We start from the raw sequence: 57671 nt of genomic DNA on the forward strand, positions 1-57671 counted from the left end.
TTGGGAGTATAAGTGAAGCCGCCCAAGTTATCGAACGCGATCGAACCTTTGGTCGGGCCTGTAACTAAAGCGGCATTGAGCACATCTAAGTCTGCGTCGGTGTCGTTGATTAAGACTCCCGGAAATTGGCTGAGCACTTTGTCGTGCAAAACACTGTAGGTATCGGGATTTACTATTGGCGGACTGTTAGTAACGTTGATATTCACCGTAGCGGGGACAGTAGCAGCGCCGTCGCTAACGCTGTAGGTGAAAGTGTCAGTGCCTACAAAGCCTGGATTGGGAGTATAAGTGAAGCCGCCCAAGTTATCGAACGCGATCGAACCTTTGGTCGGGCCTGTAACTAAAGCGGCATTCAGCGGGTCGTTGTTGGCGTCGGTGTCGTTGCTTAAGACTCCTGGAAATTGGCTGAGCACTTTGTCGTGCAGGACGCTGTAGGGGTCATCGACGGCTACCGGGAAATTATTAACCGAGATGGGGCCGAGAGTAAAAGTGGAACTTGCTTGATCGGTTTCGTCGCCGAAAAATAGGAAGTTTGGCAGGCTGTAGGGATTAAAGGGTAAAGGTGGCTGGCTGGTTGCTGGATTAAATGCCGTGTAGTTCCGCAGCGGCTGATTCGTCAGGTTTGGTATTGCTACGCCACCGGCAAACAAGGTGTAAGTGCTGCCTTGAACGACCAGTTTGTAGTCTGTAGGAGTGTTGATGTCAAAAGGTAAAGGTGCATTTTCCCCGCGAGTAAAAAGAGTTGGGGATGCGCCACCGTTTTGAGCAAAAATGCCTCCGTTAGGGGCAAGGTTGCGGTTGGTGAAACCGAGTTCAATACCAGTTTGAGCGTCGCTGCTAATGGCGATGATGCTGAAACCTGACCGATCGTCACTATTACTGTTTTCAGCCGTAACTGCAACGTTGAAAGAGACGCTATAACCGTTGGTGAGGTTGAGTGCGGGGAAACTTGGGTTAACTAGATTAACTGTTCCTGGTGCGGGATTAGGGGTGTACTGGTAGTTGGTATAGCCCGCATAGCCTGTAGTGTCATTAGCTGCCGTCACGCTAGCAGTATTAATGCCCGTCGTGTTAGGCGAGAAAGCACCAGTAGCTAGGACACCAGAACCAAATGGGGCAGGCAGAGGTATTTGCGCGTAAGCTAATTGGGTGCTACCTGATGCCCCGATGCCGGGAGGCGAACCGGCTGGAAAGTTACTTGTGCCGTCGTAGAGGGTAAGGCCGAACACAAATTGATAAGCGGCCATTGTGGCCTGGTCGATCGCCAACCCAGATGACACGGCTCCCGTTGTATAATCTAGCTGCCAGTCTCCGCCCATAGCGGAACTGCCGATCGGCCCCCTTGAAGCAGCAATTTTTGCCTTGGTTAGCTGACTCAGTTGCTGCACGAAGTTAGCGCCCGCATCCCCCGCCGCTGCTTCGCACCCGTACAGCAAAATCTCTCCACTCTCTGCCAGCGATCGCGACCAGCGCTGCAATTGCTTACCATATTTTTTTAAATTTGTCAAGTTTAGATCGATCGCGCCTAGCTGCAAACTCGCGGGGCGGCCGTGGGAGATGATATGAATGCTTTTGATATTGCTGCGAGTCGCTAGCGCGGCCGTGATTTGTGCTACTCCATCCCGCGCCGCATCGAGGGTAATTACTTCTGTCCCCGCTGCGATGCCGTTGCGGAGAGTTTGGGCATCTGGAAGGGCAGAATCGAGAAAGGCGATCGAACTTACAACTGAATTAATAAAATTTTGCACAATACACCTCTGGTTAGATGACCGTAGGAAAATTAAGATGTAAAGAGCTTAGCAAATTCACACATTAAATGTCATGAATAAAATTAACAATCAAGACTGATATTAACTTTCCGTGAAGCTGCTACAGATTCATCTTGTAGAGGCGCGTTTAGCAAATAATTAATTTCAAAAACCGACAATCCCAGTACAAAAGTTGCCCTTTTAGGGTTCGACGGCCAAAAGTTCTTGTGCTACCAATCCTTTCTGAATAGCGAGAACAGCAGCTTGAGTGCGATCGCGCACTTCTAACTTTTGCAAAATCGCGTGCACGTGAACTCGCACTGTCCCCGGAGCAATGTACAATATTTGAGCAATCTCCTGATTAGTTTTCCCCCCCGCAATTAAAGCTAATATTTCTTGTTCTCGCTTCGTCAGCGGATTCTCCAAAAGTTCCGATTTCAACCCATTTTTAAAAGGTTCGGGATTAGCAAAAACCGCCCGAATTTCCAAAGTCGCAGCCTTATCCCACCACGAAGCGCCCACCGCCACAGATCGAATTGCCAAAACCAAACTTTCCGCCGCGATTCCTTTTAGACAATAGCCCTGGGCACCGGCAGCAATCAATCTTTCAATTAACGATTTTTGGGAATGAGATGTTAAAATTAAAACTGGAATTGCTGGATGTCGCTGTTTAATTTGGCGGCACGCTTCAATACCCCCAATTCCCGGCAAACCGACATCGAGAACTACCACATCGGGTAAGTGTTCCTGAGTCAATTCTACGGCCATTTCTCCATCTTCGGCCTCGGCAATTACTTGTAAGCAACTTTCTTGCTGCAACCGCGTTCGCAGTCCTAACCGAAACAGTTCGTCGTCTTCCACTAGGAGAATTCGCAAGGGATAAGCTGGTTTCATTTCTGTGGGATAGCAGGGAGTCGGAATCCAAATAAAGCACCGTGTGGCAAGTTATTTTCTGCCCAAATTATACCGCCGTGCGCATCAATAATTTGGCGAGATAAGTATAATCCTAATCCCGATCCTTTGGCTTGCCGGTCGCTGTGTCCTTGATAAAAACGCTCGAACAAGTGGGGCAGTTCATCGGCGGTAATTCCCAACCCGCTATCGATAACTTTCACCACCTGATAACTCGCATAAGATTCCATAACAATTTCTACTTTGCCACCGCGAGGAGAATGGTTAATGCCGTTTGTTAGCAAATTAACAAAAACGCGCTGGAGTTGCACAGCATCACCATTTACCCACAAAGACCGGCGGAAATCTGACTCTCCGTAACTCATATTAATGTAAACCCGGCGCGCCGCCGATAAATGGATGAGTGTTGCAATTACTTCTTCTGCCAATGCTACTAAATTTACGGGAGCAAGTTGCAGTTTTAAACCTTCGGCATCGTTGCGGTAAACATCCAGCAGCGTTTCTACTAATTGTAGAGACATTTGGTGCGATCGCGCCATTGTTTCGAGAACTTTTTGCTGACTGGCGGTGACATTCCCAAATTTTGCTGACCCAAAAGCTTTAATTGTTTCAATCGCCCCCAGCATCGGCGTTTTCAAGTCGTGACTCAAAGTAGAGACAAAATCTTCTCGGATGCTTGCCAGCCGCTGCTGCGACTGCAACTCAGCTTTAGCGATCGCGATCGTCTCTTGGTACTGCTGGTTGCGATCGCTCAAATATCCCGTCACCCCTAAAGCCATGACTGCGATCGATCTATTTGCTACAGTTGCTAGGGCGATCGCTTCTCCATGAGGAACAAACAAATTTAACAGCGTCAAAGCTACTGCTACCAGCGTAATCTGTAACTTACCCAACCGACTCAAGCGCGAATTTGCCAGTAAAATCGGCCCTGTGTACAAATACCCAAACAGATACTCCGACGGCGTAGTAAATTCCAGCGCTGCCACGATCGCAAATAAAATTGCGATCGACCACCTCCCCCGCAAATACTTCTCCTGAATTGCCAGGTTTTTTTTTATTGTCAATAAGCTTTTCAACATCCTCAATTAATCCATTTTAAATTTTATATTTACACTCAACTCTCTGCCTTCTATTTTTCTTAAAACTCTCTTGTCTATTGTGGCGCAAAAAAATAGCGTTTAGATAGGATATATATCGGCAAATATAGATCCTGAAAACAAACTAAATATTTGTATATTAGTAAATATATATGATAAATAACATTACTTGTAAACACCAACTTATACCTCTAGAGTGATTATCAAAAATAATAGCCTTAAGTATAGTAATTAGTAAGAGTAAACGACATTTTGTGGCTAGTATAAGTCATATATGAGCTTTGCAGAACCAAAACTAATCCAAGTTACCATCCAATTCAACAGCAGTTATTGCGGCATGGCATTAAATGATATACCATTGCCCAGTAGTAGCCAGTGCTTGGGGTTAGCAAGAAAAGGGCGAGTAATTCTAGCTAGCGAAAACCCGGCGATCTACTACGGAGATTGCATCTTAGCAGTAGCATTGAATTCGGCGATCGCCCCCGAACTATATGTTACCTTGAAGAAAACTCACCCGGTTTTGTGGACTTCTTTTAGAAGCCCTTTCCCAAGTAGTGAAGCGTATTTATCCAACGAGGACTTTTTGGCTCAATTATGCTGCAAGGATTAACTCAAATCGCATTAACGCTAATCATTTTAGTAGCGATATCGCCTTTGTTTGGTAAATACATGGCGCGGGTGTACATGGGAGAAAAAACCATCCTCGACCCCGCCATCAAACCTGTAGAACAACTCATCTATACCGCCGGCAATATCCGTGTGGTTGATTCGATGACAGGTTGGCAGTATGCCCGATCGTTACTCTACAGCAATGCAGCAATGGGCATATTTGTTTTCTTAATTTTCATGCTTCAGGGAGTGCTGCCTTTAAATCCCACCAGCCTAAGTGCCCCAACCTGGGATACTGCGCTGCACACAACTATTTCATTCCTCACAAATACCGACCAACAGCATTACTCCGGCGAGACAACATTCAGTTATCTATCGCAGTTATCCCTGGGATTTTTAATGTTTACCTCAGCCGCTACCGGTTTAGCAGTAGGGATTGCCTTTATTCGGGGATTGACAGGCCGTCCATTGGGCAACTTTTACATCGATTTAATTCAATCAATCACCCGCATTCTGCTGCCCCTTTCTTTAATAATTGCCTTGTTTTTGCTAATTTCAGGAGTGCCGGAAACCCTTGCGGGGCCGGCAGTTGCCCGTACCTTAGAAGGCGGCACGCAAGTAATTGCTCGCGGCCCAGTTGCTCACTTTGAAAGCATCAAACAACTGGGAGAAAATGGCGGCGGATTTTTTGCCATCAACTCGGCTCATCCCTTTGAAAATCCCAACCCTTTTACCAACCTGCTGGAAACACTAGCAATGGTTTCTATACCAGCAGCGATGATTCACACCTACGGCAGATTTGCCAACAACAAAAAGCAGGGATGGCTGATTTTTTGGATGGTATTTGGTATCTACGTTGTCTTGATTGGCATTGCAGCATTTGGCGAGTACGGCGGCAACCCTCAAATTAATAATTTACTGGGTTCGCAGCAGCCAAATTTAGAAGGCAAAGAAGTTAGGTTTGGCTGGGCAGAGACTGCACTGTGGGCGGTGACTACGACTGGCACAATGTGCGGCGCGGTCAACGGGATGCACGATTCCTTAATGCCTCCCGGTGGTTTTGCTACTCTGTTTAATTTGTTTCTGCAAATCGTTTGGGGCGGACAAGGAACGGGAACGGCTTACTTATTTATCTACTCGATTTTGAGCGTATTTCTCACCGGATTGATGGTGGGTAGAACGCCAGAGTTTTTGGGACGAAAAATTGAAAAACGAGAAATTGTTTTAGCCAGCGTTGTTTTGTTAATTCACCCGATCGCAGTTGTAATCCCTGGTGCAATTACCCTCGCCTTTACCGACAGTTTGAGCGGCATCAGCAACCCGGGATTTCACGGCATTTCCCAGGTGATGTACGAATACGCTTCGGCGGCCGCTAACAACGGTTCTGGCTTGGAAGGATTGGCCGACTCTCAACCCGCGCCGACAGGACTTTGGTGGAATTTAAGCACCTGTTTTAGCCTGCTGTTGGGGCGCTACGTTCCAATTATTGCCCTGCTGCTTTTAGCTGACAGCATGACGAACAAACAACTGGTTCCCGAAACAACGGGCACTCTCAGAACAGATTCAGTTTTGTTCACCAGCGTCACCGCAGGAGTAATCATAATTTTGGGCGCGCTGACATTTTTCCCAGTCCTAGCTTTAGGGCCAATTGCCGAAGGATATGAAATTAGCAGCGGCAAATTTGAACCCACACCGATAACTGCACCCACAACACCTTTAGCAACGCCTTCGCCTTTAGCAACGCCTTCGCCTGAAGCGACAACCCCGACACCAAACAGCGGACAGTAGATGTAGATTGCATTAAGTAATGCAGCGACAATAAACTGCTGTTGCTGGCAACAATCCCAAATCCCAAATCCCAAATCCCAAATCCCAAATCTAAAATCTAAAATCTAAAATCTAAAATCGATATGGCTTCTTCCAATACTCCTGATTCCCCAAAAAAGCCTGCTAGAGGCTCTCGCGAGTCTCGCAAGCACACGCCGAAAGCAAATACAAAAGGCCTTTATCAAAGAGCTTTTAAACAAGCTTTTGTCAAGCTAAACCCGCGGGTGATGCTGAAAAATCCGGTGATGTTCGTGGTGTGGGTTGGCACAATTGTGACTGCACTTTTAACGATCGACCCGACGCTGTTCGGCCCGGTTCCCGGCGAAAATCAGAGAGTTTTCAACGGTTTAGTCACGTTTATTTTGTTCTTCACTTTGGTATTTGCTAATTTTGCCGAAGCCATAGCAGAAGGGCGCGGCAAAGCGCAAGCAGATGCGCTGCGATCGACCAAAGCCGACACAACAGCCCGCAAACTCCTACCAGACGGTTCGATTCAAGAAGTTAGTTCGACATCTCTGAGACGCGGCGACCAAATTAAAGTGATCGCAGGCGATGTCATTCCCGCCGACGGCGAAGTGATCGCAGGTGTCGCATCTGTAGACGAATCTGCGATCACCGGGGAATCCGCACCGGTGCTCAAGGAACCGGGTTCGGACATCGCCAGTTCGGTCACTGGCGGTACGCGCATCCTTTCCGACGAACTGACGCTGCGGGTGATGGCAGATCCAGGTAAGGGGTTTTTGGACAGGATGATCGCGCTGGTAGAGGGCGCAGAACGATCGAAAACGCCGAACGAGATCGCGCTGACGGTGCTGCTGGCGGTGCTGACTCTGGTGTTTTTGATTGTGGTTTCGACGATTCCGCCCGTGGGAAATTACGTGAAAACTCCTGTGGGCGTGGTGACGCTGATTTCGCTGCTGGTGGCGCTGATTCCAACAACCATTGGAGGTTTGCTGAGCGCGATCGGCATTGCGGGGATGGATCGCGTCGCTCAGTTTAACGTGATAGCGACCTCTGGACGCGCCGTGGAAGCTTGCGGCGACGTGAATACGCTGATTTTGGACAAAACGGGGACGATCACGCTGGGGAACCGTTTAGCCGAGGAATTCATTCCGGTCAACGGTCATTCACTGCAAGAAGTGGCGCAGGTAGCCCTGGATGCGAGCGTGTTTGACGATACTCCAGAGGGAAAGTCGATCGTCCGTTTGGCCCAGAATTTGGGCGCACAGGTGGATTTCGATCGCACCAACGCCACGGGGCTTGATTTTTCCGCAAAAACGCGGATGTCTGGCACGGATTTGCCCGATGGGACGGAGGTTCGCAAGGGTGCGGTGGATGCGGTGAAAGGTTTTGTGCGATCGCGCGGCGGCAATTTCGGGCCGGATCTCGATGAAGCTTACGAGCGAGTTTCGCGACTTGGAGGCACACCTCTAGGCGTTTGTCAAGGTAACGACACCTACGGCATTATCTATTTAAAAGATGTCATCAAACCGGGAATTCGCGATCGGTTTGACCAACTGCGAAAAATGGGAATTCGTACCATTATGCTCACCGGAGATAACCGAATTACAGCATCAGTAATTGCCGATGAAGCAGGCGTTGACGACTTCATTGCCGAAGCAACTCCCGAGGACAAAATCGACGTAATTCGCAAGCAACAAGCCGAGGGAAAATTAGTCGCAATGACAGGAGACGGAACCAACGACGCACCCGCACTAGCGCAAGCAAACGTAGGACTGGCGATGAATTCGGGAACCCAAGCCGCGAAGGAAGCTGCAAACATGGTGGACTTAGATTCTGACCCTACCAAACTAATTGACTTAGTGACAATTGGCAAACAATTGCTGATTACTCGCGGCGCGCTGACCACATTTTCCCTAGCCAACGATATCGCTAAATATTTTGCAATTATTCCGGCAATGTTTGCCCCGGTTGGCGCTTTGAACGTGATGGGTTTAGCCAGCGGTCAATCGGCAGTTTTGTCAGCATTAGTTTACAATGCTTTGATTATTCCCGCTTTGATTCCACTAGCATTAACTGGTGTAAAGTTTAGACCCTTGACTGCAAATCAACTGTTGCAGCGGAATATTTTAATCTACGGATTGGGTGGAGCAGTCGCGCCGTTTATTGCTATCAAAATTATTGATGTTTTCATTGCCGCCGTTGGGTTAGCATAGATCGGGAAAGCATGACAAGGATTTTGACACGGATACACGGATTAATCTCGTTCCCCGGCAGAGCCGGGGAACGCATATCCAGAGGCTCTGCCTCGATTTTTCCCAAACAATTATCCAATAGAAAGACAGATATTTATTCCCAAAATAAGGAGAATTCATGAAACGGAATGATTTGCTGAATGATATTTTTCCCAGAGACTTCCAAGAAATTATTGAGTTAGCTCAAAGGCTTTGGCAGCGCCACCCAATCCCGGTGCAGCTATTTCTAGTAATGTGTTTCAATGCTATAGTTGCCCCCGCTGTATACGCTGCTGCGGGTGAAGATTTAACCCGAAAAGCTGTCTGGGGTTTAAGTCTCCTAGGTTTGGTGATTATCGCCCTTTCTATTTACTTGTTCGTAGTCATTTTTCAGCCGGAAAGATTTTAGTCAATAATTAACCCTTACCAAATAACCGAGCGAGGTAATTTATGAGAGAAATAATTAGAGCCATTCGCCTTACCCTGGTTTTGTGGGGAATTACAGCCATTATTTACCCTTTAATCTTGTTAGTAATCGGTCAAATTGCCTTCAACTCCCAGGCAAACGGCAGCTTAATTACTAAGCAAGGAGTTGTCGTGGGTTCCTCCTTAATAGGTCAAACCTTCAGCTCGGATAAATATTTTTGGAGCCGCCCCAGCACCACAAATTACAGCAGCTTTGCGACCGAAGATTACGACCCCACAAAGGGAGAAAATTCCAGTCAAAGAACAGGTGTTTCGGGAGCTAGCAACCTTGCTCCCAGCAACTCGGATTTGCTGAAGCGAGGTAATGAAAAAGATGGTTTTCAGGGGGTGCAAGTTGAATTAGACCGCCTCAACAAAGCTGGTATCAAACCGACTGCTGATTTAGTGTACACCTCTGGTTCTAGCCTCGATCCGCACATTAGCGTAGAGGCAGCTCGATCGCAAATTCAGCGGATAGCAACAGTGCGATCGCTCAATCTCAATCAAGTAGAAATGTTGGTAGCTAAAAATACAGAGGGCAGATTTCTTGGCATTTTCGGTGAACCGGGAGTTAACGTCCTCCAACTGAATTTGGCTCTCGACCGTTTACAATAGTTGACAGTCAGTAGTCAGTAGTCAGTAGTCAGCAGTCATTAGTCAGTAGTCATTAGTTATTTGTTACTTGTTATTTGTAGCAACTGACAATCGCTAACTGACAACTGACAACTGACAATCGCCAACTGACAATCGCCAACTGACAACTGCCAACTGACAACTGTCAACTGCCAACTGCCAACTGCCAACTCACTACTCAGCGATGATTCACTCTAGCGAACTTACCAACAATCCAGACGCGGTTTACGCCCAACCAAACCGCACTTACGATCGCACCCCCCGCCGGGGAAAGCACAAAATATTTATCGGCATGGCCCCCGGTGTCGGCAAAACCTTCCGAATGCTGGAAGAAGGACACAGGCTCAAATCTGAAGGCATTGATGTGGTAATTGGACTGTTAGAAACTCACGGGCGGAAAGAGACAGCAGCTAAAGCAGAAGGATTGGAAATAGTACCCAAAAAACAAATGCGACGCGGCGAAAAAATGCTCACCGAAATGGATCTGGATGCTGTCATAGAACGCCGTCCTCAATTAGCATTAATAGACGAACTGGCTCATACAAACATTCCGGGTTCTCTGCGAGAAAAACGATATCAAGATGTCGAACAAATTCTGAATGCTGGAATAGATGTTTTCTCCACCCTCAACATTCAGCACATAGAAAGTCTCAACGATTTAGTAGCTCGAATTACCGGAGTTGTAGTGCGAGAGCGAGTGCCCGATCGCGTCCTCGAAGATGCTGACGAAATAGTCGTTGTCGATGTCACGCCAGAAACTTTAGAAGAAAGGTTGCTAGAAGGCAAAATTTATGCTCCCGAAAAAATTGAACAATCTTTAGAAAACTTTTTCCAGCGCCGTCATTTAATTGCTTTGCGAGAACTTGCCCTGCGAGAAGTAGCAGACAATGTTGAAGACGACGCAGCAACTTTAAAAGGTCAATCTTGCAACATTCACGAACGAGTATTAGTGTGCATCTCGACTTATCCCAATTCCTTGCAACTGCTGCGGCGAGGCGCGAGGATTGCTAGCTACATGAATGCCCCGTTTTATGCTGTGTTTGTCAACGATCCAGACAGATTTTTAACAAAAGCAGAAAGCTTGCACGTTGAAACTTGTGAGAAACTGTGTCAAGAATTTAACGGGCAATTTTTGCGGGTAAACGGTACTAATATAGCCAAAGCGATTTCGGAGGTAGCTAAACAGTATCGCATTACTCAAATTGTGATCGGCGAAAGCCAGCAATCCCGCTGGAAATTGCTGCTGCGGGGTTCTTTGACTCAACAGTTAGTGCGATCGCTCAAACACGTAGATTTGCACATCATCGCTACCGAAAAAAGTGGTCTTTCTAATTAATTATTAGTCCTCAGTCATTAGTCATTAGTCATCAGTCGGACGATCTCCGGTAAATTAACCATAATACTTGTAGGGGCGGGTTTCACCAACAATCTCTAATTCCCACTAACAATCTATATAAACCCGCCCCCACCACTTTTGGAGGATAGCTGAATCTAGCGGACGACGGATGCCCCAGAAGCTTTTATCTGTAAAAATCGCACTTGGTAAACCTGATTAAAAGTGCGATCGCTATGGTGGATGATTACATTCTCAACTTGCTAGTTATTGGCATCCTCCTGCTGACCGTTACCTTGGGTTCCGGATGGATTTCAGGATTGCCTGTATCTTATGCCTTAATTTATCTAATTGTCGGTATCGGATTGGGGCCCTACGGCATCAAGCTGATTGACTTGCGTCCCGAAGCTCAATTTTTAGAAAGACTCACAGAATTTGTAGTTATTGTTTCTCTGTTCAGTTGCGGCTTAAAAATGAATCGCCCGCTACAATTTTGGGCTTGGAATTCTACAGTCCGGCTGATCGGTTTTTTAATGCCAATTTCGATTTTTGCGGTGGCCGCTGTCGCTCATTGGTTGGTGAAATTAGATTGGGGGGCGGCAATTTTATTGGGAGCAATTCTCGCTCCCACCGATCCTGTTTTAGCCTCAGAAGTTCAGTTAGCACATATAGACGATCGCGATGAATTGCGCTTTGGTTTAACCTCGGAAGGCGGTTTGAACGATGCTTTAGCTTTTCCCTTCGTTTATTTCGGCATTTATGCACTAAAAGATCACAACTTGCCAAACTGGTTTTCGCAGTGGGTAGCAATTGACTTGATTTGGGCGATCGCCGCAGGTATCGTTATGGGCATTTTAGTAGCTAAAGCCGTCACCTGGATCGATCGCCAACTCCAACGGTACCGACCCGCCGATCAATTAATGGAAGATTTCATTGCTCTCAGCACAATTCTGCTGACATATTCCCTCACCGAAGTAGTCAACGGCTACGGATTTCTCGCAGTTTTTGTAGCAGGAATTGTGATGCAGCGGAGTTACCGCAACCCAGAAAAACCGCTTTCCCAACTCCATTTTACCGAGCGCATTGAAAAGTTAATGGAAATAGCAACTATTTTACTATTAGGTTCGCTTTTGCGCTTAGAGCCTATGTTAGCCTATGGAGGATACTCCCTCTTGGTAGCTGGATTGTTAATTTTTTTAATCCGGCCTGTGGGAGCTTGGATCAGTACGATAGGCAGTCCTTTGCATCCCGCCAGCCGCTGGCTGTGCGGTTGGTTTGGCATTCGCGGTGTCGGTTCTATCTATTATCTTACCTATGCTTTCGGTAACGGTTTGGAAGGGGAAATAGCTGAAAGAATTGCCTGGATTACCTTTACAACCATCGTGATATCTGTGATTTTGCACGGCATTACTTCAACCCCATTAATGAACTGGTACGATCGCAGAATCAAACCTAAAGTACCGGATTTAATTTAATTCAGTAAGGTGCGTGACTTTAATAGTCATGGACGCAACTGTCACACAACAATCGACTTGTAGGGTGCGTCAGGCGAAGTTCTCTAGGGAGCATCTCAATGAAAGCAGCCAAGCTAGAACTCTCAGTTTTGAGGCAGAACGGCCGGAGGCTGCGAGGCAGGAGGAAAGAGGAAGAAGGAAGGAGCTAGGAGAAGTGTTTTTACAAATATGAGATGCTCCCGTTCTCTAACGGCGATCGGGAATTTCGGGAGCTGACGCACCTTACTAGACTTCTTGCAAAAGTCCTTTCGATCAAATTTTCGGACGGGCTCTCCGGCCCATCCCACAAGAGAAAAAACTTTTTTTGGGACGGGCCGGAGAGCCCGTCCCAGCTATTTTTGCAAGAGGTCTACTGTATAATCTAAAATCGACTTGTAGGGTGCGTCAGGCGAAGTTCTCTAACGACATCGAAAGAAAAGAAGATGATAATTTTTTGGATAACTCTAATATAAACGTTCGCCGAATTAAACATGGATCGATTTCAATTTCAGCTAGCAATGCTGCAAAAAGGAGCAGAGGAACTAGAGAAAAAAATAGCTAACTTCACAACAATTATGATGCAATTAAAAACTGCTGCAATTACTATTTGGGTAGCGTTGATTGGTTGGGTTTTTACAAGCAAAGTAGATGCGTTAGTTCCTCTAGGATACGTTATAATTTTTGGTTTCTGGTTTTTAGAAGCTACTTACTGGAAGGTGCAATTGTATTACATACAAAGAGCCAATGCAGTTACCCAATTCTTGAATAATGAAAACGCATTAGATGAAAGTTTTAATACTCGCTCAATTCCAGAAGGTCTTGTTCACCCGCTCGGTTTATTAAAAACAATTAAAATGCCTTCTTTATGGAGAGCTATATGCGCTCCATCAATCTATATTTTTTATACCTTTTTGTTTGTTGTTAATTCGATCGTTTGGTTAATAACTCTTAAAACAGCACTCTAACTGGGTAAGATCCCAATGTACGAGTGACCGGACAATATCTGCCATCCCAACTAACTAAAAGTGTAAATTGGAGGTTCAATTTGCTTGCTACTCCAAAAAACGGTTGCTTTCTGTATCGTTTGGGTTAAGAGTTCGCCTGTTCTCTCCTCAATACTCTGTTGGTTATTTTAAAATAACCAGAACTGTTCGCGATCGACTACTACTACGACAGCAACCTCTTATATTCAGGACTTAGGCAACTGGCATACTCAAATCAGGCTGTAGGGTGCGTCCGGTGAATTTATAGAACGATTATTGAGGGTTTAAAAATCTGACGCACCTTACTAATTGTGACTATTTCCAATTTTCAAAGGACACGACAATGCAGTCCTTACCCGCAGCTAAAAAGGTTTCACCCCAACTAATAAAGCTAGTTCCCGCCACTTCCAATAACAGTCTGCATCGGTAAAACCAATTTCTCTAAACCAGCGCAGTTGCGTTTCCACATCCAGCAATTGATTAGACGGATCGTCTGGATCGTTGCTAATACCGATCGCCTCTCGAAATTTCTGATGCAAAGCCGGAGTTGCCGACGCTACGTGTTCCAAGTTGCAAAAGATGCCTCCGGGCTCCAAAAGCTCGAAAATCTCGGCGTAAAGCGAACGTTTGCGATCGTCTGCTACATGATGAATCGCAAAACTAGAAACAACCGCATCAAACTTGCCCAAATCCGGTAGCGCTTCGTCAAAATTGTGCTCGATTACCGTGACATTTTGGTCATCGGCAAAGCGAATTCTGGCTTTTTCCAGCATTGTCGGCGAAAAGTCGATCGCCACAAATTCAACATTGGGTCGATCGCACTTAAGCAGACCCAGCAACCGCCCGTCTCCCGTGCCCACATCCAGAATTCGCTTAACATTTTTCGGCACTTCCTCCAACAAAACCGCTTCACCTTCAGTGCGGTGAGGAATGCCATCAGCTTTAGCAAGATACCACAAAGCGTGTTCCGCCGAAGTCCAAAGATTCACTTGACTCATAAATTTTCAACTCTCATAAACCTCGCCATTTTTGCGAGTAAAAATCCAACTATTCCCGTTAGCTTTCGCAATTAGATCGTCATCGGGATATTCGGCACTATCTCCCGGAGTGCGATCGCCAATTTCCAGATAAACAACATCTGAATTCGTGCGGTTGACTAAATGATGCCCATCTGAATCCCCAGCCGGAAAACCCGCCGCCATACCCGGTTTCAGCACTTCCTCTCCGGAATTTGCAATCAAAGTAACTTCCCCTTCCAGAACATAGATTAACTCATCTTGACGGGTATGCCAGTGCCTGAGAGCAGAACAACTTCCCGGTGCAAGCCTCACCAAATTTACCCCAAAATTATGCAATCCGGCAGCATCGCCCAAGCGTTTTTTAACTCTTCCGGCAACAGCAGATTGGAATTGCTGAGGGTACTTGGAACCCGTAATTTCCGGCACATTTTTAGGATCGACAATCATATAACAGTCATGGTAGCAGTTGTGAATTCTCTCTTCATTCTCTTCCTTCGCGTCATACGCGACGAAAGCGGTTCGTTTTAAATTTGTGCTTTCATGGCTGCAAAACACAGTTTTATTTTAGCTAATTACAATGTTATAGCGGCTGCCACCTCCCCGTCACTTTGGCATCCCACCTCCGACAGTTCCCGCAACTCATTAAGAATGTGTTATAAATATTGAGATTCATTAAGAAATATTTCTCAAATGCTCATTTCCCCGTCCGGCGTCAGCAAACTCAAAGAATCTTTAAAAGAAAAAGTATTCTTTGGGAATGAGCCAACCCCCGAACTCATAGCCATCTTACTGATTTACTTCGTCCAAGGCATTCTCGGACTAGCCCGCTTAGCCGTCAGCTTTTTTCTCAAAGACGAACTAGGTATGAGTCCGGCAGAAGTCTCGGCAATGCTGGGCATCGTCGCCCTGCCTTGGACGATAAAACCATTGTTCGGCTTCATGTCCGACGGGTTGCCGATATTCGGCTACCGCAGGCGCCCTTACATCGTTCTCTCCGGGCTGCTGGGAACGTCAGCATGGGTTAGCCTCGCAACAATTGTACACACGCCGCTTGCAGCTACAGGCGCGATCGCCCTGAGTTCCCTCTCCGCCGCCGTCAGCGACGTAATCGCCGACTCCCTGGTAGTCGAAAGGGCCAGAAAAGAATCCGTTACCGACGCCGGTTCCCTGCAATCCTTGTCTTGGGGCGCTACAGCCCTCGGCGGATTAATTACCGCCTACCTCAGCGGTTCCCTGCTGGAACACTTCAGCATCCAGACTATCTTTTTAATCTGCGCATCTTTCCCGCTAATTGTATCAGCAACAGCTTGGTTAATTGCCGAAGAAAAAACCATTAAAAGAACCGGCTTTGAAACCGTCAAAGACCAACTAAAACAACTGCGACAAGCTGTTACCCAAAAAACAATTTGGCTGCCCACCGCCTTTCTCTTCCTCTTGCAAGCCACCCCAAGCTCAGACGCCGCCTTCTTCTTTTTCACCACCAACGAATTAGGCTTTCCACCAGAATTTCTCGGCCGAGTGCGCCTCGTTACCAGCATTGCCGCCCTCGCCGGCGTCTGGCTGTTTCAACGCTTCCTCAAAACAGTGCCATTTCGAGTAATTTTTGGATGGTCAACAGTCATTGCGACTGCTTTGGGCATGACTACTTTATTATTAGTAACTCATGCGAACCGAGCTTTAGGAATTGACGATCGATGGTTCAGCATCGGAGACAGCCTGATCCTGACAGTAATCGGACAAATTGCTTATATGCCGCTGCTGGTACTCTCCGCCCGTTTGTGTCCCCCAGGCGTCGAAGCAACTTTATTTGCGCTGCTGATGTCAATCACAAATTTAGCAGGAATTTTGTCCAACGAAGGCGGTGCAGTTTTGACCCACTTCCTAGGAATTACCGATCGCAATTTCGATAACCTCTGGCTGCTAATCATCATCACAAACCTGTCCACACTTCTGCCCCTACTGTTCTTAAATTGGCTGCCAGCCGATAGTACAGAAAGCGGCGATCCAAACTATCAAAATTATCTCCCCGTATTAGAACCAGAACTGGGCAGTTCCAAACCATGCGGACAGCATTTTATGCCCGAATACTTTCCCGACTTAGTACCCACAGTAAGGCCACAAAGCCGCACTGTAGAGAGCCAATAAAAGCAGGCATAAACGGATTTTGACACGGATACACGGATGAATTTAACTGTGTTTCCCAATTCTGGGACTTTCCTTCTCTCTGCGCCCTCTGTGTTCTCTGCGGTTAAATCAATAAAAGCTTATTAAACCCATGCAAACCTTAAAGATTTCCCAACCTCAAACAGCAGCCAAAAAATCATCATACGATCGCACAGACTGGCAGCGCGGCTACGAATCCCAACCCAACGAATCCGACTACTGGATTGACGACATAGAAGGCGAAATCCCCTCCGGCTTGCAAGGCACATTCTTTCGCAACGGGCCCGGATTGTTGGATGTCAACGGCCAGCGCATCCACCACCCGTTTGACGGCGACGGGATGGTTTGTGCGATCGCAATATCCGAAGGCCGCGCCCATTTCCGCAACCGATTCGTCCGCACAGAAGGCTATATCGCCGAACAAGAAGCCGGCAAAATCCTCCACCGAGGCGTTTTCGGCACACAAAAGCCAGGGGGTTGGCTAGCCAACATCTTTGATGTCAAAATCAAAAACATTGCCAACACCAACATCATTTATTGGGGCGACAAACTGCTAGCACTTTGGGAAGCAGCAGAACCCTACAGACTCGACCCCCGTACCCTAGAAACACTCGGCTTAGATACCCTAGACGGCATCTTGGAACCCGGTGAAGCCTTCGCCGCCCACCCCAGAATTGAAAAAGGGAAAAATGGCAAAGGAGACAGATTAATCAACTTTTCCGTCAAGCCCGGTTTGTCGAGTACCATCACGATTTACGAACTCGACGAAAGCGGCAAACTTTTGCAGCGTCACGCCCATACAATACCGGGTTTTGCCTTCCTGCACGACATGGTAATTACCCCGAATTACTGCATATTCTTCCAAAATCCGGTCAGCTTCAATCCGCTGCTTTTCGTGTTAGGATTGCGGAGTGCAGCGCAGTGCATTCAATTTTCGCCAAACAAGCCAACGCAAGCAATTTTAATTCCCCGCAACGGCACTGACGAGGTAAAGATATTAGAAACGGAACCTTGTTTTGTCTTCCACCACTGCAACGCCTGGGAAGAAGGAGGCGAAGTTTTTGTAGATTCAGTTTGCTACGAATCATTTCCAAGTGTAGAGGCGGATGCCGATTTTCGCGAGGTTGATTTTGAGAGCGTTCCAGCGGGCGAATTGTGGCGGTTTAAGTTAAATTTGCAAGAGGAAACCGTGCAGCATCAAGTTGTTGAAACTAGGTGCTGCGAGTTTCCAACTTTGCATCCGAATAATGTCGGACAACCTTACCGATATCTTTACATCGGTGCTGCTGATGCTCCCACGGGAAATGCTCCTTTGCAAGCTATCCTCAAAATTGATTTCGTGACTGGTGAAAGGCAAATTTGGAGTGCCGCACCGCGCGGTTTTGCGGGAGAACCAGTGTTTGTTCCCCGTCCCGATGCTGTTGCGGAGGATGACGGCTGGCTGCTGCTTTTAATGTATGATGCAGCTAATCATCGATCGATCTTAGTGATTTTAGATGCTCGCGATATTACCAAAGGCCCTGTAGCGCGCTTGCATTTAAAACAGCACATTCCCTACGGCTTGCACGGCAGTTTCACACCAAATGTACTGCTTCCTATCGGTTCGTAGTTGCGCGTTGATTCGCCTGGTTCTTGCGTCGATGATCGCCACAGCCCGCCGGGGGTTGAAAACCCCGGCTCACAGCGAAAGTCCTCTAAAAGAGGACTAAAACCAACATTTATTATCGATCGAGTTTCTTTAGTCGGTTTTAACCGACTTTAGCTATGAGACAGGGGTTTTAACCCCTGACGGACTGACGGACTGGCGGACTGGCAGACTGCGGGAAATACTAACAACAAATCAAACGATAAAATATCCATAATAAATGCAAACTGTCAACAAAAAATCTCTCAAAAAAATACTTATTTTAATTAGCAGTATCGTCGTATTTTTTACAATTATCTTATCTATTTACTCTCACAATGCTAACGCCCAAGAGCCTTACAACCCATCTCCAGAAAGCACTGTAGCGTCCAAAGGCTTGGTCGAGGTCAAAATGACGTTAATTGCCGTCGATCCCATTAAAAACGAATTAGAAACCCGCTTGCAGTTTGAACTCAAAGGTATCTATAAAAAAGGGCCAACTTACCCGGCTCAAGACTTGTTAATGACAGTTAACGGCGCAAATGTCCAGGATTCGGAAATTACCTTTAAAGAAGGCAAACCGATGATTGTCCCTGCATTGAAGTTTAACTTAGTCAAAGGAAAAATTAACAATTACCCCTTTGACAGGCACATTGCTAAAGTAGCTATTTCGCTCGACCCGCTGCCTTCGATTGGTAAAAAATTTGCTCCATTTGAACTGAATCCCGTGCCGCTGGAATTTAAGTTTAATGCCGATGTTCCCGGTTTCGACATCAGTTACAAGCCGATGGAAGAGAATTCATCTATCTTTATTTATATCGATGTTTCTGCAACTCGCTCAATCCCCGTGAAATTCTTTGCGTTAGTGATTATTGTCATCATGTGGGTGCTGTCAATTATGGCGCTTTTGCTAGCCTTAAAAGTCATGAAATCCGGCAAGGTACCGGAAGTGGGAATGCTGAGTTGGACTGCCGTGATGCTGTTTGCTTTTCCCGCTATTCGCAACGCTCAACCGGGGGTGCCACCGGTGGGAACTGCCAGCGATTTCCTTTCGTTTTTTTGGACGGAAATTATTGTTGTGGTGGCGTTGGTGATTATTGGTAGCTGTTGGTTGAAGCGGTATCATCCGCCAATTGAATGATTTTAGATTTTAGATTTTAGATTTTAGATTTGAATAATTTAGCCCAGTGATAAATCAGGGGGCTTGTAGCTTGGATACTTTCAATTAACAGTCAACAGTCAACAGTCAACAGCCAACCGTTAACAATTAACTAAATTCAAAGATTCACTTTTTGACTTCCAAATTTTCAATATCTTTCGTCGGTACTCCCAAACCTCGCAAAATAGTAAAAGCCATAATTCGATACCCAGACGGATTGGGGTGAACTCCATCTGCTGCCAACAAATTCAGAGTCTTGCCCGCGTGCTTTTGATACGTGCCGATAACTTCCCGAAAAGGTGCATTCAAATCAATAAACAAGCACTGATTCTGCAACGCAATTTCTCGCATCGCGGCAATATACTCTTGCAACCTGCGATTTTCTGGGCCGTCGAGAATTTCGCCTATCGGAGTAGGAGAAAGCAGTACAACTCGAATTCCTGCAGCTTTTGCCGCCAGTACCATTTGAGTTATTTTCTCCCGATATTGTGCCAGCGGCACTCCGGTGGGCAAGTTGCCTTGCGGATAAAACTGAATGTTTTGGAAGTCAAAGAAAGCGTGCCAAACATCGTTGACTCCGACATTAATCATCACTAAATCTGGCTTGTGGTCGATCGCATCTTTCTGGAAGCGCGCTTGCATATCAGTCGCCTTGTTACCGGAGATTCCGGCGTTGACGATTTCGATTTTGCCGGGATAAAGAGCACTCAGATAGCGTTGCAGCAGCCAAACATAACCTCCGGGGTATTTTCCTGCCTCGGTGATGCTGTCGCCCACTATCACAATTTTGCGCTTGCCGGCGAGTACGTTTTGGATTTCTGGTGGCGGCGTTGCTTCGGATATGGATTCTTTAAACACGGGAATTAAGGAGTGAGGGATGTTGAAGGCAATAATAGCAGCAATTACGGCGAGGGCAAGTCTGATTAACACTTGCCGCTTCGGGAGTTTGGGACGGGGCGATGGCGCATTGGGAGACATAAGGAAGAATGAAAAAGAGCCTATTTGATGCGCGTCCTCACTTTAATCCTAGATTTTAGCCTGAGTCTTCTGAGAGTGAGCCATCAATTTTGCTATCGTTGCAAACAATCCTGGACTTGGGCGTGAGACGTTCGGCGATATCGGTCAATTTGCGATCGGTCGAACGCTGAGAAATGACGCTTATTGCAGGTTTGAGCGTTTAGTATTGCAGGTCGCTACATATCCCTGCTAGTTGGTTTAAAATTTTGCACAAAATTCATCCACGGCTGAACCTTAGAAGCGGTGATGTCTAAAATCGGAATAGAATAGACATCTGATTCAGGAGGGCCGCCCTCGGTATCTTTGGCAATGCTTGTGCGTTCTGGCTTACCTAAGCCGTAGGTTGAAGCCATTTCGCTAGCTAAACTACAGGGAATTCTAAAGTTTCCCATGCGAATACTTCCATTACCTGCTGAATAAACCCATTCATAACCGGAAACGCCTCTAAACTGCTGGCACAAAAAATGGGAAGTTTCAAACATTTTGGCAAGATGAACATCGTAGAGACGAAGCTTGCCACCGTAAGCCGGTTGAGTTGTATCTCGATTGGGTGCAGTAAGTTGCATGAGGACAAAGCCTCCCCTAGCTTCTGTCCCACCATACCCAATGCTCAGTGGCACCTGGGTGCTATTTTGAGCCAGGATGATGTTAACCTTTTGAGTAAATTTAGCGCTGTCAGCCTCAGCAATTGTTTCGCTACCCAAGTAAGTAGGAACAGAAAAAGCGAGGTTTGCAGGCAGTAATATAACCGCACAGGTCATTAGTTTTGCCAAATTGTGGCGCTCTGCTTTTTTGGCGATCGTGTATGTTTTACTTAGCACAGTGCGATAAGATGACCCTCCAGCAGCACAACCATATTATAATTACCCTCCTCAATAAATTTCGTTTTTACGATCGCATCTATCGCGCGATCGATCAAAATTAAAAAAGTAAAATTAAAATTGTACCGATCGATAACAGAGCGCAATGGTAAGCGAAGCCGATGCCGCCAGCGCCGCAGCCGTCCGAACATGATTCCAGAACGTCCATTCGCTAAGGTATCTAGCCCATAGGCTCGCACCGTCTGTGCTGCTTGGCTCGACAGTCGCCAGCGCATCATTTAGCGGCACATTGAACGCGATCGTCACTCCTACAGTACCGACAAGATAGAGCAGGCTGCCAAGGAGTAAGTAAGTGGCACCGGGTTGATGCCACTTTAACAGCGAGGAGATAGCCAGAAAGATGCAAGCTGCAGCCGTTCCGAATAGCGCCGTCATAAATAACGGATTAATCGCCGTTATATTGATGGCTTGCATGGCGGCAATACCCTGTGCTGGTTGGAGTCGGGCAAGGGCTTTCATCACAAACGTCGAGAAGGCGAAGAATACTCCAGCCATCAGCCCGCAGCCTAGTGCCGAGAAAAGCTTCAATGTGAAAAGCGAGTAATCAACCATTGCCATAAAACCTCCTGCGAATTACTGTCCAATGCCTTGTTAGTGCATTGTGTCATTGCATTTTCAATCTTGATATTGAGCCGAGAAACTTGACGTAAAGTGGACAGGGTGGAAAGCAGACCCCAAATAAAAGTTAAGTTCTCAACCACTACCATGCTCTTATTAAGAGCTAAAGGCAATCTAGCCGACACTTAAAGAATAAATCACTTACAAGTAAAAAACTGTGGCTGATTTTAAGTGTCAATGCTATACTACTTCGTAGGGAGCATCTCACTTTTGCAGTTAAGCTAGAAATTGGAGTTTTAAGGCAGGAGGCCCGAGGCTGCGGGGCAGGAGGAAAGAGGAAGAAGGAAAGAGGAAGAAGGAAGGAGCCATAAGAAGTGTTTTTACAAATATGAGATGCTCCCACTTCGTAGTAGCTAAAAGCTTAGGAATTCCAGCGCTGCTTGCTTCACAAAAAACAAGTGTTACTATTCAAACTTAGCACTCATAGACACCGACATTAATCATCACTAAATCTGGCTTGTGGTCGATCGCATCTTTCTGGAAGCGCGCTTGCATATCAGTCGCCTTGTTACCGGAGATTCCGGCGTTGACGATTTCGATTTTGCCGGGATAAAGAGCACTCAGATAGCGTTGCAGCAGCCAAACATAACCTCCGGGGTATTTTCCTGCCTCGGTGATGCTGTCGCCCACTATCACAATTTTGCGCTTGCCGGCGAGTACGTTTTGGATTTCTGGTGGCGGCGTTGCTTCGGATATGGATTCTTTAAACACGGGAATTAAGGAGTGAGGGATGTTGAAGGCGATAACAGCAGCAATTACGGCGATGGCAAGCCTGATTAACACTTGCCGCTTCGGGAGTTTGGGACGGGGCGATTCCCTACCCTACCCTACGGGAACCCCTACGGGGAACGGGAACGCTTCGCGAACGGGATAGCTTCGCTTGACGCACATTTGCAGACATTATGCAGTTTTTTACTCAAAGTCTCACTATTGATGTCTGCAATAATATCATCCATTTTGGGGTTTTTTGTCACTTATTTCAATAAGTCAGTCCTGGACTAACAAAAACTTGGTTGGAACCCCAAATCGGAAGTTATAAGCCTTAAGGCATAAACCTAGTTATTGACTCCGCCTGCGTAAGTGTACGATGCGTAAAATTACTGAGGTTTGTGCAACCATTATCTCTATGTGTGTAATTGCCATCACAAAAAAGTTCGCTCAATATCACATAATTTCTGCTACTTACAGCACAACTTTAGAACGTCATCGCGGTTTATAATATTATTGATTAGTTCAGAAAACAAGTTTTCATGCGAGGTTAAAGCAATGGTAGCCAATTCAAATTTTTTATATCCTCAAAATCGCTATTACGGTGAAGTAAAGCCAGAGAATTTGGTATTTAATGCGAATTTACAAGAGTTTTCTCAGCGAGTGGGTTACATCAGTTGCTTGACATCTAACGGTAAAATCTCTGTGGAACAGGCATTTACTCAAATACAAAAACTTTGGGAAGAGGTGGAAAACTCGAAAAAGCAGTTGGGAATTGGCGAAAATCCCTTTTCAGCTTGAATAATTAGCGCTTGGCTTGGAAGTTGAGTTACGCGCCATTGATGCCGATCGATTAATCGAGAGCTTAAGATGAAAAAGTAGCTAGTGGCGATCGACCTTTTTGCCTATGAGTTCCGACCTAGTTCCTCTCCTTCCCAAAGTATCCGTCGGCCGCCGCGCCGCGGCCCTCTGCATCGACGGAATCGCAGTTTGGCTGCCCAGTTTGCTTCTGGGCAATAATGCGATCGTCCAAACCATATTTTTTGTCCTGCTGTGGCTGATCCTGCGCGTAGCCATCGTCAGGAAAAACCAAGGTCAAAGTCTCGGGCGCTGGGCCTTGGACATGAAAATTGCCGATACCAGATTCCAACGGACTCCCGGAGTGCAAGAACTGTGCAAGCGCGAGGCATTGCTGGGCTTTTGCGCCGCCTTAGCCTTCGCAGGTATAGCTGGACTCACATCTACCAACGCCGCCGTCTTGCTGCTGATGCTGCCCCTGGCGATCGACTGTAGTGTTGCCCTCACCTCCGCCGAAAGATTTCCCCAAGCTTTCCACGATCGCATCGGCGGGACGATCGTCGTCGGCACCCGCCGCGGCTACTCCCTCGACATCAAAGTTAGAAGATTGCTTGACCAAGTGCAGAGCAATGTGAGACGATAATAAATTGTGTTTAAATTAGTCGAAATTTATTTAGAATTATGGCTAAAGGCGTCCGCATCATAATTACTCTAGAGTGTACTGAGTGCCGAACAAACGCGAGCAAACGCTCAAAAGGCGTTTCTCGGTACACCACCACCAAGAACCGTCGGAACACGACGGCGCGGCTGGAACTCAACAAGTTCTGCCCCCACTGCAACAAGCACACTGCCCACAAAGAGATCAAGTAGTGATTAGTCATTAGTCCTTAGTCATCAGTCATCAGTTGTTGGCAATTGATATTGATCCTCGAAAATCAGATAACTAACCAATGCTTTACTGACGGCTACAAACTAACGGCTAATAACTAAAAACTAACAGTCAACAGTCAACAAATAACAGTCAACAAACAACAAACCATGACTTACTTTCGCAGGCGCGTTTCGCCCATCAAACCAGGAGACCCGATCGACTATAAAGATGTCGATTTGCTCAAAAAATACGTCACAGAACGCGGTAAAATTTTGCCCCGCCGGATTACCGGTTTGACTGCAAAACAGCAGCGAGACCTGACCAGAAGCATCAAAAGAGCAAGAATTGTAGCTTTGATGCCCTTCGTAAACCAAGAAGGTTAACAGGATTTGGGATTTTGGGTTTTAGATTTTGGACTGGGAATAAGACTTGCGCGAAAACAACCAAGTTTTTTCTGTCATTAAGAGTGCAGCAAGAAGGCAGAGGAATAATCGCGAAATAGGGTTGAGCGTCGCGGCCGCGCAAGTCTTAATCACAAGTCAAAAGTTAAAAAATAAGCAATAAAAAGAACAACTTTTTAGATTTTAACTTTCACAATTGACCAGAAAAATTGCCAATATCCAAAATCTAAAATCGCAAGCTCGAAACTCGATAAGCGGCCACGGTAAAAATCCAAAATCTCAAATATAAAGCTGGCAAGTGGAGAAGGGAACGTTAGTAGAATTTAGAGTGCACGGCGACCGCCGTCTGGCAGTTGCCGATCGCCCCGACGGCAAGAAAAACTGGGTCGTGGTAGACGAAAACGGTCAACCGCACAGCATACCGCCCAAACAAATCAGCTACGAAGTAGTCGGAGAAACTTACAAACCCTCCGATATTCCCAAATTTCTCAAAGAAGTAGAAGCCTACTCAGATCCGTCGAGTTTGGAAGTAGCTTGGGAACTGCTAGTCGGCGACGGAGAAACGGCAGACCCCGAATCCCTGGCAATTCTGCTATTTTCTGAGAGTAGTGCGGCCCAGTGTTACGCGGCTTACTGTTTGCTATCAACAGATAAGCTGTATTTCAAACAAAAGGGCGATCGCTACGAACCGCGATCTGCAGCCCAAGTAGCCGAAATCAAACACCAGCAAGAAGTAGAACAGCAGCGACACCAAGAATCCCAAGGATTTTGGGAGCGAGTCAAACAGCGGCTGGCAGGGGAAAATGTAGATTGGGAACACAGCGATCGAACTCGCCTCGACGCCCTAGAACGCTTTGCCCTCCTCGGAGAAGAAGCAACGCACCGCACCCCAGCCTTAGAAACTTTAGCCAGCTTGCAACGGTCCGAAAACCCCGAAGCAGCATTTGGCCTCCTAGTCGATCTCGGCCTCTGGAGTACCCACGAAAACCTGTTTTTGCGGCGCAGCCAAATTCCCCTACAATTCTCCGCAAAGGTATTAGAAGTGGCCCAACGCTGCCTGGAAAATCCCCCAACCGACTCCGACACAAATCGTCTCGATTTAACTCACCTCAAGGTTTACACGATCGACGACGAAAGCACCACCGAAATCGACGACGGCCTCAGCTTAGAATTTCTCGAAAACGGCCAGCAGCGCCTGTGGATACACATCGCCGATCCCACCCGCCTGCTATCCCCCGGAGACGAACTCGACCTCGAAGCCAGAAAGCGCACCACTACGGTTTACCTGCCCACGGGAATGATCCCCATGTTTCCCTCAGCTTTGGCAACCGGGCCGATGAGTTTAATTCAAGGTCAAGAGTGCAGCGCCCTCAGCTTCAGCGTCACCTTAGACGAAACCGGCGCGGCTCAAGATTACAGCATCCACATCAGCACCGTAAAACCCACCTACCGCTTGACCTACGATGATGTAGACGAAATGCTGGAGTTGGGAATCGAAGCAGAACCGGAAATAGCAGCGATCGCCTCTGCTGCAAAACTGCGCCAAAAATGGCGGGAAGCCCAAGGCGCAATCAGCATTTTCATGCCAGAATCCGTCATCAAAGTCAACGGCGACGACATTAAAATCCACGTCATCGACGACTCCACAGCCCGGATGCTTGTAGCCGAAATGATGATTTTAGCCGGCGAACTAGCCGCCCGCTACGGTCAAGCTCACAGCCTGCCCATACCCTACCGCTATCAGCCACAGCCCGAACTCCCTCCCGATGAAGAACTGCAAGCCGTGCCTGCAGGCCCAGCCCGCGCTTGCGCCGTGCGCCGCTGTATGCCCCGCAGCGAAATGGGTTTGACCCCCGGACGCCACGCCGGCTTGGGTTTGGAATTATACACTCAAGTTACTTCCCCGATCCGCCGCTATACCGACTTGCTGACTCACTTCCAAATCAAAGCCCACCTGCGGGGCGAACCACTGCCTTTTTCCGCTGAAGAAATACAGGACATTGTGATGTGTCTCGGCACCGCAGTTAAAGAAGCATCCACTGTCGAACGCCAAACTAACCGCTATTGGGGATTGGAATATTTGCGGCGCAACCCAGACGAAGTTTGGGAAGCTTTAATGCTGCGCTGGCTGAGGGAAGACAGCAATCTCGGATTGATTTTATTGGAAGAGTTGGGTTTAGAATTGGCAATGCGATTTGGTCGATCGGTCGAAATAGGCGATCGGCTAGAAGTCAAAGTCACGCATTGCGATCCGCGATCGGATGTCATTAACTTCCAAGAAATGATATTTGAAGCCGCACAATAGGATTTTAGATTTTAGATTTGAGATTTTGGATGGCAAAAATCTGTGTTGAAGGCTGAAACTGAGGATAAATCTCGTTTTTAGTCGAGTTTCTAACCCCCTCGCATCCCCCTTGTCAAAGGCAGGGGGGAAAAAAAGATGATGGTTTCATATCGAGTCCTGTAAAATAATCGTAATTCTGGTCAGGGCTAGTTCACCCCCGATTTGTAAGATCAGCCAGAAATCCCGTAAACCCGCCCCGACCCAAATATTGTGGTCGATCGACTGGACATGATAAGCTGTTCGGCATTTAAATTGTCTGTCAAAAAAAATAAAAGTCTTGTGGGGTGGGCGTCCCGCCCGCGGAGAATATACAATTTAAATGCGCGACAGCTTATCCCATCCAAGACGGGCAATACTTTTGACGTTAAGTTGACACGCTTTGCTATCTCCTCTCTTCCTCCGTGTCCTCTGTGTCCTCTGCGGTTAATAAAAAAACTTCAGCATTCTACTAAAAATTGGCAGTTTTTACCCCAATTTAGTAATCTAAAATCTAAAATCTAAAATTTAAAATTTAAAATAGCAAAATGCCCAATTCAATTAGCCAAGTTCAGCCACCGCTGGAATTCATACCCCCAGCCTACAACCCGCTAGTGATGCAAGGTTGTAAGCAAATACTCCCCTGGTGGCTGCGATTTCGGACGAGTATCAGCCACGTTCAAGCCGAAAATGTCGAAACCCTCGCCGAACTATTCCACCAATTTCAAAATCAGAAAGTTCGCTTCTTGCTAGCCTTCCGCCACCCCAACTCAGACGATCCCTACTGTTTGGGACAACTAATTTGGAAACTCGTTCCCCAGGCAGCGCGCGCCAAAGGCATTCCCCTGCAATTCCCGGTACATTCCCACTTTATCTACGATCGCGGCATTCCCCTCTGGGCCGGTGCGGGAGTCGGCTGGCTGTATTCCCAACTCGGCGGCACTCCGATTGTTCGCGGTAAAATCGATCGCGTCGGATTGCGATCTGCCCGCAATTTATTTGCCAACAGCCAATTCCCGATCGCCGCCGCCCCAGAAGGCGCTACCAACGGTCACAATGAAATAGTTAGTCCCCTCGAACCGGGAATTGCTCAAATGGGCTTCTGGTGCGTTGAAGATTTGCGGAAAGCCGGACGCACTGAAAAAGTTTTAATTGTGCCGATCGGCATTCAACACCGCTATGTCAACCCACCTTGGCAACCCCTAGAAAAACTTTTAACTCAATTAGAAATTGATTGCGGACTGCCACCCTTAGAACGCACCGAGAGCGCTAATTTAGAGACTGCCAATCCCGATTCGGAAAACCCTAATCACAAATTTCAATATCTGCGCCTGATTCGACTGGGCGGTCACTTGTTAGCAGTAATGGAAGAGTTTTACAGCCGTTTTTATCATAAAGACATACCCCAAAAAATATCAATTTTACCATCATCAATTCCAGAAAAAACGCCAAATAATTTTGACAATGAAGTAATGATAGCTCGACTGAAAGCACTGTTAGACGTGGCTTTGCAAGTAGCAGAAGAATATTTTAACTTAAAGCCCAAAGGCAGTTTAATAGACCGCTGCCGCCGTCTGGAACAAGCAGGCTGGGACTATATTTATCGAGAAGATATCAAAAATATTGCAGCACTTTCTCCCTTAGAAAGAGGATTAGCCGATCGCCTCGCTGAAGAAGCAAGTCTTCGGATGTGGCATATGAGACTTGTAGAAAGTTTCGTATCCGTCACCGGCCGGTACGTCCAAGAAAAGCTGACTGCAGAACGTTTGGCAGAAACAACTTTACTGCTGTGGGACGTACTAACTCGCATCAAAGGGGGAAATCCTTTCGGCCGCCCGAAGTTGGGCAAACAGCAAGTACAAATGACTGTGGGCGAACCGATATCAGTGGACGATCGTTGGGATGGATATCAAACCAGCCGCCGGTTAGCAGTTGCCGAACTCACTCAAGATTTGCAATCAGCTTTAGAAGCAATGATTAAATCTTAATTAGTCACATCGGGAAGAGGTTCAAGGGCAGAAGGAAGAAATTCGAGGGAAGAACCAATATATATTTTTCTTCATTACCTTTTTCTTTTGTGAAGTGTAAACAGATTGTTATAGACTTTTGGCATAGGTCTCATGAACCGCCAACGCTCGCTAGACAAGGAACCAATAAAAATTACCGATGACTAACAAACCGATCGATTTGTCTACTAACTCAATTAAGGTAAAACTGCTGAATTATTTAGCACAGGAATTGCTCACCCCGCTCACTTCGGTGATCGGCATGGCAAGCGTGTTGAACCAAGAAATTTACGGCCCCTTAACCAGCAAGCAAAAAGAATATATCGACGTGATCCAAGACAGCAGCCGGTCTTTGCGATCGCTCGTTGAAGAAATTTTGGAACTCTCAGAACTAGATGATTCCGCTTTCACCTTGAGGCGAACAGCAGTCGATATAGAAACTTTGTGCCAGCAGGTGGTGACAATCCTGTCGCCTGCAGCGTCTAGACAAGAGCAAGAAATTAACTTGTCGATGGGGCCCGGGCCGCGCATCTGGTTGGTCGATAAAGATAAGGTTCAGCAAATGCTGCACCACTTAATTTTTAGCATTATTCAATCTGCTGGGGCAGGCAGCGTGATTCGAGTCCACGTTTCTCGGAAAGAAGACGGTATCAACATCGGAGTTTGGGTTTTTCATCCTTGGTTGGGAGAAAGTTTGCCTCATGCTAAACTCTACACCGACTACTTGTTGAAGGCCGGATCGGGTAGCGGTTCGCTATCTAACTCCGAAACCGACTCCCTCAGAGTGGAACCGCAACTTCCGACACAGGGTTCGCAGCGATTAACGCTGGCGTTTTCTGAATTGGCGTCTTTGGTGGCAGAGAATGCCGAAGAGACCGCACCGGTGTTAGCTGGTTACGAGGCCAGGGAACGCTTGGGGCTGCTGCTTTGCTGCCAATTGGTGGAAATTCAAGGCGGCCAACTCTCGATTCAAGGTGCCGCAGAATCTGGATATCGCTACGTGCTCTGGCTTCCCTGCACCAATGCTACGGAATTGTTGGAAGGCTAAAGAAGGAAGAAGGTAGAGGGAAGAAGGAAGAAGGTAGAGGGAAGAAGGTAGAGGCAGTTTACAGGACGTAACTGCTGAAAGAAGGAAGAAAAATAACTCAACTTTTTTCAATTACCAATTACCAATTCCCGATTACCAATTACCAATTACCAATTACCAATTCCCAATTACCAATTACCGATTACCAAGTACAAATCTAAAATAGCAATGAATTCAGTTTGGCAACAGTTAACTCTAGCTAATTTGCCACTCTCTCAGTGGCAAAGTGGAAGTTATTTATTAAATTTGGCGATCGGCTCTTTACGCAGTTGGCGGCAGAGTAGTTGGCTGATGCAGTGGGCAGAACCCCTGGGTTTTGTTTTGCTGGCCTTGACGTTCGGTTTGGGGCCGTTTGTGAACAATGCGTTGGTGGGGGTATTGATGGCGGCTGGCGCGGCATTTTGGGTGCTGCTGACTGTTTCCGACGATCGCGCGATCGCCTTGACGCCGATTCACTTGTTGGTTCTGCTGTACTGGGGGATTGCCACCGTCGCAACCGCGATGTCGCCAGTGAAAGCCGCCGCTGCTACTGGTTGGAGCAAGCTAACGCTGTATTTGCTGTTTTTTGCGCTGATGGCTCGGATATTGCGATCGCCCCGTTGGCGATCGTGGTTAATTGCCGTATTTTTGAACGTCGCTCTAGTTGTCAGTTTCTACGGCGTGCGGCAGTGGATTGACAAAGTGCCGCCATTAGCTACTTGGAACGATCCGACTTCTACTCAAGCCAATGTCACGCGAGTTTACAGCTTTTTGGGCAATCCAAACTTGCTGGGTTCCTATTTGCTGCCTGCTATTGCATTGAGCGCCGCCGCACTTTTTGTGTGGAAAGGATGGGGAACAAAAATTTTAGCATTGACGATGCTAGTGGTGAATTGCGCGTGTTTGCGCTACACCGACAGCCGGGGTGCTTGGATCGGTTTTGTGGCTCTACTGGTGGTATTTTTAGTGTTGCTGTGGTACTGGTACAGTCCTTTGATGCCTCGGTTCTGGCGGACTTGGGCCCTGCCGTTAGGGTTAGGAGGTTTGGCTGGGGCGTTAATTTTGGGAGTGGCTTTAGTGGAGCCTTTACGCGATCGAGTTTCGAGTATGTTTATTGGACGAGGTGACAGTAGCAACAATTTTCGGATTAATGTTTGGACGGCGGTGGTTGACATGATTCGCGATCGACCAATTCTCGGCATTGGGCCGGGAAACACTGCTTTTAATAAAGTTTATCCGCTTTATATGAAGCCGAAATTCACTGCTTTGAGCGCTTATTCCGTGCTGCTGGAAATTGCAGTAGAAACCGGTTTTATCGGTTTAATGTCTTTCCTTTGGCTGATGACAGTCACCGTCAATCAGGGTTTGGTGCAAATAAAAAGTCTGCGGGATTCACAATTTAACCGATCTCGTTTAGAGGAAGAATCCCAAGATCCCAAATCCAAAATCCCAAATCTAAAATCGAATCAGGGGTTTTGGTTGATTGGGGCGATCGCAACTTTAGCCGGCATGATGGCCCACGGTTTTGTCGATACAGTTTGGTACCGACCCGAAGTTAATATGCTTTGGTGGTTGATGGTGGCGATTATTGCTGGTTTTTACAGCAACTCGCACCCCCAGCAAGATTCAGTTTTGACGGAGGGCGACTAGATAGAATTGCTGGCGGGGTTTTCTCCCCGCCCGGTGCGAATTCCAGCAACAGCGGACACAGCAATGATTGATAATTATACCAGTTCAAAAAAAGAATGCAGCTTTATGCAAGCTGCAAACCATTACAGTCATTAAGTTGTTTCCAATTCTTCAATTATTTAATCTCAAGTCTCAAATGCTATCAGGTGCGCACTGCGCACCCTGCATACTACTACATACTACATACCTGTTGCTGTAAAGTGGTGATGTTACACTCTACAAAATTTCTTGAAAATAACTCTTATTTTTCGCTATCCTGAGGCAGGATGAATCTCGGACACGGATATTTTCCACCATCTCTATCTCTGCACCGCCGCCAAGTCGATTGATTGAAGTCGAACGGCGTTTCGACTGATTCATTAACTGTAATTTTAACAGTCGAAGGAGTTGGCAGTGCTGTTGAGGCTTGACTTAGCTCCAGTACCGTTATAATTGCCAGTATGGTTGATGAAAACAAAACTGTGCGTTTCATTTATTTGTTTTTTCCTCGTTTAATCGTTGACGTGCCATTCCTATCCATATATCCTCATCGAATTCTTGAGAATCCGCATACTTTAGACAAATTTTCCACTGCGGTAACGCTTCCTTCGTCTTTTTCATCTTTTCTAGGACTTGCGCTTTTAAGCAGTAAGTTGCTGGTCTTTCACTATCAAGTTTAATCGCTGCATCCAGATGTTGCAATGCCTCTGAATATCGACCCTGTTCCAGGCGAGCCCATCCCAAGTTTTTGAGTAAAGAATATTTAACTTGATCGTCCTCAGCTAATTTCAAACCTTGCCACAGCAAGTGAACGGCAGCAGCAGAGTTTTTTTGATCGATTATATACAAGCGAGCCAGATTGCTGTAAGCTGCTGGCAGACCGAGTTTTGCAGCTTGCAGATATTTTCCTCGAGCGCACTGTAAATCTTGCACCTCTTCGCAAAGCCATCCTAAATTGTAAAGAGCTGTGCGGCTTTTAGGATCGACAGCAAGTGCTAACTCATAGGCTTGTTGAGTATCAGCCAATCGATTGGCTTTGTAGTTTTCAAACGCAATATTATTAAAAAATGATGCCAGTTCCGGCAACCCAATTTGCCAGCCGCCAAAGCCTACTGCTAGCATCACCAAGAAGGCTCCCCACTTCGAGGTGTGATGCTTTTTTGCTGGCTCTTTCATGGCCTTGAAAATGTTAGCTAATGGTGTCATTTTTAGCATATTTTAACTTGAGAGTTGGGCGATATTTTGTTTTCCAGATTTAATTGCCACCCTAATGGCATCATAATCTTAGGAAATGACTCAGGATTGAGCCCATTTCTCCATAAGAGTTTGTAAGTCCACAGCCGAATGCTTGAGTAATGCTGCCACTACCTAGATGTATTCGAGCATAGGTTAATCATTCATGAGACTCCACAAGCCATCCGGATATTTTCAGGAAAAAAGAACCGGGAAGTCGAAATCGGCAAGAAGGCAGGACGGTTGGCGAGCCAATAAGTAATAATACTTAGTGCCGGGTGGCGATCGCCAATATGTGACTGTATTAGGAGATACAGCAGATTCCACATTTATGAAGTAAACCGACCTATAGTGAGCTTCCCCTCCTTTCGACACCGCACGGCACCGTGTCCCTACACTTCACAAACCTGGAATACGCTGTAAGCTGCATAATAGCGGGATGATTTTGATTTTTTTGTGATGGGCTCATGGGCCCGTGCGGTGTATTTTCATAGCAGGCGGGACGCCTAACCCCTACTCCCCACAATAATCATCCTCAAATTGTGCAAGGCCGATTTTAACAATAAAACTTCCTGCGGTACGGGCCCGAAAGCCTGCGTGAGGGAGACGCTCACACTACCGTTTCCACCACAAATCCAGGAGAGCCGATAGGATGGACTCCGTTGAATTAACTCTAATAGGACTTACGCAAAAAATCATTTTTTACACTATCTGTAGTTTTAAGGTGCGCCTAGCGCACTCTACAGGTAGAGTCTGTGCGTCCTGGACTGTCTAAATTAAATTTGTAGTGACGGTGGAACTCCTCAAAATCCTCCCTTGAGGATATTGAAAAATATTATGATGAGTAATTAACCCAACGCGAGCTAAAATAATCAATCACTAGGGACAATCACCAATCATGAATCACTAATGACTCCTGACTAATAAACATCTCCATAAATTAACTTTCAACCTTCGAGGAGAAAAGGTTTTAGTTTATTTTTCGGAGATGACAACTGACTAATGACAACTGACCACTGACTAACGACTAATGACTGATGACTGATGACTAAAATTGCTTCATCGCTCTTTCCATATCCCGCTTGTCTTCGCGTTTCTTCAAATCTTCGCGCTTGTCGTGCAGTTTTTTCCCTTTACCCAAACCGATATCCAGTTTTACCCAGCCGCTTTTCAAATACATTTTTAACGGCACTAAAGTCAAACCTTTTTCTTCGACTTTGCCGATTAATTTGCGAATTTCCTGCTTGTGCATCAGCAATTTACGGGTGCGGCGGGGTTCGTGATTAAAATAGTTGCTTGCACTTCTCCAAGGGGAAATGTGAACGTTTATCAGCCACAGTTCGCCGTTCCGAACTAAGCCATATCCGTCGCGCAAATTGGCTTTTCCTTCCCGAATTGATTTGACTTCGGTTCCCTTCAACTCGATGCCTACCTGATATGTCTCTATAATTTCATAGAGATGGCGCGCTTGTCGGTTATCGCTAACAATTTTGTATCCTGGACTTTTTTCGCTCATTTTTACCTCCGCTAAAATTAATTATTATAACGCTAGCTCCTCTGTAGAGAAAATCGAAGATTGACAAAACTTAAATAATCGGTCTAGGCATTACCAATTTGGCTGAGCTAAGATGTCACCAACGTGAATGTCAAGCGGTATCATGCAGCGCACCAATATTCCCGATTCTGACCTTCGAGATGCTGTCAGTCCCAATTCTGCGGTTAATTTGGTTTGGCTGGCTCCTTTTTTGCTGGTGCTTGCTTGGTTTTGGGCCAATATCTCGGCAGTTAAATGGCTGTTAGCCTCGTTTGTTGAGATACCCACACTGTACAAGATAGTAATTGGTTTTTTGATTGTAGCATTAGTAGTGCGATCGAGCGGGAACTCGGTTAGCGCAGCCCTCGAAGAGGGTCGCCCGCCGGGATTTTCACCCAATTTCGTTTTGAGGCGATATCCGCTGCTCTTGATGTTGGGTGCGGGTATTTGCTCGATCGCCCTTCAGTGCATAATTGATATCAAACAAATTACTGTCCTGCTATTTATCCTCGGAACTTACGGGCTGTGCGGCTTATTGGTGGAGCCGAACTTTTGGCAAAAAAACTTGCCAGTTGCGGGCTTGCTGGCTTGTATTTTACCATTCAACAGTCAGTTGAATAGCGGATTAGGTTTGCCCGCGCGAGTGCTCACTGCTCAGGTAGTAGAACAGTTGCTCTCAATGCTGCACGTTGGGGCTATTTCTTCTTATGATATTATCGTTTTGGAAAACGGCATCGCTCACGTTGACGTGCCTTGTAGCGGGATTAAAACCCTCTTAGTCGGAACGCTATTTTTGCTAGCTGCTACCTGGCTGGAAGGGCGTAAATTGAGTTTCAGATGGCTGGCAGTATGCGCTGCTAATCTCTTAATGTTAGTGTCGGCTAACGCGGCGCGGGTTGCCGTGTTAGTCCTGGTTTCAGAAGTGTTTAAACAGCAAAACATAGCAGAAATTATTCACGTTCCTCTGGGAATTGTCGGTTTAGTAGGTGCTTGTTTTGTGACCTGGTTAATGCTGCAACGAGTACCGAAATTTCAGCCACAAAAAACTAGCGGTATTTCTGCAAAACCCAACTCAGAAATACTCCAAAATCACCCTTTAGCCAAACCAGGAATAATTGCAGCAGTCACTGTTTTGGCAGTCATGGGTCAACTGTCTCATGTAGAAACGTCAAAAATGGCGATCGCACCTTTAAGATTGCCTGAATACATTAAATCAGAGTCGATTCCCCTAAATCCTAGCGAACAAAAATTCTTCGGCAACTATCCAGATACCCAAACACAAAAGATCAGATTTGTCGCTGGTAATTTGCGCGGTTCCATGCTCACAGTAGCGAGCACATCCTGGCAAACTTATCACGCCCCCGAGTTATGTTTTGTAGCGAGCGGAATTCCAGTCAATCGCATAGAAAAAAAACAAATAACTCCTTCAGTAACAGCCCGGTGGCTGTCTCTAAAAAACAACCAATTATCAGCAGTATACTGGCTGCAATCTGCACAGTTAACTACAGATAACTTCTTGTCCCGTATCGGCAGCGATCTCACTCAAAAAAATCACAATTGGGTGCTAGTTTCCATTTTATTTGACAGTTCGCTAGCAGCCGAAAATCATGAAGTAAAAGAGTTTGCTAGTCAAGTACACGATACCGTTAAACAAAGCTTGCAAGGTAGAAATCAATGAAAATTAAACAGGTATTTGATCGAATTTTTCAAACAATTTTTTGGATGTGGAATTTAACATTTTTATCGATTGTTTACTTGGGAATTTTGCCGATTATAGGAGTGCCATTAGTTATGGCGACAATCGATGGCACCATCCCGCTAGAGTTTTCTTTGACCATGGCAGCTACGATCGCAGTACCCACTGTATGTACGGTAATAGGAGCTAGGCGTTTTAGCAAGCAACCCCTACAGCTAATGCGTTGGTTTTACGGCGTAGAAGCACCGCTATTTTTGCTGTGTTTGCTCCGCTTGTTCCTGCTGCGAGAACTCACCCCAGCTAGTTATCAAATCATCGCTACTATTGCTTTGTGCATTGCAGCATTTTTAGTGGAAATGCTGTACGGATATCTGGGTAAAAAAGAAAATGTTCAAAATATCTCAGATTCTCAAACTTCCCATAATAAACAGCCTCGTTTTTTAAGCTTAATCGGAGAAAAGCGAAGTGCGTGGCTGCAATTAGGATGCCACAGTTTAATGCTAGTAGTTGGCATTTGGGCGGCAACATTGCTGATGTATTACGCTGTACCTGTGGCATTGTTTACACTTTATGGATTCTTCACTGTAGTCATTGAATTTTTCAAGTTTACATGGGTATCAGCATTTTGGGATATCTTTAGATACGGGAGTTGGATCTGGGGTTTAATTTGGATACCGCTATCCTTTATATTGTTTGGTTTAACCTGTAGCTTGTTCGTTGTCATGCCTTCGCTGTACGGCTTTCTCTACATTGATTCCGGGCGGAAAATATGGCAGAGTTTTGCTGCACAATACGGGAAAAATAAAGCGCTAATCGGAAGTTTGGGGGTCATAGCAGCTTGGCTGGCTATTTTCTCGGCTTTGCAGCAGCAGCCGCAAGTTGCAGCACTGAAAATGCTGGCGACTCCCCCCGCAAATGACACGGGTCGCCAAACTTTATTAGCCAAGTCTGATATGATTAGATCCGGCTTAGTCAATGCTTATTTGTCCCCTTACCGCTACCTCAGCACTGTGGGAGAAAACAACCACATTTATGAGATTTACACAAATACTTTAAATTTGCCTGATGGAGCGGCTAAGACTGTGCAGAACAGCTATAATTTTTTAATGTCGCCGTTTTTGTATCAAGGTTCTAATGCTGATGTGGAAAAAGCCGAAAAACTCTACGGCGAATTTTTCGATACGGAACTGCAAAAAGGTGACACAGAAGCAGTAAAACACGCGGTACAGTCAACCTCAAACCGGGAAGAAGCAAAAGCTGGTTTGCTGAATGTCAATCAGGAAAAAGTATGGTTGCAGTCGCAAGCAGTTACAGTCAAAGAAAACGGCGACTGGGCTGACGTTCAACTCTATGAAGTTTACAAAAATCAAACGCCGAACTTGCAAGAAGTATTCTACTACTTTTCGCTGCCGGAAAGCGCCGCAGTTACAGGAGTTTGGCTGGGAGATACTGGGGATTTAAACAAACGTTTTGTATTTACGGTATCGCCTCGCGGTGCCGCACAGCAAGTCTACAACCAACAGGTAGTAGAAAGAGTCGATCCGGCTTTGCTAGAACAAATTGGCCCCAAACAATACCGCTTGCGGGCTTTTCCAATCCCGGCTAAACGAGAATTCACCCAAACTGACGGGCCCACCGAAATGCACCTGTGGCTGACCTACAAAGTCATGCGCCAGCCGCAGGGTTGGGCTATGCCTGTTTTGGCTGAAAAACGCAACATTTTTTGGAACCAAAATACTCGCCGCACGATCGCCGGAAAAGAGGTAAAATACAGCGGGAAAGAAGCAAGAGAAACTTGGCTGCCACCATTTTTGCCAGCAGTCACACAGCAACCGCTAACAGCGCAGCAGGCGGTTCTGCCGGGAGGAAATATCATTTCTGCTAAGCCGCTGGGTGATGCTGATTACTCGCTACCGCAAGGCAAAAAGTTTGCAGTTATTCTGGATACTTCCCGCAGCATGGCGGCGGAAAATAATGAAGTAAAAGAGACTTTTGAATGGTTGAAATCTCATGCAGCAGGCAAAAATGCTGTTGATTTGTATATTGCCAGCGCTGCGGGAATGCCGCCTAAGTTTGTAGAAAATGTACGCAATTTCGATGCGGCAAAGGTGACATTTTACGGTACAATCCAGCTCAAAGATATGCTGCAACAGTTTGCACAGTTGCGGGGCGAGAAAAGTTACGATACTGTATTTTTAGTGAGCGATCGCCACAGTTACGAATTATCGGACGATCGCAAACTTAAACTTTCCATCTCTTCACCCCTCTGGACAGTGCATTTGGGAGGTTTGCCCCCGGGCTACGACGACGCAACTTTAAAGGTGATTCAAGATAGCGGCGGCGGAGTGGCTACGAGTATGAAAGAGGCGCTGCAGCGAGTGGCGACGACAGCAGCTTCGGGCAAATCTACAGTTAGCGTTGTTGACGGCTATGCTTGGAGTTATGCCAAAACCCCGCAGTCGAAAAAAACCGCAAAATCGGCGCCAGTCGCAGAGTTAAAAGATACGGGAAATGAAGGCTTTAAACCTATAGCTGCGCGGCAGTTGATAGCGGCACTTAGCAAGCAGAAAAGTTCAAATCAATTGACGCAACTGGATGCAATGCACGCAGTAGCTAAAAATTTCAAAGTGGTGACGCCTTATTCTTCGATGATTGTGTTAGTTAATGACGCGCAAAGGGAGCAGCTAAAAGCAGCGGAAGCTAAGAGCGATCGATTTGACAGAGAGGTAGAATCGGGTAAGGAGGAGTTAACTAAGCCGAACAATCCTCTCAACGTTTCTGGGGTTCCCGAACCGGAAGAATGGCTGCTTTTGGCGGTAGGTGCGATCGGGCTTTTGGTAATTTTCCTCCGCCAGCGGCGCGCGAAATTGATAGGTTGAAAAGTCCGATGGTTGAAATTTAATTAACTCCTTCCCAGGCGATTTGCTTGGGAAGGAGTCAACGATTAACCAAGCACAGCCTCCGAATCTGCATTACCAGGATCTGCCTGGTAACGAGTAAACCGACTTCTGCAAGAAAACCTGCACCTGCCGTGAGAATATCTGATATCATATCCGGTCGATTACCATAACAAAAACGGTTCGATCGTTTGGAATTCAGTCCGCACCCCCGATCAAATCTGATTGTGGTTAATTACTCGGACACCAGATGAACCCCCGATGCCCATTCAAAACTTTAAGCCGCCACCACTAAGCACCAGTAAAGTCGATTAAGGCTCGATCAAAATTGCTTTCGGTTTCTGAGAATCCAACAGAGAAGCGGAAATCAGAATCACCACATCCTCTGTTTCATTTTGACCGTAATGCACCATGCCCCCTGGCTCAACTAAAGAATCTCCCACCGTCAGACGAGTAGTTTGGCCCGCGTCTAGGGTTTCTTCTTTACCATTGGCGCGTTTAATTTTCGCGGTTCCCTTGACAACATTATAGGTGAGCGTCCCCAATTCAACTTTTTCAATTTGCATCCCTGGATGAATATGAGGTGGCAGTTTTGCCCCAGCAGGAATGGTATAACGTACTAATTCTAAAATTCGACCTTCTGCCTCACTGGGATAACCACTCGCTAAGACTTCCCGCTTCACGGTTTGAGTATAGCTATTGCTCGGTGGTGGTGTTTGCTGACTTCTCGCCACCGTCACTGTTCCCAAGCCAACCATCATCATCACAGAAAAACGCAAACCTAATTTTTTCATAGTCTTTTTTGTTCCAATCTCTAGTTTTTCATGCCTAGTGGGGATTTGATCCGTGAATCATCACTCATCTATCTCGACAAAAACGCGATCGCCCTCAATCTTTACCGGATAAGATTCCAGGGAATCGGCTGGTGCATTCAAACATTTACCAGTATCTAATTTGTACTGATATTTGTGAAACGGACAGGTAATGATACCGTTGCTTACCTTACCCATGTCGATCGGATATTCTAAATGAGTGCAAGCATTGCGGTAACAAGTGACATTCATGCCTTGACGATTCAAAATCAGCGAAGTACCCTCAACTTTTACCTTCAAAATATCCCATTCGGGAACTTGATTCAGCCCTGTTATCTCTACCCACATATAATCTTTCTCGGTTTACATAAATGATTGCAAATTAATGCGCGATCGCCCTTGAATGCAGCAAGGGCGATCGGTGCGACACTCTCCACACCTCAGAAATTAACCCTTTTCCTCGCTATCTCCCAGGTACAACCTGACGAATTCATTAGCCGCCTCCCGATTGAATGTCTGCAACGCTTGCTTAATCGCAAATACCGCCTCAGCGGATGGATCTCGTTCTTCGCTCACCCAACGGCTAACGCTTGATCGATCGATTTCCATCTTTGCCGCCAATTGATATTGACTGATATCGTATGCCTCTAATATTTTTTTGAGGGCTTTACCTGCTCTTCCCATCCTCCCGATTGTGTCAGATAGTCACGATTCTGTAAACGTTGCTAATTGTCACAAAGTGCGGTAAACTTTGTAGATTAAGTGCGATCGTTTTTTCCCTCTCAATTTAATTGTCAGGCTCATCAAATACCGGAGTCTGGCTGGTGCGATCGCCTAGCCCGCCGCCAACCAGCGTAAACTTACGCATATAGGGAGACCTGTACCCTAAAACAATATCCGACTTGGGTACTCCGACTTCAATTAACTCATTAGCAATTCCTACTTCAGTTCCATCTCGCTGAATCCAAATCTTGTCCTCTTTAATATCAATGTGAATAACGCAACCATAAACTCGTCTTTCTCCACGCCATCCCACATGAAACATCAAATAGCGATCGCGTTTGATGTCACAAGCAATTTCAGTTTCTATCTCCCCATCGTCCGAACCGCAGCTAGAGTGTTTTTCAATGATTGATTGAATTAGCTCTCTATACTTTTCTATTTCCATATAACGATCGCCTCTCTTGCAGGATTAAACACAATCAAGTTTAATTGCATCCGCGTCACTGACATTCGAGCTAAACGCCGAGTAAAAAACTCTTCATAAATATCTTCTGGAATTGCCAAATAAAGAAGTCTATCCGGTTCTGACTCTTCCAAAACCACTTTATAATTCCAGGCTTGACCTATGGCCTCGTGAAACTGATTTATCAATGACAGGCCTAAAAAACACTTGATTTCTACTGCTATCTTCTGTCCGTACTTTTCGGCTCCTAACAAATTATTTTCAGCCCCTAAGTCCACATAAAGCTTATCTTCGTCTACTTTGAGGTACAAAGGATCGTGGGTAATAGTCCACCCTTCTTTTTCCAAAGCTGAACATACAGAGACATGAAAGATATCCTTGGCAGACATAGATTTTGAGAAATCATGTTACTCACTCCCATTATATCATATCCTACGACTGTCCCAGACAAACGGGCGATCGCATTTGGAATTAAGTGCGATCGTTTCTTCCTTCTCAATTTAATTGTCAGGCCGAGCAAATACCGGAGTCTGGCTGGTGCGATCGCCTCAATATTTGACGATCGGCTTCAAAGATACTATTCAGCTTTTCCCTAGGGATGAATCTGGCTCAAAATCACCCGCAACCTGTCATAATCATCCTTCAACAAAACACTCAAACTCCTCCCCGCTTCCACCAACCAAGATCGATCGCGCATCCGCAACTGATAAATCTCCCGAATCGCCGCCGCCGTCAGCGCATCCACCGGCGCATTAGTCACTCCCAGCAGCGTCCTCAAAAAATCCAACTGCACCGTAAAATCAATCACCTCATCCGGTTCGCAGCGATAAACCGCCTGGTGAATTTGCGGCGGGCGCGGCGGCAAATACTGATAAATTTTACCCCTCGATGGGCCGTGACCGTTCAACCTTTCCGGCGCAGCCTCAAACCCCACAATCGCCACTCGAAACTCGGTTTTTAGCATCGCAAAAATCTGCGGTTGTTCTTCCCGCAACTCTTCCAGCGACAAACCCAAAGCGCGAGCTCTGTGCACCGAGTCGATCGGGCTAGTCGTAGCGTAATAAACCACGCCGTAAATTTGATTTTTAGACTCTTCATCCTCGGCCTTCACCCAACTCCCAAAAGGCGGCATCACGGGAAAGCTTAAGTCTTCCGGTTCCAAACATTGAGCCAAAAACTCCGAAGTTGCCGTCTCGATTACCTCAGCAATGCGATCGGGATGGCGCTCTTTTGTAGCAAATTGGGGTAAAGGTAAACGCATAGTTTTAGTGATTAGTCATTAGTCATCAGTTATCAGTCATTAGTCATTAGTCAAGGGTTTTCATTTAGTAGCCTGGTCTTGGGTACTTTACCAATTACAAATTACACATTACCCATTACCAATGACTAATGACCGCTGACTATTTCGCGCGGCCAGCCGTAGCATCGACAAGTTCCAACTGCGACAGGCGGAACGTAATCAGCTTGTCCCAATTCCCGCCTTCAAACAGTACCGCGACCTTTCCGTCGCTAACTCGCTGGACTTGTCCTTGAAAGGCGTAGTAAATCTCACCCTTATCTTTAACTCGAACTGCCGAACCTGGAAAAATCATAATTGTTTGAATGTTAAGTTTGCTCTTTATAGCTTACCGTTTATCGTTTCTAGTTCCCAAGCAGAGCCTGAGAACTAGGCAAATCTTCGTCAACCGGAAGACGCGAGGCAAAGCCTCGGAACGAGAGTTTGTTAGGCTAAGGCTGCTACGGAAACTTTACCGGCAATGCGGCCCGCGATCGCCCGCAACTCCCTAGCTGAAGCAGAACCCGGTTGCCCCACCACGATCGGCACCCCCGAATCGCCACCTTCTCGCAACGGAATTTCCAGCGGAATGCGGCCTAACAGCGGCACTCCCAACTCAGCAGCAGTCTTTTCCCCGCCACCAGAACCGAAAATATCGTATTGCTTGTCAGGCATATCCGGCGGCACAAAATAGCTCATGTTTTCCACAATTCCCAACACCGACACTCCCAACTGCTGGAACATCTTTAAACCCTTGCGAGAGTCCAACAAAGCCACAGTCTGCGGCGTCGTCACGATCACAACACCGGCCATCGGCACCGCCTGCGCCATTGTCAACTGCGCGTCTCCAGTACCCGGAGGCATATCGACAATCAGATAGTCTAAATCGCCCCAATTCACCTGATAGAGGAACTGTCGAATGATCCCGTTCAACATCGGGCCTCGCCAAATCACGGGTTGGTCTTTGTCAATTAAAAACGCCATCGACACTAACTTGACGCCGTAGTTGAAGGCGGGTTCGAGGGTTTCCCCGCTTTTTCCGTCCCTAACCATGACTTTCGCGTCCCCCAAACCCAACATATTTGGGTCGTTGGGCCCATAGATATCCGCATCCAGCAAACCCACCTTGGCGCCGGTTTGCGCTAGCGCTACTGCCACATTTACCGCCACCGTGCTTTTGCCGACGCCGCCTTTGCCGCTGGATATTGCGATAATATTTTTAACGCCTTCAATGCCTTGGCGATCGACCACTCCCTTTTGCTGGGGCGTCTCGGCTGTCACCTCCACCGCCACTTTTTCGACTCCTGGCAACTGTTTGACCGCTTTTTGGCAATCTTCGACAATAAATTCTCGCAGCGGGCAAGCAGGCGTTGTCAGCACTAAAGTAAAGCTGACGACACCGCCGTCAATTTTGATGTTACGAATCATGTTCAATTCCACCAAACTCTTTTGCAGTTCGGGGTCTTGCACGGGTCGCAGGATTTCTAAGACTGAACCAACATCGAGTGTATTGGGCATTGTGTTCTCCACCATAGCTCTGCAATTGGGTTAGCGAATTTTCGATCGCAGGTTTAAGTATATTTTTATTGCTATTTTTTAATGTAACTTCATAGCGATCATTTGCAGACCTGCGGTGGCATAATTACATGACGACTGGATTTGGGAATCATCGCCCATCTAAGACTCAAATCTGACAACAGAAATTCTTATGACAGTTTCTACAACTCTTAAAACCGCGACTTCCCCGTTTTTGCCGCCGGCTGACTCTAGAGCTAGAGTCAGCCAATTTATGAAAAGCCTACAAGACGAAATTTGTCAATCCCTCGAACAGCTCGATGGCCTCGGCAAATTTCAAGAGGACTCTTGGGAACGCTCTGAAGGCGGCGGCGGACGTTCTCGCGTCATGCGGGAAGGCAATGTTTTTGAACAAGGGGGAGTCAATTTTTCCCAAGTGTGGGGCGAAAGTTTGCCGGCTTTGATTTTGGCCAAGCACCCAGAAGCTGCCGGTCACGATTTCTATGCAACTGGCACTTCGATGGTGCTGCACCCCCGCAATCCATACTTGCCTACGGTTCACCTGAATTACCGCTATTTTGAAGCCGGGCCGATTTGGTGGTTTGGCGGCGGTGTGGATTTGACTCCTTATTACCCGTTGGCTGAGGATGCAGCTCATTTTCACAAAACTCTGAAAGCAGCTTGCGATCACCACCATCCCGGATATTATCCGACATTTAAACTCTGGTGCGACGAATATTTCTACCTCCCGCACCGCCAAGAAACCCGCGGCGTGGGCGGTCTGTTTTTTGACTACCAAAATGCTCAAGGCGCGCTTTACCGCGACCATCATGTCAAAGGCAAGGCTGCTGAGTGCAGCAACAATATCGGGGTGCCGGAACCTAGAACTTGGGAGTCGCTGTTCGCCTTCGTACAGGACTGCGGCCGGGCATTTTTGCCGGCTTACACCCCAATTATTGAAAAGCACCGATCCAAAGAATACGGCGATCGCGAGCGCAATTTCCAACTTTATCGCCGCGGCCGTTACGTTGAATTTAACTTAGTGTACGATCGAGGCACGACCTTTGGCTTGCAAACCAACGGACGCACCGAATCGATTCTGATGTCCCTGCCACCTTTGGTACGCTGGGAATATGGCTACGAGCCAGAACCCAACTCTCCTGAAGCCGAACTCTACTCCAAGTTCTTAAAACCGCAAGATTGGGCGAATTGGATGCCTCAGCAGTCACCGACGTGAGTTAAACTACTGGGACAGTAACCACCGCGATAGATAATAAATTTGAGGGAAGGGTCAGTGATTCATATTGATCAAAAAACCCACACGCTTCAAGACGGTACAACAGTTATCGTCTTAGCACCGACAGGACGGTTGGACATCACGACAGCTTGGCAATTCCGCCTCAAGTTGCAAGAGTGTATTTCCAAACTCAGCCGCCATGTCGTAGTGAATCTTGGTCAGGTTAACTTTATCGATAGTTCTGGCCTGACCTCACTTGTAGCAGGTATGCGGGATGCGGATAAAGTTAAGGGAAGTTTCCGCATTTGCAATGTTCATCCAGAAGCCAAACTGGTGTTTGAAGTCACCATGATGGATTCTGTGTTTGAAATCTTTGAAACGGAAGAAGAAGCTCTAGAGGGGGTGCCGCGCGCAAGTTGATCGCCGGGCTGGTATCGGTTGCGATGTCACGACAATTAAAGCTTGAGGCTCAGAAGCGTGCAGAAACCCAGCAGAAGAAGAGGAAGCAGGTAAATTCTTGCCTGCTTCCTCTTCTTCTGCTTTCCTGACACATTTGATAGGCCACTTTAAACCGACAAGCTCTCATTTCCGTTCCCAAAAACCTATGCCGAAGCTAGGCATTCCTATTTAACGTGACCCAACGTTAAGATAGACCGCCGCACCTTACCCCCACCAGAGACCTCTGTCGGGGAACGGGAAGATTATTTTGTTCCACCAACTACACCTACCGAAACCAAACAGGCTGCTATTTGGAGCGAAGTTTTCCGATAGCAACAGGTAAGTATTAACGACAACTTTTTTGGGCGTTGCTTAATCAGGGTATGAAAAAAATCAATTGAAAATCCCAAAGTTTTGTGAATACTGGTTTCTATGACTTGCATATTTAGCCTTTCATACCCTAAATCAGCAACGCCCTTTTTTGAATTAGGGGGACACTCCCTGCTGGCAACTCAAATCATTTCTCGCATCCGGCAAGCCTTTTGGCTCGAACTGCCCCTACGCCATCTGTTTGAAGCGCCCACCATCGCTTTCCCGAGCAAGGCGATAGAAACTGCATACCAAACTGAGTTACAGGTGCACTCTTCCGGGAAGGAGGCTTTTGACGCTCTACCACTTCTGGCCCCTGTAGCGCGAGGCACATACGTACCGCTGTCTGTCGCACAAGAATTTATCTGGTATTCCCAGCAGTCGAAATCTGACAGTTGCCGCTGCGACAGTGGTGGGGGTTTATGTTTCACTGGAGCCATCTCGCCCCAAATATTAGAGAGGAGCATTAACCTGAACTTCCCTGCAAATATACTTGCTCAGGCTCAAAAGCCTGTCATCACAAAGGTTTCAATTGTTGAGTAAAAAATTGTGTGCCCATGCAGATAATTGATATCTGTTTGCGATCGGCAATTATACCATTTCTCTAAAATCGTGCAACACTTTTCGACCCCCCTAGCCCCCCCGCTGCATTGCGGGGGGAACAAGAATACTGTTGCATTCTTTTTTCAAATTGGTATTAGATTGAATCTACAACAATTGAGCGCGAGATCCTGCGTCAGCTATTGCTGATAAATGGGTACAAATTTCCAGCTCAACAATTGAAACCTTTGTAGAGTAAGAGTTTTAGGACTGTTAGTACATTTGTATGGGGGAAGTTCAGCTTAACCGGAACTGACGTTATTTATATCTGTGCAACGTCGGAACGTGCAGATTGACTGACACCGCCCTCAAACCAATATCTCAGCAGCAAAATCCTGACGCTTGACAAATCTAAAAGGGCCCATTAAAGCTCCCCAGGTAGCTTTGCCTGTCGTGGGGTTTATTCCTTTGTCGTAGCTGAGAAATTCCTCGCTTGCTGCTTCAAATCCCAAGTCTACTTGGTAATTTTGCCCCCCGTAGGTAAAGCCGCAGCGAGTGCCCTCCGGTAAAGATGCCCGAAACCGATAGCCGTTTGAGCCTAAATTTTGCACCGCAACCGAGAGGGTGCAGCCGGGGAGAAATTGAATTTGCTCGCTGGTTAGCTTTTTGAGCAAGTCGGGGTTGCGACCGGCTCCTTTGAAGGCTGAAATATCCTTGAACATATAATACTGAGCTTCCATAAGTCCCGGCGCTGTCTGTGAGTGCCTCAGTTGCACGATGCGGGGGCGGTATGGCTTGTCTAATTGCAGAATGCTGGCTTGTTCCGCAAACAGGGTAATGCTGGGTTCCTCCAAGAGAGCAACCGGCAGGGGTCTTTGCCACAAACGAAGGTGAACGTACCAAGTCGGGTCTGCTAGCGCTTGTTCCCGGTTGTCAAATTCGCCTGCCATGTACTGGGCTAAAGCTATTAATTCAGGAGAAATTGTCATGTTTGTTTGATTTTTCAGGTTTATGGCTTGACAGCAAAAAGTTATTGTGATATGCCTTGGAAGGTCTGGGCTGGGCAAGTCAGAAGATTAGATTTATGAGCGATCCCAGCTAAGCTATGATTGTAAAGATACTGGGGTTTTGCCCTCCTACTGCGACATATTAATTGTTGCTGCCGATCGCGCGCAAAATCTTTTTGATAAAATTTTGTCTCGCTTGGAGGCGGCAACGCTCAAAAAAACTGGCAATGTTTGTCAGCCCGATCGCAGAATTGATTCCCCCGACTTTACTCACGCCGCGCTGGCGGCACGCCCGCTGCGGCAAAATTATTTATCTATAAGACTCAGGTGAACAATAACCGTACTGTTTCAGATACTAAGCGAAGCTTCTATACGATTCACACTCGACCGATCAATTCAATTTACCGTCGAGTGGTGGAAGAGTTGATGGTAGAAATGCACTTGCTTTCGGCGAATGCCGATTTTCAATACGACCCAATTTATGCTTTGGGTGTGGTGACAGCTTTCGATCGATTCATGCTTGGGTACGCCCCAGAAGCAGACAGAGTTTCGATTTTTAACGCTTTGTGCAAGTCCGTAGAAGACGATCCAGAACGCTACAAGCAAGACGCTCAGCGATTGGAAAGCTTGGCGGAGCGACTTTCCGGGCAAGAGTTGCTCTCGTGGATCGATCGCTCTACCAGCTTTGAAGATACAGCGGATTTGCAAGCGTCTTTAGGGGCGATCGCCAGCAACCCTCAATTTAAGTACAGCCGCTTGTTCGCGATCGGTTTGTTCTCGCTGTTAGAAAAAGCTGACCCCGACTTGGTAAAAGACCAAGAAACGCGAAACGACGCGATCGCCAAAGTCAGTGCTGCCTTGCACCTGCCAGAAGACAAAGTTAGCAAAGATTTAGATTTGTACCGCAGCAATTTGGAAAAAATGACCCAAGCGCGCATAGTGCTTCAAGATGTCATCCAAGCGGAACGAAAAAAACGCGAAAAGCGAGAAACAAAAGTTACCGCCAGCCCCTCTGCAGACTCTTCTGACAGCAACAATTAATCGTTTGGAAGAAGAAGGAAGTTCGGCAAGTGATTCTGTAACAGATGTCAGGAAGAAAGTCCTTAGGCTTGGCTCAGGGTAAAAAGAAGGAAGAGGGTTTATTTGTTTTTTCATAAAATAAAAAACTCTTAAATTTTAATTTTTTTCTTGAATTCTGGCTTCGGCCTTGTGCCTTCAGATGAATGTTGCTTGCTCAAAAACTAAAAATCCCGCTTTCGGAATTGAGCGGGATTGACTTAACCAAAATAGAGCTGTTGGGGCGGTACTAAGGCTGCGGCTCAAAATTAGTGGCGTTAGCTTGCAGCCAAGTGCTTAGCTGTGAAAGAACCTCGTTGCCCGAAGATTTGCCCAAAGCTGTGGGGTTTGGGGTGTCAGGCCTGTCCAAGTTGCGGGCGATCGCTGCGTTGACTTCTTTGGCAATCAAATCGTGAAGTTGCTCTTTAGCCCTAGCCCTTTGAAAGTGAGCTCCCTCTTCTGTCGTAGCGTACAGAGGTGGCAGCCTATTTAAAGCATAAGCTGCAATATCTCCCACATCCAGACTCAAGTCGCTCGTCGCCTCAATTTCTGCCACCCTAGCGATCGCATCGCTGAGTACCAATTCTTCCATCACGTTGATGAACTGTTTGCGCGGCAGAACCACAACTTCGCCAGTCAACAAAGATCCCATCAGACGATCCAGAGCCATGTACTCTTCGATCGACAATTCCGAAGCCGTATTGCAGATCCGTCCCACCTCAGCTTCCATAGACGGCGTTAAATAACCATCTTGCAAAGCCTGTTCAACAATTTTTTCAATACTCATATATGCGTCCCCGCTCAACGGCATCATTAATAAAGTTTTGTGAAGACGCAATTGTTAGCGTCTTGAGATTCGAGTTTGGAGGGTTGAGTTGAGAAATTTTATACAAATCCTAACTCAATACTGATAACCCATAACAGTTATGTGTAGACCCCAGCCACAAACTTACCCCATAATTGACGGCTTTATCCGTCAAAACCTGTAAAAACTCCTACTCAACTCCCTGAAGCCGCCAAGGTACAGGATCGACGGACTGCCCGTGCACGTACAATCCCCAGTGCAGGTGAGGGCCTGTGGAAGCCCCCGTTGACCCCAGAGCACCAATTACTTGACCTGCTTTCACGACATCGCCTTCCTTGACATCAATCCGGCTGAGGTGCATCAAAATACTTGCTACCCCCTGACCGTGATCGATACCAACCACGTTCCCGTGGATTTTGAACCCTTGCGATTCGCGTCCCACTAGAGACACCCGACCGGCTGCTGGTGCCACGACAGGGGAACCGTAAGCACCCGCGTAATCAACGCCCCGGTGGTAGTAGTCCTGAGCAAATACCCCATTATAATACCGCCGCACCCCGTAAATAGTGGTGATTTCGCCGGAGTTGGGGCGCAACAATTTGCCGTCCCAAAATTTTTCGGTTGTCACCAGTGCTTTAAATGCGTCTACGCGATCGAATTCGGCATCTGTACCTTCCTCGTCTTTCCCAGGCGGTAGCCAGATGGATTGGGTGGGAAAATCTCGACCGCGCACTTGCACGCTCAAATTCTTCACTTGTCCGTCACCTGTGACTTGGATTTGGCGGGCACCGGGTTTCTCTACCGGCGTCGTCGGCAGCAAAGCCCGAAAGCGTCCGTTGCCGATGGGAAACGCAGGGTAGTTTTTCTGCTGTAAAGAAACTTTTGGAGTTTCCCCGCCGCTACCGTCAACCTGAATGATTACTGACAGCGTATCTCCCAGTTCGGGATTTGCCGGCGTCACCTGCACCTGCAAAGCTTGTGCGGCAGATACCACACTCAGAAGGCCCGCAACAATTCCCCCACTCAAACTCACCGTTAGCTGCTTTGTCTTCAACCCTCCCCACCGGAAAATAGGATTCAGAATTATTTTTGCACTTTGTCGGCAGTTGCCTTGATTTACATTCGTCATCACCGATATCCTAAATTCTTATCTAGCTAATGTTACACAAAGTAGCTAACTCTAGCACGCTCTCACTGCAAAGCGTAACGCAATGTTAGGACTTGCGCCAAGTCGGTAAATGTAGCCTGTTAAAGCGCAAAACCCAACGCACGATTTGCCTTGTTTGTAGCGTAACTGGGTAAGTTTTGAGTATTTGGCGTATTTATTAAGTAAATGCCATAGTGGTTAATCATATAAACGTCAAAATGCCATGCCAAATGACCAAAATCAACCCAGAGAATATGATGCCGTCAAAGGCGGTCAAAATTCAACTCCTGTCGATGCCGCGGTACTGGGAGGAATTGCCGGCGTTAAAAGCCACCTAGCCTCGCCCTCTGTCGAAGTGAGAATCATCGCACTCTCCGAAGCGCTCAAATATGGAGAAGCAGGGTTAGATTTGATACTGGGAGCATTGCAGGATGAGTCAGTACAGGTGAAATTAGCTGTCTATTCACTACTGAAAGATAGAAATGAGGAGAAGATCAAACAACATTTACAAAACTATTTTTTTGATTTTGATGTCATCACTGTTAATTCTAATGGACGAGAAAGCAGCCGCAGCAAGTCGTTTGCTTTCTACTTCCCCGAAGACCTAGGAAATGGAATTGTGTTGGAAATGGTTTACATTCCCGGTGGCACATTGATGGTAGATTCGCCAGTAACAGAAGTTGATAGATATAGAGTTTACTCCGAAGGTGAGAAGCCTCAAGTCACAATACCCGCTTTTTATGCAAGCAAATACCCCATCACCCAAGGACAGTGGGAAGCAGTAATGGGAAAGGAAACCAACCAATCGAGTTTCACAGGTAAAAAACATCCTGTTGAAAATGTATCGTGGTTGAATGCCATCAGATTCTCTCGAAAACTCTCGCAAAAAACCAGTAAAAAATATCGTCTTCTGAGTAAAGCAGAATGGGAATATGCCTGCCGTGCCGGTACAACAGCCCGATTTGACGGTGATTTTTTTATGGAAATTATAAAAGAAGTTAACCGTGAAGGCAATCATCTCGACCTTGATCCACCGCAGGGTCTTCATCGCCAAATAAAGGATGTGGGGAGTTTTCCCCCTAATGCTTTTGGACTTTACGATATGCACGGCAAGGTTGCGGAGTGGTGTGGCAATAGTGGCTTGGATAATACCGATAAAGGCCCCGAGATTGGCGGTATTCTCCCGCTCTCAACCAGGATGGGGCTTGACTCTATCGCCCAGACAGATCCCAAGTGGTTGAATCGCAGCTTGCACCTGTGTCACAGCCCGTACCAGGCAGGCATTGGCTCTTCTTTGATAGAGGGTTTTCGCGTCGCAATGTCGTCGTATTCTTTCCTCTCCTAGTTTGTCCAGCAAGGGTTCTTCTTTTCTCTTTAGCCCTTTTTGTTCTTTTCTCGATTATTTGTAGGGTGCGTCGCTTTCTACAACCTGCAAATTCGAGCGAAAATCTCACATATCCGCACCATCCAAAAGACGGCGCGATCGAACCAATTAGGCTTTACGGCGCAGAGCTGACATAGTTCTCAATTTTTTACGGAGATTAAAGATAGCGACGCACCTTACAAACTCCGAAATTACCCTACAATTAGCTTGCTTGTGCCTTCGGAAGAAACATTTTTTCAACAACATTTTTCCGCAGAAAAACCGTCAATCGATTTTAGATTTTAGATTTTAGATTTTAGATTTTAGATTTACCCCACGGATAAATGCGGGGGCTTGAGGATTTTCGATTTGAGATTTTCGATTGATTCCACGGATAAATCACGTGGCGGGTACCACCTTTGAAATTCTTGGTCAGCGGTTTTTCTATTGCAGAGTAAAATATGCAGCCTGCAACTACAGTTATCAACCCTAGCAGAGCCGGGGCGAAAAAAGTATCGAAATATTTTCCTAAATTAGCATTTTGCAGGATTTTTGTAGTTGCTGATATTAGCGATCCGTGAATTAAAATATCGAGTAAGAGGCCTCTCCTAAGTATGTCAAAATCTGAGTAACTTTGGGAGAATCGTTAAGGTCGATAGATGCCGAACCTATGATTAACAGAGCCGCCAGCAGGGCAAAAGTGCTAATTCGATCGATTTCTATTTTATTCGCAGCAAAAATCACTAATAAAACCACATATCCTAAATTTCCGACTCCCAATAAAACCATCTATTTTTGCTAAGTTTACTGCCAAAATTAATTACAATATACCCAGCCAAGCAGCCTAAAACAAATTCTAGATTCATATTGCAAAATACGAGATTTAGTAGCAAAAAAGCATAGCTACCGTCAAATTATACTATTTTCAAATAATGGAGAATCGTGACAAATAGCCAAGTCGAAAGTATCGTACAGAATGTTTTGGTTTCAACCATATAGCTATCCTGAACAGGAAGTAAAAATATAATTCGTAAATTAAATTCAACCTACATTCAGAATGGAAAATCATTGTTAGGCAGCAAAAGCAGCGACGTAATTATTTTCCCAAAACCTAAATCTTGATTGTTAGCAAACCCTGGAATTACTAGAAAAAAACTCAAATAATGAGAGTAACGCTCCAATAAATTGGGTAATTTTTTAGGGTGCGTTTGATTAAAAATGATTTCAACTGGTCGGGTTTGCCGATCGCCGATCGGTGAACGTAGACTATCATACATAAAACCGATCGATACAAAAAAGTAACCTACACCGCTCCACCAGCTTCAAACAGATTAAATAAAGATACTTTATTTAATCTTTATCTACTCATGTGGTTTAGGTGAAACAGCAACACCAATAAGCTCCAATACCCCGACAAACTTGCAATATTTTAAGCTTTTTGTGAGGAGTTGAACTCTGTGTCATGAGAAAATACCTTGTTCAAGGATGGCAGTTGCCCTTGCTCCCCAACTACAGTCAACCCCCTAAACATAGTCAACACATTAGACACTATAATATAACTTTATACTTTTTTCATAAAGTTGTGCAAGAAGACTTCCGACTGATCGTGGACTTAGTTCTAGTTCTCGCTGCTGCCGCAGCAGGAGGACTCTTTGCATCGCTGTTGCGACAGCCGGTAATCCTCGGATACCTCCTGGGAGGGATGGTAGTCGGGCCGGCAGGGTTGGGACTGATTAAAGAATTAATTCAGGTAGACACCCTGGCTGAATTCGGCGTTGCTTTTCTGTTATTTGCTTTGGGAGTGGAATTTTCTTTCGCCGAACTCCAGAAAGTTAAAGCCATTAGTCTGGGCGGGGGGGGCTTGCAAATTGTGCTGACGATCGCCTTTACTACTGCAATTTCCTTGGCTGTAGGCTGGGTAGAATCGCCCGCTCAAGGCGTGTTTTTAGGAGCGATTCTGTCGCTTTCCTCGACAGCAGTTGTACTGAAATGCTTGATGGAGCGCAATGAAGGCGGTACTTCCCACGGTCAAGTCATGCTGGGAATATTAGTAGTTCAAGATTTGGCCTTGGGGCTAATGCTAGCAGTTTTGCCGGCCCTCAACCAGCCAGCAGAAGCGATCGGCATGACGGTAGCCTGGGCCCTGCTGCGGATCGGGTTATTTGCTCTCGGTGCTGTAGTGGCGGGCATTTGGATCGTACCGCAGTTGCTGCGCTACCTCGCGAAAACAGAAAGTCGGGAACTGTTTTTGCTGGGAGTTGTGGTTTTGGCTTTAGGGATTGCGCTGCTGACAGAATATTTGGGTTTTTCGATCGAGATGGGCGCATTTGTGGCGGGTTTAATGATTTCGGAAGTGGAATATGCCGACCAAACTCTAACTTATGTCGAGCCTTTGCGAGATATTTTTGCATCCTTATTTTTTGTGACCATCGGAATGTTAATCGACCCAGTGTTTCTCTGGAACCATCTAGAATTAATTCTGGGACTGGTATTTCTAGTATTTGTCGGCAAATTCTTGATAATAGCGCCGATCGTCCGACTATTTGGGTATCCGCTAAAAACAGCATTAATCACAGGTTTGGGGTTAGCTCAAATAGGAGAATTCTCCTTTGTACTCGCTAGTTCCGGCCAAGCTATGGGACTCGTTTCGCGAAACGTTTACCTGTTAATTTTAGGAACGACAGCAGTTACCCTCGTGCTGACTCCGTTTGTATTGAGAAGCGTGCCGCAGTTATTTAAGTGGGCGGAAAATTTCGGGCCTTTGCAGCACTATTTTGACGAAACATCTCAACCTGTGGCAATAGCTGAAACTTTGCCGGAACAAAATCATGTTGTGGTTTGCGGCTACGGGCGAGTCGGCAGAATTTTAGTCAAAATGCTGCAAAGCCGCAACTGTTCAATTGTGGTGATCGACGAGTCAGAAAGTAGAATTCAAGACTGCAGAGTCCAAGGAATTCCTTACATTTACGGGAACGCTGCCAGTTGGCACGTATTGGAAGCCGCCGGAGTGGAACGGGCAAAAGCAATGGCGATCGCCCTTCCCGATCCCATGAGCACTCGCTTGTGTCTGAAGCGGGCTTTAGAATTAGTCCCGGATTTGGATATTGTCGTGCAGGCAAACCAAGATAAAGACATCGAACTGCTTTACCAACTCGGGGCCTGGGAAGTCGTGCAGCCGGAGTTTGAGGCCAGCTTAGAACTGTCTGCCCACTTGCTGGCTGGCATGGGGATCTCGGCAATGGCGATCGGGCGGGAAGTGCAGCAAATTCGCAGCAGCCGTTATTTGGAATTGCGGCCACCGCGCGAACCTTTGGCGATTTCGCGGGATTTGAAAGTGGCGGTTCGAGATATGAACAGCGAGTGGTACAGCTTGCCGTCAGGTTCGCCCTTCGCCAGCATGACTCTGGAAGAAACTAACTTGCGACAGTTGACAGGGGTCAGCGTGATGGCGATCGTCCGCGCAAATGGCGAGGAAATTGATTATCCCAACGGCAAGACAGCTTTGCAGTCTGGCGATCGAGTTTTGGTAGTGGGAGAACCGGAAGAAATCATCAGCTTTGAGTTGCTGGCGAAGGGCGAAGTTGCAGTGCCGCAGGGCGGTAGTTCTTGCCAGTGGCTGAGGCTGCCAGCCAACAGCCTTTGGGCGGGCAAAAAACTGTCAGAGGTAGATTTGCTGACCCAGTATGGGGTGCAGGTGCGGGCGATCCGCCGGGAAGGGAAGTTTACTCGCTGGCCTGACGGAACTACCAATTTGCAAGAAGGCGATCGTTTGCTGCTGTGCGGCGGCTTCTACGAACTAGGCTTGATGCAGCGGACGGCCTCGCCGCCGGTTCGGCAACCTGCCTTAAAGCTGCCGTTTCTGACCACCCAAGTCAGCGAAAAGCTGTTTAGCGATTAGGGAAGGAAGAAGGAAGAAGGAAGAGGGAAGAAGGAAGAGGGAAGAAGGAAGAAGGAAGAGGGAAGAGGGAAGAAGGAAGAAGGAAGATTTGTTCCACTGTCTCCCTCTCCCAATCTCCCAATCTCCCCCTCTCCCCCTCTCCCAATCTCCCCCTCTCCCACTCTCCTCAGCCGTTGGGTTTGAGATAAGCAATTGCTGGCCGCGAGATCAGAATTTGTGTTTCTGACGGATCGAGGAGGCAAATGCAGCTATGATCCTGCCAAAAAATTCGACCCGCTAGCAAGTCGCCGGTCACGAGTTTAATCTCTACCTGTTCTTTGTCTTTGATGTAGCTTTGTATTAAGCGAACGCTGGGCAATCCGGTCTCAAATTCTGACATAGTGGGAAATGGGTAATTTGGTCATTAGTCATTAGTCATTAGTCATTAGTCTTGGGTGGCAAACTGAGGATTGAGGAGGGAGGACTAAGGAGATGCGGGCGGAACGCAACTGGTAAATGACTAATGACTTTATGAAGTCTATCAACTAATCAGTTTTAACATTCAGAGGTTTTTATGCCGATCGAGTTTGCGAAGTATCAGGGACTGGGAAATGATTTTATTCTGATTGACAACCGCCACTCGTCAGAACCGGCGATTACGCCAGAACAAGCTGTGGAGTTGTGCGATCGACATTTCGGGATTGGCGCAGACGGTGCGATATTTGCTCTTCCAGGGCAAAACGGCACTGACTATACGATGCGGATTTTTAACTCCGACGGTTCGGAACCGGAAATGTGCGGCAACGGAATTCGCTGTTTGGCTAAGTTTATCGCCGATTTGGAAGCGAAAGAAATTCACCCCCCCCAACCCCCCCTTGCTAAGGGGGGGAGTGAATCTAAGGAAATTCACCCCTCCCTTGCTAAGGGGGGGAGTGAATCTAAGACTGAGTACCGGATTCACACCGGTGCGGGCGTTATTGTCACCGAATTGCGATCGGACGGTCAGGTGAAAGTGGATATGGGAGTGCCCCGGCTGCTGGCGGCGGAAATTCCGACAACTTTGGCCGCACCGGATGCCAAAGTTATAGATGTGCCGATCGAAGTTGCGGGTAAATCTTGGTCTGTTACCTGCGTCAGCATGGGCAATCCTCACTGCATTACTTTTGTAGAGGATGTTGCGGCTGTTGCTTTAGAAACTGTCGGGCCTCAATTCGAGCACAACCGGGCATTTCCGCAGCGTACCAATACGGAATTTATTCAAGTGATACGTTCGGACTATGTAAAAATGCGGGTGTGGGAAAGAGGCGCGGGTGTTACTCTAGCTTGTGGGACTGGTGCTTGTGCTGCTGTGGTAGCTGGGGTGTTGGTAGGGAAGTGCGATCGGGCAACTGCGGTTGAACTCCCCGGCGGCGTTTTGGAAATCGAATGGGCAGAAGTTTCAGGGCGAATTTACATGACCGGGCCGGCACAGCTAGTATTTACTGGTTGTATTAGTCATTAGTTATTAGTTATTAGTCATCAGTCACTGGTCAGAAGGTATTTTTTGTTGAGTTAACAAACAAGAAAAATTATTGAATTCAAAATTTTTCTTGAATTCTGACCAATGCCTTCCGCCTTCACCAGTTATTGGCTGCGGACTGAAGACTGAAGACTAATAACTAAGCCTGAAATCTAAAATCTAAAGTCTAAAATCTAAAATTAAGTAGGTGGGCTGGCATGGCTGGAGGTATTTATCTGATTCAGGACGACGACAGGCTGGTAGAAATGATGGAACAGCCCTACGACTCGGAAGACCAGTTACAAGATTTGCTAATAACTTATCCTAATTTGATCGCGGGAGACCAAATCGATCGGGCGACGCCGCGCAGGTGGCTGTTAATTTCGCGGGAAGCAGCAGTGGCCAGCGATGAGGAAACAGCGGTGCAGTGGTCGCTGGATCATTTGTTTCTCGACCAAAATGCCGTTCCTACTTTGGTGGATGTCCGGCGAACTCCTAATGCCGAACTGCGGCAAAAAGTTTTGGGTCAGTCGATCGACTATGCTGCTAATGCGTTGTTTTACTGGCCCAT

Annotated in this window: 57 protein-coding genes (1 of these 57 cut by a window edge); 32 read left to right on the top strand and 25 right to left on the bottom strand. The window is 46.7% G+C overall.

The window, feature by feature from the left end; translation table 11 throughout:
* The 3 genes from QUA99_RS01935 to QUA99_RS01945 form a co-directional block, all read right to left on the bottom strand.
* Positions 1-1748 (bottom strand): DUF4347 domain-containing protein (locus QUA99_RS01935; protein ID WP_333411359.1); only part of this gene is annotated, 1748 nt, incomplete at its 3' end.
* A gap of 201 nt (positions 1749-1949) precedes the next feature.
* Complete coding sequence (locus QUA99_RS01940; protein WP_333236372.1) at positions 1950-2642, bottom strand: response regulator transcription factor; 693 nt, start codon at positions 2640-2642, stop codon at positions 1950-1952.
* A complete protein-coding gene (locus QUA99_RS01945) occupies positions 2639-3739 on the bottom strand; it encodes a HAMP domain-containing sensor histidine kinase (RefSeq protein ID WP_333236369.1) in 1101 nt (366 codons plus the stop codon). Before QUA99_RS01945 ends, QUA99_RS01940 begins: the two co-directional genes overlap by 4 nt.
* Before the next feature lie 292 nt (positions 3740-4031).
* On the opposite strand from QUA99_RS01945, the gene QUA99_RS01950 reads away from it, so the two are divergent.
* From QUA99_RS01950 to QUA99_RS01990, 9 genes are all read left to right on the top strand, one after another.
* On the top strand, positions 4032-4367 hold the full coding sequence (locus QUA99_RS01950) for a TrkA C-terminal domain-containing protein (RefSeq protein WP_333236368.1): 336 nt from the start codon (positions 4032-4034) through the stop codon (positions 4365-4367).
* On the top strand, positions 4352-6154 hold the full coding sequence (kdpA, locus tag QUA99_RS01955) for a potassium-transporting ATPase subunit KdpA (RefSeq protein ID WP_333236365.1): 1803 nt from the start codon (positions 4352-4354) through the stop codon (positions 6152-6154). Before QUA99_RS01950 ends, kdpA begins: the two co-directional genes overlap by 16 nt.
* Before the next feature lie 122 nt (positions 6155-6276).
* A complete protein-coding gene (gene kdpB, locus QUA99_RS01960) occupies positions 6277-8370 on the top strand; it encodes a potassium-transporting ATPase subunit KdpB (protein ID WP_333236363.1) in 2094 nt (697 codons plus the stop codon).
* Between the two features lie 157 nt (positions 8371-8527).
* Positions 8528-8797 (top strand): K(+)-transporting ATPase subunit F, encoded by a 270-nt coding sequence (gene kdpF, locus QUA99_RS01965; protein ID WP_333057215.1) that lies wholly within the window; start codon positions 8528-8530, stop codon positions 8795-8797.
* 41 nt (positions 8798-8838) lie between these two features.
* Complete coding sequence (gene kdpC, locus QUA99_RS01970; RefSeq protein ID WP_333236361.1) at positions 8839-9468, top strand: K(+)-transporting ATPase subunit C; 630 nt, start codon at positions 8839-8841, stop codon at positions 9466-9468.
* 202 nt (positions 9469-9670) lie between these two features.
* Entirely contained in the window at positions 9671-10822 is a 1152-nt protein-coding gene (locus tag QUA99_RS01975; RefSeq protein WP_333236359.1) for a universal stress protein, read from the top strand.
* Positions 10823-11025: 203 nt separating this feature from the next.
* Positions 11026-12294: a sodium:proton antiporter gene (locus QUA99_RS01980; protein WP_333236357.1), complete on the top strand. Its 1269-nt coding sequence runs from the start codon at positions 11026-11028 to the stop codon at positions 12292-12294.
* 28 nt (positions 12295-12322) lie between these two features.
* Positions 12323-12505 (top strand): hypothetical protein, encoded by a 183-nt coding sequence (locus QUA99_RS01985; protein ID WP_333236354.1) that lies wholly within the window; start codon positions 12323-12325, stop codon positions 12503-12505.
* Between the two features lie 298 nt (positions 12506-12803).
* Complete coding sequence (locus QUA99_RS01990; protein ID WP_333236352.1) at positions 12804-13277, top strand: hypothetical protein; 474 nt, start codon at positions 12804-12806, stop codon at positions 13275-13277.
* 380 nt (positions 13278-13657) lie between these two features.
* On the opposite strand, the gene QUA99_RS01995 is transcribed toward QUA99_RS01990, so the two are convergent.
* Positions 13658-14293, bottom strand: coding sequence for a class I SAM-dependent methyltransferase (locus QUA99_RS01995; protein ID WP_333236351.1), 636 nt, complete (start codon positions 14291-14293; stop codon positions 13658-13660).
* A gap of 6 nt (positions 14294-14299) precedes the next feature.
* Positions 14300-14761, bottom strand: a complete 462-nt coding sequence (locus QUA99_RS02000; protein WP_333236349.1) for a cupin domain-containing protein — start codon at positions 14759-14761, stop codon at positions 14300-14302.
* 243 nt (positions 14762-15004) lie between these two features.
* Here QUA99_RS02000 and QUA99_RS02005 point away from each other — a divergent pair, with 243 nt between their 5' ends.
* The 3 genes from QUA99_RS02005 to QUA99_RS02015 all read left to right on the top strand — a co-directional run bounded on the left by QUA99_RS02005 (position 15005) and on the right by QUA99_RS02015 (position 19242).
* A complete protein-coding gene (locus QUA99_RS02005) occupies positions 15005-16459 on the top strand; it encodes a folate/biopterin family MFS transporter (protein ID WP_333236347.1) in 1455 nt (484 codons plus the stop codon).
* A 130-nt stretch (positions 16460-16589) separates the two neighbouring features.
* A complete protein-coding gene (locus tag QUA99_RS02010) occupies positions 16590-18086 on the top strand; it encodes a carotenoid oxygenase family protein (protein ID WP_333236345.1) in 1497 nt (498 codons plus the stop codon).
* Positions 18087-18342: 256 nt separating this feature from the next.
* The gene (locus tag QUA99_RS02015) at positions 18343-19242 is read left to right on the top strand and encodes a DUF4436 family protein (protein ID WP_333236343.1); all 900 of its coding nucleotides are present in this window, start codon (positions 18343-18345) and stop codon (positions 19240-19242) included.
* A gap of 144 nt (positions 19243-19386) precedes the next feature.
* Here the strand turns inward: QUA99_RS02015 and QUA99_RS02020 are convergent, their stop codons facing one another.
* The 4 genes from QUA99_RS02020 to QUA99_RS02035 form a co-directional block, all read right to left on the bottom strand.
* Positions 19387-20190: an SGNH/GDSL hydrolase family protein gene (locus QUA99_RS02020; RefSeq protein ID WP_333460291.1), complete on the bottom strand. Its 804-nt coding sequence runs from the start codon at positions 20188-20190 to the stop codon at positions 19387-19389.
* A gap of 263 nt (positions 20191-20453) precedes the next feature.
* Positions 20454-21098, bottom strand: coding sequence for a hypothetical protein (locus QUA99_RS02025; protein WP_333236339.1), 645 nt, complete (start codon positions 21096-21098; stop codon positions 20454-20456).
* A 114-nt stretch (positions 21099-21212) separates the two neighbouring features.
* Positions 21213-21716: an anthrone oxygenase family protein gene (locus QUA99_RS02030; RefSeq protein WP_333236336.1), complete on the bottom strand. Its 504-nt coding sequence runs from the start codon at positions 21714-21716 to the stop codon at positions 21213-21215.
* 474 nt (positions 21717-22190) lie between these two features.
* The gene (locus tag QUA99_RS02035; protein ID WP_333460293.1) at positions 22191-22559 is read right to left on the bottom strand and encodes a GDSL-type esterase/lipase family protein; all 369 of its coding nucleotides are present in this window, start codon (positions 22557-22559) and stop codon (positions 22191-22193) included.
* 483 nt (positions 22560-23042) lie between these two features.
* Between QUA99_RS02035 and QUA99_RS02040 the strand changes: the two genes are divergently transcribed.
* The 8 genes from QUA99_RS02040 to QUA99_RS02075 all read left to right on the top strand — a co-directional run bounded on the left by QUA99_RS02040 (position 23043) and on the right by QUA99_RS02075 (position 31596).
* Positions 23043-23285 (top strand): DUF7219 family protein, encoded by a 243-nt coding sequence (locus QUA99_RS02040; protein ID WP_333239176.1) that lies wholly within the window; start codon positions 23043-23045, stop codon positions 23283-23285.
* 106 nt (positions 23286-23391) lie between these two features.
* Positions 23392-23925: an RDD family protein gene (locus QUA99_RS02045; protein WP_333239174.1), complete on the top strand. Its 534-nt coding sequence runs from the start codon at positions 23392-23394 to the stop codon at positions 23923-23925.
* A gap of 38 nt (positions 23926-23963) precedes the next feature.
* Positions 23964-24152: a 50S ribosomal protein L33 gene (gene rpmG, locus QUA99_RS02050; protein WP_333239172.1), complete on the top strand. Its 189-nt coding sequence runs from the start codon at positions 23964-23966 to the stop codon at positions 24150-24152.
* 168 nt (positions 24153-24320) lie between these two features.
* Positions 24321-24536 (top strand): 30S ribosomal protein S18, encoded by a 216-nt coding sequence (rpsR, locus tag QUA99_RS02055; RefSeq protein WP_006631377.1) that lies wholly within the window; start codon positions 24321-24323, stop codon positions 24534-24536.
* A gap of 316 nt (positions 24537-24852) precedes the next feature.
* Positions 24853-26859 carry a ribonuclease R family protein gene (locus QUA99_RS02060; protein ID WP_333239170.1) on the top strand — a complete coding sequence of 669 codons (2007 nt, stop codon included), beginning with the start codon at positions 24853-24855 and terminating at the stop codon, positions 26857-26859.
* A gap of 563 nt (positions 26860-27422) precedes the next feature.
* Positions 27423-28862 (top strand): 1-acyl-sn-glycerol-3-phosphate acyltransferase, encoded by a 1440-nt coding sequence (locus QUA99_RS02065; protein ID WP_333239168.1) that lies wholly within the window; start codon positions 27423-27425, stop codon positions 28860-28862.
* Positions 28863-29040: 178 nt separating this feature from the next.
* Positions 29041-29928, top strand: coding sequence for a histidine kinase dimerization/phospho-acceptor domain-containing protein (locus QUA99_RS02070; RefSeq protein WP_333239167.1), 888 nt, complete (start codon positions 29041-29043; stop codon positions 29926-29928).
* 207 nt (positions 29929-30135) lie between these two features.
* The gene (locus QUA99_RS02075; RefSeq protein ID WP_333239165.1) at positions 30136-31596 is read left to right on the top strand and encodes an IctB family putative bicarbonate transporter; all 1461 of its coding nucleotides are present in this window, start codon (positions 30136-30138) and stop codon (positions 31594-31596) included.
* Between the two features lie 280 nt (positions 31597-31876).
* Here the strand turns inward: QUA99_RS02075 and QUA99_RS02080 are convergent, their stop codons facing one another.
* The 3 genes from QUA99_RS02080 to smpB all read right to left on the bottom strand — a co-directional run bounded on the left by QUA99_RS02080 (position 31877) and on the right by smpB (position 34363).
* Positions 31877-32107: an Osc7112_2153 family protein gene (locus tag QUA99_RS02080; protein WP_333239163.1), complete on the bottom strand. Its 231-nt coding sequence runs from the start codon at positions 32105-32107 to the stop codon at positions 31877-31879.
* The gene (locus tag QUA99_RS02085) at positions 32104-32829 is read right to left on the bottom strand and encodes a tetratricopeptide repeat protein (protein WP_333239161.1); all 726 of its coding nucleotides are present in this window, start codon (positions 32827-32829) and stop codon (positions 32104-32106) included. The genes QUA99_RS02080 and QUA99_RS02085 overlap by 4 nt, the downstream gene beginning before the upstream one ends.
* A gap of 1066 nt (positions 32830-33895) precedes the next feature.
* Positions 33896-34363, bottom strand: coding sequence for an SsrA-binding protein SmpB (gene smpB / locus QUA99_RS02090; RefSeq protein ID WP_333239159.1), 468 nt, complete (start codon positions 34361-34363; stop codon positions 33896-33898).
* Positions 34364-34490: 127 nt separating this feature from the next.
* Here smpB and xrtO point away from each other — a divergent pair, with 127 nt between their 5' ends.
* Both xrtO and QUA99_RS02100 read left to right on the top strand, forming a co-directional pair.
* Positions 34491-36059 carry an exosortase O gene (gene xrtO / locus QUA99_RS02095; RefSeq protein WP_333343449.1) on the top strand — a complete coding sequence of 523 codons (1569 nt, stop codon included), beginning with the start codon at positions 34491-34493 and terminating at the stop codon, positions 36057-36059.
* A complete protein-coding gene (locus tag QUA99_RS02100; protein ID WP_333239155.1) occupies positions 36056-38956 on the top strand; it encodes a TIGR02921 family PEP-CTERM protein in 2901 nt (966 codons plus the stop codon). Before xrtO ends, QUA99_RS02100 begins: the two co-directional genes overlap by 4 nt.
* 329 nt (positions 38957-39285) lie before the next feature.
* On the opposite strand, the gene QUA99_RS02105 is transcribed toward QUA99_RS02100, so the two are convergent.
* The 5 genes from QUA99_RS02105 to QUA99_RS02125 form a co-directional block, all read right to left on the bottom strand.
* Complete coding sequence (locus QUA99_RS02105) at positions 39286-39768, bottom strand: cupin domain-containing protein (protein WP_333239153.1); 483 nt, start codon at positions 39766-39768, stop codon at positions 39286-39288.
* 60 nt (positions 39769-39828) lie between these two features.
* Entirely contained in the window at positions 39829-40134 is a 306-nt protein-coding gene (locus tag QUA99_RS02110) for a Rieske (2Fe-2S) protein (RefSeq protein WP_333239151.1), read from the bottom strand.
* A 99-nt stretch (positions 40135-40233) separates the two neighbouring features.
* Positions 40234-40470 (bottom strand): helix-turn-helix transcriptional regulator, encoded by a 237-nt coding sequence (locus QUA99_RS02115; protein WP_333239149.1) that lies wholly within the window; start codon positions 40468-40470, stop codon positions 40234-40236.
* Positions 40471-40573: 103 nt separating this feature from the next.
* Positions 40574-40954 carry a XisI protein gene (locus tag QUA99_RS02120; protein ID WP_333239147.1) on the bottom strand — a complete coding sequence of 127 codons (381 nt, stop codon included), beginning with the start codon at positions 40952-40954 and terminating at the stop codon, positions 40574-40576.
* The gene (locus QUA99_RS02125) at positions 40945-41361 is read right to left on the bottom strand and encodes a XisH family protein (RefSeq protein ID WP_333239145.1); all 417 of its coding nucleotides are present in this window, start codon (positions 41359-41361) and stop codon (positions 40945-40947) included. The genes QUA99_RS02120 and QUA99_RS02125 overlap by 10 nt, the downstream gene beginning before the upstream one ends.
* A 15-nt stretch (positions 41362-41376) precedes the next feature.
* On the opposite strand from QUA99_RS02125, the gene QUA99_RS02130 reads away from it, so the two are divergent.
* The gene (locus QUA99_RS02130; protein WP_333239143.1) at positions 41377-41568 is read left to right on the top strand and encodes a hypothetical protein; all 192 of its coding nucleotides are present in this window, start codon (positions 41377-41379) and stop codon (positions 41566-41568) included.
* Here the strand turns inward: QUA99_RS02130 and QUA99_RS02135 are convergent.
* The 3 genes from QUA99_RS02135 to QUA99_RS02145 all read right to left on the bottom strand — a co-directional run bounded on the left by QUA99_RS02135 (position 41565) and on the right by QUA99_RS02145 (position 43766).
* Positions 41565-42233 carry an HAS-barrel domain-containing protein gene (locus tag QUA99_RS02135; RefSeq protein WP_333196850.1) on the bottom strand — a complete coding sequence of 223 codons (669 nt, stop codon included), beginning with the start codon at positions 42231-42233 and terminating at the stop codon, positions 41565-41567. The genes QUA99_RS02130 and QUA99_RS02135 overlap by 4 nt on opposite strands.
* Positions 42234-42372: 139 nt before the next feature.
* Positions 42373-42564, bottom strand: a complete 192-nt coding sequence (locus tag QUA99_RS02140) for an NAD(P)H dehydrogenase subunit NdhS (protein WP_015175937.1) — start codon at positions 42562-42564, stop codon at positions 42373-42375.
* Positions 42565-42695: 131 nt separating this feature from the next.
* A complete protein-coding gene (locus QUA99_RS02145; protein WP_333239141.1) occupies positions 42696-43766 on the bottom strand; it encodes an Mrp/NBP35 family ATP-binding protein in 1071 nt (356 codons plus the stop codon).
* Positions 43767-43956: 190 nt separating this feature from the next.
* Here QUA99_RS02145 and hemF point away from each other — a divergent pair, with 190 nt between their 5' ends.
* From hemF to QUA99_RS02160, 3 genes are all read left to right on the top strand, one after another.
* Positions 43957-45000, top strand: coding sequence for an oxygen-dependent coproporphyrinogen oxidase (hemF, locus tag QUA99_RS02150; RefSeq protein WP_333239139.1), 1044 nt, complete (start codon positions 43957-43959; stop codon positions 44998-45000).
* A 57-nt stretch (positions 45001-45057) separates the two neighbouring features.
* Positions 45058-45420, top strand: coding sequence for an STAS domain-containing protein (locus QUA99_RS02155; RefSeq protein ID WP_006631392.1), 363 nt, complete (start codon positions 45058-45060; stop codon positions 45418-45420).
* Between the two features lie 450 nt (positions 45421-45870).
* On the top strand, positions 45871-46350 hold the full coding sequence (locus QUA99_RS02160) for a phosphopantetheine-binding protein (RefSeq protein ID WP_333239137.1): 480 nt from the start codon (positions 45871-45873) through the stop codon (positions 46348-46350).
* Between the two features lie 365 nt (positions 46351-46715).
* Here QUA99_RS02160 and QUA99_RS02165 read toward each other — a convergent pair whose 3' ends face one another.
* Entirely contained in the window at positions 46716-47336 is a 621-nt protein-coding gene (locus tag QUA99_RS02165; protein ID WP_333239136.1) for a chromophore lyase CpcT/CpeT, read from the bottom strand.
* 139 nt (positions 47337-47475) lie between these two features.
* Between QUA99_RS02165 and QUA99_RS02170 the strand changes: the two genes are divergently transcribed.
* A complete protein-coding gene (locus QUA99_RS02170; protein WP_333239134.1) occupies positions 47476-47685 on the top strand; it encodes a hypothetical protein in 210 nt (69 codons plus the stop codon).
* Positions 47682-48395 carry a photosystem II biogenesis protein Psp29 gene (gene psb29, locus QUA99_RS02175; RefSeq protein ID WP_333239132.1) on the top strand — a complete coding sequence of 238 codons (714 nt, stop codon included), beginning with the start codon at positions 47682-47684 and terminating at the stop codon, positions 48393-48395. The genes QUA99_RS02170 and psb29 overlap by 4 nt, the downstream gene beginning before the upstream one ends.
* A gap of 265 nt (positions 48396-48660) precedes the next feature.
* Here the strand turns inward: psb29 and QUA99_RS02180 are convergent, their stop codons facing one another.
* Both QUA99_RS02180 and QUA99_RS02185 read right to left on the bottom strand, forming a co-directional pair.
* Positions 48661-49197 (bottom strand): late competence development ComFB family protein, encoded by a 537-nt coding sequence (locus tag QUA99_RS02180; RefSeq protein ID WP_333239130.1) that lies wholly within the window; start codon positions 49195-49197, stop codon positions 48661-48663.
* 208 nt (positions 49198-49405) lie between these two features.
* Positions 49406-50344: a M23 family metallopeptidase gene (locus QUA99_RS02185; protein ID WP_333239128.1), complete on the bottom strand. Its 939-nt coding sequence runs from the start codon at positions 50342-50344 to the stop codon at positions 49406-49408.
* Between the two features lie 241 nt (positions 50345-50585).
* Between QUA99_RS02185 and QUA99_RS02190 the strand changes: the two genes are divergently transcribed.
* Positions 50586-51707 carry a formylglycine-generating enzyme family protein gene (locus QUA99_RS02190; protein WP_333239127.1) on the top strand — a complete coding sequence of 374 codons (1122 nt, stop codon included), beginning with the start codon at positions 50586-50588 and terminating at the stop codon, positions 51705-51707.
* 600 nt (positions 51708-52307) lie between these two features.
* On the opposite strand, the gene QUA99_RS02195 is transcribed toward QUA99_RS02190, so the two are convergent.
* On the bottom strand, positions 52308-52514 hold the full coding sequence (locus tag QUA99_RS02195) for a hypothetical protein (RefSeq protein WP_333239125.1): 207 nt from the start codon (positions 52512-52514) through the stop codon (positions 52308-52310).
* A gap of 793 nt (positions 52515-53307) precedes the next feature.
* Between QUA99_RS02195 and QUA99_RS02200 the strand changes: the two genes are divergently transcribed.
* Positions 53308-55623 carry a cation:proton antiporter gene (locus QUA99_RS02200; protein WP_333239180.1) on the top strand — a complete coding sequence of 772 codons (2316 nt, stop codon included), beginning with the start codon at positions 53308-53310 and terminating at the stop codon, positions 55621-55623.
* 166 nt (positions 55624-55789) lie between these two features.
* Here QUA99_RS02200 and QUA99_RS02205 read toward each other — a convergent pair whose 3' ends face one another.
* Complete coding sequence (locus QUA99_RS02205) at positions 55790-56002, bottom strand: Hfq-related RNA-binding protein (RefSeq protein ID WP_333239123.1); 213 nt, start codon at positions 56000-56002, stop codon at positions 55790-55792.
* Between the two features lie 174 nt (positions 56003-56176).
* On the opposite strand from QUA99_RS02205, the gene dapF reads away from it, so the two are divergent.
* Both dapF and QUA99_RS02215 read left to right on the top strand, forming a co-directional pair.
* The gene (gene dapF / locus QUA99_RS02210) at positions 56177-57103 is read left to right on the top strand and encodes a diaminopimelate epimerase (protein WP_333239121.1); all 927 of its coding nucleotides are present in this window, start codon (positions 56177-56179) and stop codon (positions 57101-57103) included.
* 215 nt (positions 57104-57318) lie between these two features.
* Positions 57319-57671, top strand: the start of a protein-coding gene (locus QUA99_RS02215) for a hypothetical protein (protein WP_333239119.1). 793 nt of this gene lie beyond the right edge of the window; 353 of the gene's 1146 nt are visible here — the first part of the coding sequence; its start codon is at positions 57319-57321; the stop codon falls past the right edge of the window.

This window comes from Microcoleus sp. F10-B2, assembly GCF_036704965.1.
Lineage (GTDB): Bacteria > Cyanobacteriota > Cyanobacteriia > Cyanobacteriales > Microcoleaceae > Microcoleus.

Excerpts from the sequence above, each read along its gene's own strand:
- QUA99_RS01940 (WP_333236372.1), bottom strand. The coding sequence starts at position 2,642 with ATGAAACCAGCTTATCCCTTGCGAATTCTCCTAGTGGAAGACGACGAA.
- QUA99_RS01945 (WP_333236369.1), bottom strand. The coding sequence starts at position 3,739 with ATGTTGAAAAGCTTATTGACAATAAAAAAAAACCTGGCAATTCAGGAG.
- QUA99_RS01950 (WP_333236368.1), top strand. The coding sequence starts at position 4,032 with ATGAGCTTTGCAGAACCAAAACTAATCCAAGTTACCATCCAATTCAAC.
- kdpA (WP_333236365.1), top strand. The coding sequence starts at position 4,352 with ATGCTGCAAGGATTAACTCAAATCGCATTAACGCTAATCATTTTAGTA.
- kdpB (WP_333236363.1), top strand. The coding sequence starts at position 6,277 with ATGGCTTCTTCCAATACTCCTGATTCCCCAAAAAAGCCTGCTAGAGGC.
- kdpF (WP_333057215.1), top strand. The coding sequence starts at position 8,528 with ATGAAACGGAATGATTTGCTGAATGATATTTTTCCCAGAGACTTCCAA.
- kdpC (WP_333236361.1), top strand. The coding sequence starts at position 8,839 with ATGAGAGAAATAATTAGAGCCATTCGCCTTACCCTGGTTTTGTGGGGA.
- QUA99_RS01975 (WP_333236359.1), top strand. The coding sequence starts at position 9,671 with ATGATTCACTCTAGCGAACTTACCAACAATCCAGACGCGGTTTACGCC.
- QUA99_RS01985 (WP_333236354.1), top strand. The coding sequence starts at position 12,323 with ATGGACGCAACTGTCACACAACAATCGACTTGTAGGGTGCGTCAGGCG.
- QUA99_RS01990 (WP_333236352.1), top strand. The coding sequence starts at position 12,804 with ATGGATCGATTTCAATTTCAGCTAGCAATGCTGCAAAAAGGAGCAGAG.
- QUA99_RS01995 (WP_333236351.1), bottom strand. The coding sequence starts at position 14,293 with ATGAGTCAAGTGAATCTTTGGACTTCGGCGGAACACGCTTTGTGGTAT.
- QUA99_RS02000 (WP_333236349.1), bottom strand. The coding sequence starts at position 14,761 with ATGATTGTCGATCCTAAAAATGTGCCGGAAATTACGGGTTCCAAGTAC.
- QUA99_RS02005 (WP_333236347.1), top strand. The coding sequence starts at position 15,005 with ATGCTCATTTCCCCGTCCGGCGTCAGCAAACTCAAAGAATCTTTAAAA.
- QUA99_RS02010 (WP_333236345.1), top strand. The coding sequence starts at position 16,590 with ATGCAAACCTTAAAGATTTCCCAACCTCAAACAGCAGCCAAAAAATCA.
- QUA99_RS02015 (WP_333236343.1), top strand. The coding sequence starts at position 18,343 with ATGCAAACTGTCAACAAAAAATCTCTCAAAAAAATACTTATTTTAATT.
- QUA99_RS02030 (WP_333236336.1), bottom strand. The coding sequence starts at position 21,716 with ATGGCAATGGTTGATTACTCGCTTTTCACATTGAAGCTTTTCTCGGCA.
- QUA99_RS02040 (WP_333239176.1), top strand. The coding sequence starts at position 23,043 with ATGGTAGCCAATTCAAATTTTTTATATCCTCAAAATCGCTATTACGGT.
- QUA99_RS02045 (WP_333239174.1), top strand. The coding sequence starts at position 23,392 with ATGAGTTCCGACCTAGTTCCTCTCCTTCCCAAAGTATCCGTCGGCCGC.
- rpmG (WP_333239172.1), top strand. The coding sequence starts at position 23,964 with ATGGCTAAAGGCGTCCGCATCATAATTACTCTAGAGTGTACTGAGTGC.
- rpsR (WP_006631377.1), top strand. The coding sequence starts at position 24,321 with ATGACTTACTTTCGCAGGCGCGTTTCGCCCATCAAACCAGGAGACCCG.
- QUA99_RS02065 (WP_333239168.1), top strand. The coding sequence starts at position 27,423 with ATGCCCAATTCAATTAGCCAAGTTCAGCCACCGCTGGAATTCATACCC.
- QUA99_RS02070 (WP_333239167.1), top strand. The coding sequence starts at position 29,041 with ATGACTAACAAACCGATCGATTTGTCTACTAACTCAATTAAGGTAAAA.
- QUA99_RS02075 (WP_333239165.1), top strand. The coding sequence starts at position 30,136 with ATGAATTCAGTTTGGCAACAGTTAACTCTAGCTAATTTGCCACTCTCT.
- QUA99_RS02080 (WP_333239163.1), bottom strand. The coding sequence starts at position 32,107 with ATGAAACGCACAGTTTTGTTTTCATCAACCATACTGGCAATTATAACG.
- QUA99_RS02085 (WP_333239161.1), bottom strand. The coding sequence starts at position 32,829 with ATGCTAAAAATGACACCATTAGCTAACATTTTCAAGGCCATGAAAGAG.
- smpB (WP_333239159.1), bottom strand. The coding sequence starts at position 34,363 with ATGAGCGAAAAAAGTCCAGGATACAAAATTGTTAGCGATAACCGACAA.
- xrtO (WP_333343449.1), top strand. The coding sequence starts at position 34,491 with ATGTCAAGCGGTATCATGCAGCGCACCAATATTCCCGATTCTGACCTT.
- QUA99_RS02100 (WP_333239155.1), top strand. The coding sequence starts at position 36,056 with ATGAAAATTAAACAGGTATTTGATCGAATTTTTCAAACAATTTTTTGG.
- QUA99_RS02105 (WP_333239153.1), bottom strand. The coding sequence starts at position 39,768 with ATGAAAAAATTAGGTTTGCGTTTTTCTGTGATGATGATGGTTGGCTTG.
- QUA99_RS02110 (WP_333239151.1), bottom strand. The coding sequence starts at position 40,134 with ATGTGGGTAGAGATAACAGGGCTGAATCAAGTTCCCGAATGGGATATT.
- QUA99_RS02115 (WP_333239149.1), bottom strand. The coding sequence starts at position 40,470 with ATGGGAAGAGCAGGTAAAGCCCTCAAAAAAATATTAGAGGCATACGAT.
- QUA99_RS02120 (WP_333239147.1), bottom strand. The coding sequence starts at position 40,954 with ATGGAAATAGAAAAGTATAGAGAGCTAATTCAATCAATCATTGAAAAA.
- QUA99_RS02125 (WP_333239145.1), bottom strand. The coding sequence starts at position 41,361 with ATGTCTGCCAAGGATATCTTTCATGTCTCTGTATGTTCAGCTTTGGAA.
- QUA99_RS02130 (WP_333239143.1), top strand. The coding sequence starts at position 41,377 with ATGTTACTCACTCCCATTATATCATATCCTACGACTGTCCCAGACAAA.
- QUA99_RS02135 (WP_333196850.1), bottom strand. The coding sequence starts at position 42,233 with ATGCGTTTACCTTTACCCCAATTTGCTACAAAAGAGCGCCATCCCGAT.
- QUA99_RS02140 (WP_015175937.1), bottom strand. The coding sequence starts at position 42,564 with ATGATTTTTCCAGGTTCGGCAGTTCGAGTTAAAGATAAGGGTGAGATT.
- QUA99_RS02145 (WP_333239141.1), bottom strand. The coding sequence starts at position 43,766 with ATGCCCAATACACTCGATGTTGGTTCAGTCTTAGAAATCCTGCGACCC.
- hemF (WP_333239139.1), top strand. The coding sequence starts at position 43,957 with ATGACAGTTTCTACAACTCTTAAAACCGCGACTTCCCCGTTTTTGCCG.
- QUA99_RS02160 (WP_333239137.1), top strand. The coding sequence starts at position 45,871 with ATGACTTGCATATTTAGCCTTTCATACCCTAAATCAGCAACGCCCTTT.
- QUA99_RS02165 (WP_333239136.1), bottom strand. The coding sequence starts at position 47,336 with ATGACAATTTCTCCTGAATTAATAGCTTTAGCCCAGTACATGGCAGGC.
- QUA99_RS02180 (WP_333239130.1), bottom strand. The coding sequence starts at position 49,197 with ATGAGTATTGAAAAAATTGTTGAACAGGCTTTGCAAGATGGTTATTTA.
- QUA99_RS02185 (WP_333239128.1), bottom strand. The coding sequence starts at position 50,344 with ATGACGAATGTAAATCAAGGCAACTGCCGACAAAGTGCAAAAATAATT.
- QUA99_RS02190 (WP_333239127.1), top strand. The coding sequence starts at position 50,586 with ATGCCAAATGACCAAAATCAACCCAGAGAATATGATGCCGTCAAAGGC.
- QUA99_RS02195 (WP_333239125.1), bottom strand. The coding sequence starts at position 52,514 with ATGGTTTTATTGGGAGTCGGAAATTTAGGATATGTGGTTTTATTAGTG.
- QUA99_RS02205 (WP_333239123.1), bottom strand. The coding sequence starts at position 56,002 with ATGTCAGAATTTGAGACCGGATTGCCCAGCGTTCGCTTAATACAAAGC.
- dapF (WP_333239121.1), top strand. The coding sequence starts at position 56,177 with ATGCCGATCGAGTTTGCGAAGTATCAGGGACTGGGAAATGATTTTATT.